The organism is Pseudomonas caricapapayae, from assembly GCF_001400735.1.
In the GTDB taxonomy this organism is placed as follows: domain Bacteria; phylum Pseudomonadota; class Gammaproteobacteria; order Pseudomonadales; family Pseudomonadaceae; genus Aquipseudomonas; species Aquipseudomonas caricapapayae.
The window spans coordinates 57,536-105,031 of record NZ_LJPW01000172.1 but is presented as its reverse complement, the minus strand read 5'-3'; the positions used below and the strand labels follow the sequence as shown (position 1 = coordinate 105,031).

Here is a 47,496-nt window from a genome sequence, read left to right as displayed (position 1 = left end):
ATGGCAGCACGCAGACTTCAGGCAGCGATAGCTCGCTCACGGCGGGTTATGGCAGTACTCAGACTGCCCGGCAGGGCAGCGTGCTTACATCAGGTTACGGCAGTACGCAAACGGCCGGGGCTGCCAGTAATCTCACGGCAGGTTATGGAAGTACCGGCACGGCGGGTCATGAGAGCTTCATCATCGCGGGTTATGGCAGCACACAGACAGCGGGGCATAAAAGCATCCTGACTGCTGGGTATGGGAGCACTCAGACGGCCAGGGACGGTAGTGACCTGATTGCGGGCTACGGCAGTACCGGAACAGCAGGTTCAAGCAGTTCGCTGATCGCAGGTTACGGCAGCACCCAGACTGCGAGTTATAAAAGTGTGCTGACCGCCGGTTATGGCAGTACACAGACTGCCAGAGAATACAGTGATCTTGTCGCAGGTTACGGCAGCACTTCAACGGCAGGCTCGAACAGTTCACTGATAGCCGGATATGGAAGCACCCAGACCGCAAGCTTCAAAAGCACACTGACCGCCGGTTATGGAAGTACCCAGACGGCACAGGAGCACAGTGACCTGGTTACAGGTTACGGAAGTACCTCCACCGCGGGTTATGCCAGTTCGCTTATCGCGGGTTATGGCAGTACGCAGACGGCAGGTTACGAAAGCACATTGACCGCCGGTTACGGCAGTACGCAAACCGCCCAGGACAGCAGTTCGCTCACCACCGGCTATGGCAGTACCTCTACCGCAGGCTATGCAAGTTCCCTGATCGCGGGTTACGGCAGTACGCAGACGGCAGGTTACGAAAGCACATTGACCGCCGGTTACGGCAGTACGCAAACCGCGCAGGAGCGCAGTGACCTCGTAACAGGTTACGGAAGTACGTCCACCGCTGGTTATGCAAGTTCCCTGATCGCGGGTTATGGCAGTACGCAAACGGCAGGTTACGAGAGCACGTTGACCGCCGGTTACGGCAGTACGCAAACCGCGCAGGAAAAAAGCTCGCTCACCACCGGCTATGGAAGTACCTCCACCGCGGGCTACGAAAGTTCGCTTATCGCGGGTTATGGGAGTACGCAGACGGCGGGCTATAACAGTACGCTCACAGCGGGCTACGGCAGCACGCAGACGGCAGAGCATGGAAGTTCACTGACCGCGGGTTACGGCAGTACGGCAACGGCCGGGCAGGACAGCTCATTGATCGCTGGTTATGGCAGTTCCCTGACCAGCGGGATCAGAAGTTTTCTGACGGCAGGTTATGGCAGTACGCTGATCGCTGGACTTCGCAGTGTTTTGATTGCGGGGTATGGCAGCAGTCTTACATCGGGCATCCGCAGCACATTGACGGCAGGCTACGGCAGTAATCAGATTGCAAGTTATGGCAGTTCGTTGATTGCAGGCCATGAAAGTATTCAGGTGGCCGGGCATAAAAGCATGTTGATCGCCGGTAAGGGCAGTTCGCAGACTGCCGGTTTTCGCAGCACACTTATCGCGGGTGCGGACAGCGTACAACTGGCCGGTGATCGCAGCAGATTGATTGCCGGTGCGGACAGTCATCAGACGGCAGGTGACCGCAGTAAACTACTGGCTGGTAATAACAGTTATCTGACTGCGGGTGACAGAAGCAAACTGACCGGTGGGCACGATTGCACGTTAATGGCGGGTGACCAAAGCAGATTGACCGCCGGCAAGAACAGTGTTCTGACGGCGGGTGCTCGCAGCAGACTTATTGGCAGTGAAGGTTCAACGCTTTCGGCGGGCGAAGACTCTACCCTCGTGTTCAGACGTTGGGATGGTAAGCGCTATCGGCAGCTGGTTGCCAAAACCGGAGAAAACGGTGTGGAAGCCGATCTCCCGTATTACATGAATGAAGATGACGATATTGTCCATAAAACCGACGAGGACGATACCTGAGTCACGTCGCTGGAGAAGACGAATAATCGACGACTGAAACATCGACAGGGTACGTCGGTGGCGCGGGACATGAAGTCCCTTTATAACGAATACGTGATGCCCTTTGCAATAATGCCGAGCAAAAAGCAGATAACGTCTGCCTTCTTTTTTAGGTCATTGGCAAAATTGTAGTGTATTCGACGCGCATTTTACCGCGCATGAGCACCCACATGCGGGGGCTGTTGGCCGCGCCCCGCAATGTCGATGATTGCCTCAGTGGCTATGGGCTCCGTTATGGCAGCTCGTGGCTGGCATAGAACGCGCTCAATACTTTGACCAGGTGCGCCAGATCGTGGCTGCCGGCCAGTTCGCGAATCGAGTGCATGGCAAATGTCGGCAAGCCGATGTCTACCGTGCGGATACCCAGATGGCTGGCGGTAATCGGTCCGATGGTCGAGCCGCACGCCATGTCACTGCGTACCACGAAGCTCTGCACCGGAACTTCTTCAGCCATGCACAGATGGCGGAAGAAACCGGCGGTTTCACTGTTGGTGGCGTAACGCTGATTGCTGTTTACCTTGATCACCGGCCCAGCATTGAGCTTTGGACCATGATTGGCGTCGTGCTTGTCAGCATAGTTGGGGTGTATGCCGTGGGCGTTATCGGCCGATATCAGCAGCGACTTCTGAATGGTTCGTACGTAGTCTTCGCTGCTCGGCAGAAGGCGCTGGACGATCTGCTCCAGCATTGCACCGTCTGCGCCACAGGTCGACGACGAGCCGACTTCCTCATGATCAGTGCATACCAGCAGAGCGGTTTCGTCACTCTCGGTAGAGAGCAGCGCCTGCATTCCGGCGAAACACGAGAGCAGGTTATCCAGACGTGCGCCTGCCAGGAAGTCACCATTGAGGCCGACAACTGCGGCGCTCTGGGTGTCGTAGAAACTCAACTCGTAATCGAGCACCACGTCCGCGTTTAGCCCGTGCTCGCGAGCCAGTTGATCAGTCAGCAGCGCACGGAAGTCTGCACGTTCGTCACCAGCCACTTGCGCGAGGATCGGTGGCAGTTCGTTTTGCGCATTGATCGCCCAGCCTTCATTGGCGGTGCGGTTCAAGTGAATGGCCAGATTGGGAATCACGGCAATCGGCAGTTTGAAATCGATCAACTGGCTTTCGACCTTGCCGTCGCGGCGGAAGGTAACGCGACCAGCCAACGACAGATCACGGTCAAACCACGGTGCCAGAAGCGCACCGCCGTATACTTCTACACCCAGTTGCCAAAAGCCCTGGCGTTGCAGTTCCGGTTGTGGCTTGACCCGCAGGCAAGGGCTGTCGGTGTGTGCGCCGACCATGCGAATACCGCCTGTGAGTGGCGACTGCCGGCCCATGCGGAAGGCGACGATAGAAGAGTCATTACGGGTGACGAAGTAACGACCTCCGGTTTCTATTGCCCAGGTATCACGTTCATCCAGCCGTTGAAAGCCAGCGGCTTCGAAGTGTTGCACGAGGGTGGCGGTGGCGTGAAACGGGGTGGGAGAAGCCTTCAGGAAGTCGATAAGGCCTTTGTTCAACTCTGCGCGCATAAATAGCTCCAGACAGCAATGGTGCGAGTTTACCGTATTGGATGATTTGCTGCCTTCGGTTGCGCTCATTGCCGGTACACAACCCCGGCTATCGTGCCGACGCGCTGCGTCAGACGGCGGTTCTGCGATATCGGGGGCAGTGGGTTCGGCCGTCACGAACGGCATTACCACGCGGAGCATCGGCACGATAGTCAGCGTGTCATTCAGATCAGAACGGTGCAGCACACTCGAAGGTCAGTCGCTCACCGGTGCCTGGATGCGTGAAGCTCAGCATGCTTGCATGCAGACACAGACGGGGGGAAGCCGCTAGCGCCTCGGGATGCGCGTACAGGCCATCACCTAACAGTGGATGTCCGATTGACAGCATGTGTACGCGCAACTGATGCGAGCGGCCAGTGATCGGCGTGAGCTCGACCCGGCAGTATGTGTCGTGGCGCTCGACAACTTTCCAGAACGTCAGCGCGTGCTTGCCTGCCTCATGATCCACCACATGCCGAGGCTTGGTGGGCGGGTCGTAGCGCAACGGCAGATCGATGCTGCCGCTGTCCAGCGAAGGCTGGCCCCAGCACAGCGCGGTGTAGGCTTTTTCGGTTTCGCGATCATGAAACTGACGCGACAGCTCACGATGCGTGTCGGCATCGCGGGCCAGCAGGATGATACCCGACGTTTCCCAGTCCAGACGATGGACGATACGGGCTTCGGGATAACCGTTTTCCTGCAGGCGGGTAATCAGGCAATCCTTGTTGTCATCGGCACGGCCGGGGACGGAAAGCAACAGGGTAGGCTTATCGATCACCAGAACGGCTGCGTCCTGATGAATGATGCGGATGTTCGACAACGGCATGCAACGGCCTCGAAACGCTAGAAACGCCAACGGCGGTAAGGGCGCAGCTTCCTGAGAAGTACGCCGATACCGCCGCAAGCGACTGCCTGATCAGCGATCGGGCAGGGTGATATTGAGTTCCAGAATCGAACAGCTGCCCTGGCTTTCCAGCGCAACCTGCACTTGATCAGACTCGATATTGACGTATTTACGGATCACTTCCACCAGTTCTTTCTGCAGGGCAGGAAGGTAGTCCGGGGTACTGCGCTGGCCGCGTTCGTGCGCAACGATGATCTGTAGACGCTCTTTCGCTACCGAGGCCGTGCTTTCTTTTTTGCGGTCACGAAAGAAGTCAAAAATATTCATTAATTACCCCCGAACAGACGTTCAAAGAATCCTTTCTTCTGCACATCCAGGAAGCGATGTTCCCGGTCTTTGCCCAGCAGGCGGTCCACGGCATCGCTGTAGGCCTGACCCGCGTCGCTCTGGTCATCGAGAATGACCGGCACGCCCTGGTTGGAGGCTTTCAGCACCGCCTGGGATTCGGGAATCACGCCGAGCAGGGTGACAGCAAGGATTTCCTTGACGTCTTCCACACCGAGCATTTCGCCCTTGCTGACGCGCTCAGGGTTGTAGCGAGTCAGCAGCAAATGTTCCTTGATCGGATCTTCGCCACGTTCGGCGCGACGCGATTTGCTGGCCAGCAGCCCCAGCATGCGGTCCGAGTCACGCACCGACGATACTTCAGGGTTGGTCACGACGATCGCTTCATCGGCAAAGTACATCGCCAGGTGAGCACCGGTTTCGATACCGGCCGGCGAATCGCAGACGATGTATTCGAACGATTCCTTCAGTTCCATGAGGACTTTTTCGACGCCCTCCTTGGTCAGTGCTTCCTTGTCACGGGTCTGGCTGGCGGCCAGCACGAACAGGCCTTCGATCTTCTTGTCCTTGATCAGCGCCTGTTGCAGGTTGGCTTCGCCATTGACCACGTTGACGAAGTCATACACGACGCGACGCTCACAGCCCATGATAAGGTCGAGATTACGCAGGCCGACGTCGAAATCGACGATGACTGTCTTGTGGCCGCGCAGTGCGAGACCTGTACCGATAGCGGCGCTGGTGGTGGTCTTGCCCACACCACCCTTGCCGGATGTAACAACGAGAATCTTGGCCAAGGTGTATCACCCCTAGAGGAAAAGGACGTTTAGTCCCTGAAGAGCATTTCTTGACGCCACGTTTGTCGAAGCATTCTGGAAATCATGAGATCCGATCCTTGAAAGGTAGCGTTAAGCTATTACTTTCGGCTCATATACCCACTGAAAAAACAGTTCTTGTCAGAACTTCCTGCCGCCTTCACGACAATTCGCGACGAATCAGAGATGCTTTGAAAATTGCGGCAGTATCCGTTAAAGACGAATGATGTTCAACACATCCCCGGACAGGCTTACCTGAACCGGCGAGCCCCACAGCGGGTCCCTGCGCAGATCCTCGGAAACCTTGTATTGCCCGGCAATCGAAATCAGCTCTGCACTCAACTGCTGACAGAAGATTCGCGCTTTCGTGTCGCCCTTTATTCCTGCCAGTGCCCTGCCGCGCATTGGGCCGTACACATGGATGTTTCCATCGGCCAGAAGTTCCGCGCCGGGACTGACAGGCGCGACCACAACGAGATCGCCGCCCTGCGCATAAATCTGCTGACCGCCGCGCACGGGTGCGGTTATTACGCGGGTCGGCTTGATCAGCGGTTCGGGTGGTTTTTCCGGAGTCTTTTTCGGTGCATCGGCTTCAACCGGGTCGATGACACGCTCACGTGCGCCGGACGGCGGCAGAACCGGGAGGTCGACGGCAATGGCCGCAGCGATGTCTTCGATACGGTTGGCGCGGATCGCCAGAGTGCGCAGGCCGTGCTGGCGGCAGATGCGCACCAGCCCGGGCAGATCGACCGGGCCTTCGTTGGGCGCGAGTTTGTCCAGAGCCAGGATCAACGGCGTATTGCTGAAGAAATTGGGGGCCTGTGCCACTTTTGCCGCCAGTTGCCTGTCGAGCGCTTCAAGGTTGGTCCGGGCCAGCTCCATCACAGTGATGGCGAGCATGCTGCCCTTGAGCTGAAATACAGGTTCCGGGTTTTGCGATTCAATCTGGCTCATGGTTGATATACACAACAGCTTGTCGCTAAAAGTGCCGAGACTTATAGCGAGAACGCCCGCGAGCCGCAAGCAGCTAGAACCGTTGTAGAATGCGCGGCCTTTGTTCTGACGGAAGCCCAAATGGATCGCCCGCGCTTTAAATCCAGTTTCCTTCACCCCCGTTTCTGGCTATTGTGGCTGGGGCTGGGGCTCTTGTGGCTGATTGTCCAGTTGCCGTTCCGTGCCTTGCTGGTCATCGGTCGGGCACTCGGCGCGATCATGTATTGCGTGGCCACTGATCGAAAAAAAATCGCAGCGCGCAATCTTGAACTGTGCTTTGGGCACCTGTCCGCAGCCGAACGCAAGCGTTTGCTCAAGGAAAACTTCGCCTCCACCGGGATTGCCTTCTTCGAGATGGCCATGAGCTGGTGGTGGTCCAGAAAACGCCTGGCCAGGCTTGCCCACGTCGAAGGGCTTGAACACTTGCAGAGCGCTCAGCAGAAAGGCGAGGGCGTGATTCTGATGGCGCTGCATTTCACCACGCTGGAGATCGGTGCTGCGCTGCTGGGCCAGCAACACACCATTGATGGCATGTACCGCGAACACAAGAGCCCGCTGTTCGATTTCATCCAGCGTCGCGGACGCGAGCGGCACAACCTCGATTCGCTGGCTGTCGAGCGTGATGACGTGCGCGGCATGCTCAAGTTGCTGCGTGCCGGCCGGGCCATCTGGTATGCGCCGGATCAGGACTATGGCGCTAAACAGAGCGTCTTTGTGCCGCTGTTCGGCATTCAGGCTGCGACGGTGACCGCCACCAGCAAATTTGCTCGCCTGGGCCGTGCTCAGGTGGTGCCGTTCACTCAACAGCGTCTGTCGGACGGCAGCGGTTATCGACTGGTGATTCACCCACCGCTGCAGGACTTTCCCGGCGAAAGCGACGAAGCCGATTGCCTGCGTATCAATCAGTGGGTAGAAAGTGCTATCACTGACTGTCCGGAACAGTATCTTTGGGCCCATCGGCGCTTCAAGAGTCGACCGCCCGGCGAACCGAAGCTGTATGAAAAACGTAGATAAAAAGCGTCGTTGACCATCGAGGGCCAGTCGTAGATGCCAGATACCGCCGTAGTGAACCGTGCTGTAACCGAAGTCGAGCCCGTGACCGGGCTTATTTTGTCAGGTGGCGGTGCGCGTGCTGCGTATCAGGTTGGCGTACTTGCAGGCATTGCCGACTTGTTGCCGCCCGGCTCTCCCAACCCCTTTCCAGTCATTGTCGGTACATCGGCCGGGGCGATCAACGCAGTAAAGCTGGCCAGCGGCGCGCTGCATTTTCGCATTGCCATTCATCAGTTGACCGAGTTCTGGCAGTCGTTCCGCAGCCATCAAGTGTTGCGCAGCGACTGGTCCGGCGTGATTCATCAGGCCAGCCGTTTTTTCGGGCGCAGCCTGATGGGCTTCGGAAGAAACATCCCGGTTGCCTTGCTCAACAGCTCACCCTTGCGTGAGCTGCTCAACGAGCGGCTGGACCTGTCCGGAATCGAAGCCGCTATCGATGCCCATCACTTGCGCGCGGTCGCGGTGACAGCATTCGGTTACGAATCAGGGCAGGCGGTCACGTTTTATCAGGGCCGCGGCACCATTGAACCCTGGCTGCGGCATCGGCGCATTGGTCGGCCGACTCAACTGACGGTGGATCACTTGCTGGCCAGCTCGGCGATTCCCTTGCTGTTCGCACCGGTGATGCTGGATCAGGAATACTTTGGGGACGGTGCTGTGCGGCAATCGGCACCGATCAGTCCGGCGCTGCACCTGGGTGCCAATCGTGTTCTGGTCGTCGGTGTGAGCGGCAATCCGCGCGGGCTCAAAGCCGAAAGGCCGGCACCACGCCCGCCAAGCGGCGTTCAGCCGAGTCTGGCGCAGATCAGCGGCCACATGCTCAACAGTACGTTCATTGATAATCTGGAAAGCGATATCGAGTTGCTCGAACGCCTGAACATCGCCAGTGCGTTGCTGCCCGACGATCAGATCAGGCAGCCGGGTATGGAGCCGGTGGAAGTGCTGGTGATTTCCCCGAGCCGTCCGCTGGATGAAATCGCTGCCCGTCATCGCCGCGAACTTCCCCCTGCATTACGTACGTTTCTGCGCGGCCCCGGCGCGACCAAAAGCAGTGGCGCCAGTGTTCTGAGCTATCTGTTGTTCGAATCGGGTTACTGCAGCGAATTGATCGAGTTGGGTCGACACGATGCCGTTGCCCAGGGCGCAGAATTGAAACGTTTCCTGCGCTTGCCCTGACCCGTCCCCGGCAGGCGCTGATTCTGCCGGGGAACGTGCTTTTACCTCAGTCGCCTTACTTGCAGGCTGCCGCATGGCGGGCCACTCAATTGCTCCCCGGTTTCAAGGCTGAACACCGAGAAATGCAGGGGGCAGGTTATGGATCGCCGTTTCACGTTGATCACCCCGTGTTCCAGCCATCCCTCACGATGCGGGCAACTGCTCGGTACCAGGTATTCCTCCTTGCCGACACGTACGGTGAAGGTGTCGGGGCGACGAAACTCAGCAGGCTCGTTCAAGGTAGGCCTCCTTGCTGAAACGCTTGAGTCGGCGGGCCTTGTCTACAGCCAGGTCGAATGCCAGATTGGTGATTTCGCGTCCCATGCAGATGCCTCGCCAGGCTTTTTCCGCGTCGAGGTCCCCACTGGCGTCCATGGCCTTGAGCAGGCGCTGCCCCTCGATTGCATGGAACACGTCAATATGGACATGTTCGGAGTAGTAAGTGTGAGCCTGTATCTGCAGACGCTCGCAGAGCCGGGTGTAGCATTCGAAAAAGAACGGCACCACGGTCTCGAAGTAGGTGATGACCCCGGCAAACCACGATGGATCGTCCGCGCGCATGGCCAGCCAGCAGAACATGTTGGGAAAGGTGAAGCCGGCGCTGGAGTTGGTTTCTACATAAAACTGCAGCTCCAGCGGCATTTCCAGCTCGCGCAACAGATCCTGATAAAGCGTGGTATGCGAGCGCTTGAGGTTTCCCGAGCCAAACTCGTCGATCATCATGCGCAGCATGGGCATTTGCGCGGGCAGGCTGAGCCTGGGCATCAGGTGATAGAAAACCTGCGCTTCGGTCAGGCCATCCAGCGCAAACTCCTGAACCAGAATCCTGAACTCGTCGAGCGTCATGTCGCTGGCGACATACTGTGCGCTGGGCGGCACTTCGCTGCTTTCGTGCTCAACCAGTTCAGCCAGCATCCTGCGCAGACCGGCGAGATCAGCAGGGGTCTGAGCGGTCATGCTGCGCTCGATGGCGTCTTCGATCCAGCGCTGCTCGAAGGCAAGAATCTCCTGTGGGACAGGCACCAGCTTTTCGATAAGTGCACGATTGGCCAGAAACAGTTGCTTTTGCATGCTTTCCATCAGGCTGCCTCCTCGGTCAGAACCCGGTCGCTGTCGATCACGCCTCTGGTTTTAAGCTCGCGCTTGACCTGGGCGTACCAGTCGGACGCGTTCAGCAGATACCGTTCGTTGAGCGTCGCGATTTCGTGACTGAGCGCCGGCTGCTGCCGGACGGTCGCTTGCCGGCAGAGCAGCGGTTCGAGGTTGGCGAGAGAGACCACATTGCCGTCGGATTCCAGCTCGCCGGCCAGTTGCATCTCCCAGCCGATGAAGTAATCGACGCCCTGTTGCCGGATGGCATCCACCTGATCCTGTGAGCGAGGCACCGACGGCGAGTCCTTCAGGCCAATCACCCTGGGTAACTGTGCGATGACCTTGAGGGTGGCGAAGGACTTTTCGTTGCCTGACAGGCCGGCTTCGTTGTACATGAAGATATCCAGGTGCGTCGCGTCATGAACGGTCTGGTAGTGATCGATGATCGCCTGCTGGCTGATACCCGGTGTGAATGGGGAGGTAAACATGACCGCTTGTGCGCCCGTATCCTGAGCCATCAGGGCAAGGTCCAATACCTCTTGGGTAGAGCTGCGTTCAATCTCGGCGATGACGACCTTGTCGCCCGCATGCTTCAGGGTCAGTTGCAACATCTGTAGCCATTGCCGACGCGACAGTCGCCAGCCCTCTCCGGAGGTCAGGCATGGAATATAGCCATCGACATGGGGGGCAAGGCTGCTCAAAAGGCGTTCGAGGCTGGCTTCGCAGACTTGCTCCTGTTCGTTCAGGGGCGTTACCAGCGGCACCAGAATGGTTTTACCAGACATGTTGAAAGTCCTCGTGACGGATCACCATGGCACGCGACTGGTCGTAGAGACGCTGCAGCATCTCCGGGAACACACGCTGTCTGGTGAGGCCTTCGAAAGGCTGGAGAAAAGGCTGCAGGACCTGCAGGCGCAGCAGCTCCGGATCGTGGGTATAAAACGGGATTTCCTGCTCCATCACCTGCGCCGCCAAGAGTTTCTTTTCGGCGGGCAGGCCTTTGAACAGTGTGTCGTTCGCGGCTCGTTGAAGTACCTGTTCGCTGCAGCCCTGACGCTGAATGGCCATGTCGGTGTGCAATACATCCATGAACGGGTAGTACACGTCCTGCAAGGCGCGGCTTTTCTTCCAGATAATGGCGTCGCAAATGCCTATCTGGGCGAAATTCATCTGCACACTGCTTTCATAGAACCGGGAGAAAACCCCGAGTGATTTGTCACGCACACCGGGGTCTGCATGGTGCATGCCCATGAAAACCGTCGCGTCGATCATCGGCAGGTCGAAATCAGACATGGAGGTTCTCCAGCGCTCGTGCGATGACCTTGACGGCGGCCTCGAATTCGTCCGGTTTGCGCGCAAGCGCCAGACGTATGTAACGCTGGCCTTTTTCAGGCTGGCTCCAGTAGAAATATTTACCCGGCAGTACGTAAACGTCCGATTGCAGCAGATAAGCCTGCAACTCGTCGGCATTGATACCGGCGGGCAGAATTTCGAACCACGCCACGCTGGTGTCGATCATCGGCTCCACATACTTCAAAATCCTGCCCTCAAGACAGGTTCGTGCCTTGCGACGATTAACGTCCAGCACCGAGCGCACTGAATTGAAGTCGTCGTCGCTGCTGTCCTCGATATAGCGGGTCACGACATTGAGGACAAAAGGCGAGACGTTCAGCAGGACGCTGGTGACGATACTGTAGATATCGGCATTGATGTCCTGGCTGGCCATGAGTGTGGCGCATTTGGTGTCCTGCAAGGGCCAGGTCTTGCCGGTGTCTTCCATGACCAGGTATTGCGTGCCGATGTCGTCGAGAATCGCATAGGCATCTATGCGCTCCCGGCCAGTGGCCTTGAAGAACGAGGCGAAGCAGAAGTCGAGTATCAGCAGCTTGTTGTGATCCCGGCAGTATCTGGCCACCTCCACAAAGGTATCCGGACCCTCGGCGAACAGGCTGGACCCCGTTGGGTTATTGGGGTCGACGAGAAAGATCGCATCCAGACCGATGGCCGCTTTCTGCAAGTTCGCATACACCTGGGTCGAGGAGGTGAACAGGCGTTCATCGAGTGCCGACATGGGCACTTCCATGTGTTTCAACAGGTCGTGCAGGTTGTCGAAGCAGGGCTCGATCAGGCCGACGCTCATGTTATTTTTGCGCAGGTAGGTCGCGGTGATATGCATGGCTACGGACGCCGCGTAGACGAGATAGATTTCGTCATGGCGTTTCAGGGCGTGGTGCTGACCATGGAAGGTGAAAAAAGCACGGATGAAAGCCTGCTCACTCTGATATTGAGTCTGGTTCTGTGCGCTGTACCACAGTTCGGGCAGGCTGGCGACAATCAGGCGTTGGGTGGCGCTCTGGTCCTGATGAGTATGGGCATCGGCCAGATTGAAGCGGGTCTTGAGGGCAGAGATTTCGTGTTGGGTAATATCGTCCAGAACAGGCACAGCGTGCGAGGTGTCGATACCGGCATATAAACTATTCATACCATTATCCCTATGGAGTCATTATTGTTTGGGAGCGGCCGTTCTGGTTGTCCAGAACGCCGGAGCAGGTTTCCTTATTTTCGGCAGAAATAACACTGTACCTAAGTACAAACCGTACGCTAATAGTGTTTCGGGCGGTTGACCTGTTCTTAGGTACAGTAGATTTGAACGCTTAAGTAGGCGATGCTTCACGCTGGTTGCGCAGGGGGAGCTTAATAATGTCGAGCGGGTTTGAATTTCAGATAGCCAGTTACAACACGATGCCCGTTACATTGCTGGAAACACTGTATTCCATGCGCAAAAAGATTTTTTCAGATCGACTTGAATGGAATGTTCGTGTCAGTCATGCGTTTGAGTTCGATGAGTATGACAGTGCCACTGCTACTTACCTGATCGGACGCTGGAACGGAATTCCGCTGGCCGGACTGCGGCTGATAAATACCTGTGATCCCTACATGCTGGAAGGTCCGTTTCGCTGTTTTTTCGACTACCCTGCGCCCAAGAATACTGCCATGGCAGAGTCGAGCCGGTTCTTTGTCGACACAGCCCGTGCCCGCTCGCTGGGTATCTTGCATGCGCCACTGACCGAGATGCTGCTGTTTTCCATGCACAACCATGCTGCATTGTCCGGTCTGCAATCGATCATTACGGTAGTCAGCAAGGCGATGGCGCGGATCGTACGAAAATCCGGATGGGAGCACCGAGTGCTGTCAAGCGGGGAAGCGTCACCTGGGGAAACGGTGCTGCTGCTGGAAATGCCGGTAACGGCTGACAATCATCAACGGCTACTCGAGAGCATTGCCCTCAGGCAGCAAGTCACGGATGACCTGCTGCGCTGGCCGGTGACGCTCGCAGCGGATGCCTCCGCGCGAGCCTGCATGGACAGCGCTGCCTGAGTCAGACCATGCCCATATTGATAGCTTTGTAGACGGCTTGTTTGGCCGTGCGCACTTCAAGCTTGCTTGAGACGTTGGACATGTGGAATTTCACGGTACGTTCCGAGATGGAAAATATTTCAGCGATTTCGCTGTACGACTTGCCCATGGCCACCCATTTCAGCACGCCTGTTTCGCGACTGGACAGCTTGCACTGGGAAGGCGGCGGAAAGAGTTCATGGGGTGCCCGGGTCTTGATCAGGCGATCATGGAAGCGGATAAGGCTCATCTGGATATCGGCGGCTTTTTCGCGGATTCTCTGATCGAAGTCGTTCTGTTGCCTGGTATTGCAAAGACTTAATGCGGCGAAAAGCCCAGTGGCATCGTGCAGGGTGAACGTGGCTCCTGAAGACAACTGGTATTTGGCCGACCGCTTCAGGAAATCATCGGTCTCTACACATTGAACGGCATTGCGAGCCTCTCTCCAGAAGAATGGCGTAATGCTATGCCAGGCATGTTTGATAATCGGATCAATCAGGTGATAGTTGGAGGCTACATACGATTTCAACCAGGAATCGGGATAATTGGACAGAATGACGGGCTTGGCGTTACGCGTCTTGGGCGTGGAAAAGTAGGCGTACGTGAAATCGCCGATGTGCTGCAGGTCATTTTCAAAGTCTTCGATCAATTGACGGAGAGGGGCGGGCGCCCCGTTGATCTTGAACGGTGGGCAGTCAAGTTGGGCTTTCACGGTACGAACCTCCATGTAATACCTTGTTTATTGTTTTGTTCCCGGCCTTGCCGTATTCATTATCCCCATTTGTATTCCAGGTCGTACATAAAAACATGGACTTCCTGTGTCTTTTGTTCTTTAACAACGGCTTGGCCGCGAAAAAACGTTTATCGAGGCATTGGCATGCGAGTCGACGTGCAGTCGGGGCTTGGCCTGCGCTGCAACAAGGCAGTGTTGTTGCGATTGCAATCATATTCTTCGTTCCATTAAGGTGCAAGGACGCTTGTCCGACAGCAAGGAGTAGTGATGAACAGCGCAGAGGGTCACCAGTTGGCGCCGCAAACCCGGGTTGCAGCGCTGGCGTGCATGGAAAAGATTCAGGCGGTTGCGGGGCTTGCGCTGCGCGGGTGCTGCTCACCCTTGTTTGCGATGGCCGATATCGTCGAGCGTCTGACCAGAGACCCTTATACATCACGGCGGATAGCCGTAATACGAGCCAGCAGGCACATGTCCTGTGCACAGGAGGGCATGCTCGCCAGCGCCTGGCCTTTGAGATTTGCAGCTCAGGCTGGCAGGGTCGAGTTGCCTCTGATCTACATGATCAGCAGCGAAACCTCGGCCGAACTGAGCGCGCTCGCGTCAGAGTCGTCCCAGCGCGGAATTTTCTGTAACGACATCGAAACACTGCCGTCTCGCTGGCCCAAAGGGGCTCATCCGTGGCTGCCGCTATGGCTGCTTTCAAATCACAAGTGCCACCCTTACGACCCGGCGGATGCCGCGGAAGCGCGGGCCATCACGCTATACGCCCTGCACAGTCTGTATGTCGAAGGCCGCGCCGGTTTCTATTACATGGCGTTGCATGACGAATTCAATGATGAGGTCAGTGCGTTGAGCGAGACGCAGGCCGCGGCTGCCGTCAAAGGCATGTATCGGATTGGCAATGCCGTTTCCGGTCATGAGGGCCGTCGCGTACGCCTGTTGGGTGCGGGCCTGGCGCTGCGCTCGGTACGTCAGGCTGCCGGCCTGCTCAAGGAGCACTGGGATGTCGATTGTGAAATCTGGAGTTGCCCCAGCTATACCCGGCTGGCGCGCGATGCCGACTCGGCCCGACGCTGGAATCGTTTCCATCCTGCACAGATCGGACGCTCCTGGCACCTGCGTGACTGCCTGGGCGAAGGACAGGATGCCGTGGTCGCTGTTACCGGTTATCCGCAAGCTGTGGTCGAACAGTTGCGTGAACATGTTCCCGGACGGTTCGTTGCAGTGGGAGCCGACTCTGCCGCGCCGCAAGGCACGTCTGCAACCCGGCCGGAGTGGATCGTTGTTCAGGCCTTGACCGCGCTTGCGGAGGGCGGACAACTGGGCTACGAGCCGCTGAAGCTCGCCCTGCAACGCTATCGGCTGGTCTGATGTCAGCCCTTGCCGCCGCTTTGCCGGGCTGCGAGCGCAGCACGCTCGAGCGCGTCAGCGAACAGGTGACGTTGCGCGTCGTCGAATTGCGTCAGAAACAGCTCGTCGACTGCCTTTTCGTAGATCTGCCACATCTGTTTGCGCAGTGCCCGGCCCTTGTCGGTGATCGCTGCCACAGCGCCTCGACCATCGCTGTCCGACCTGTGGCGCTCCACCAGCCCTTCGCTTTCAAGACGGTCGATGAGGCGGGTCAGGTTGTAGCGTTCGATGGCCATGACATCGGCCAGTTCATGCATCCGGCGCATGCCCCGAGGGCCGCTTTCCACACCCCAGAGTGCGTCATACCACGCATAGGGAGGCAGCTTGGCCTCCGCCAGGCGTCGCTCGATTTCGCGAATCAGACAGCGGTGCGCCCTGACGAATCTGAACCACGTATCCGGTTCGGCTGACGGCATGAGTCACCTTTGTCTGAAATTCTTGAGGGTTGCAATAGTAACCGAGCGCGGGATAAATTCCGGCATATGATTGCAATTGCAATAATATTTTTCAGGGCAGACGCCTGTCCGGCGTCCAATGCCGCATCACAGTAGGAGACGACGATGGCACAGCAACCCCGGTTTCTTGACGAGGATCCGCAAGAAACCCGCGAATGGCTCGAATCGATTGAGTCAGTACTCAACAGTGAAGGGCGCCCGCGCGCGCACTACCTGATCGATCAGTTGCTGGACTTCGATGTCGCTCAACATGGCGATTTCTATGGTCGGGTCACAACGCCCTACGTCAATACCATTCCCGGCGACCGTCAGCAGCCTTATCCGGGTGACCTCCAGGTCGAGAAGCGTATTAACGCGTTCATCCGCTGGAACGCACTGGTGATGGTCCTGCGTGCCGGCAAGCATTCCGGCGTAGGTGGTCATATTGCGTCCTATGCCTCAGCAGCCGTGCTCTATGACGTCGGGTTCGACCATTTCTTCCGGGGACGTACCGAGCAGTTTGCCGGCGACCTGGTCTACATTCAGGGCCATTCATCGCCGGGCATTTACGGCAGAGCGTATCTGGAAGGTCGCCTGAGCGAAGAGCAGCTGGACAACTTCCGTCGCGAAACCGACCGTGACGGCATCTCTTCCTATCCGCACCCGCGCCTGATGCCGGATTTCTGGCAATTTCCTACGGTTTCGATGGGGCTGGGACCGATCACTGCGGCGTATCAGGCGCGCTTCATGCGCTATCTGGAGAATCGCGGGCTCAAGGAGCATCAGGGGCGCAAGGTCTGGGCTTTCCTCGGCGATGGCGAGATGGATCAGCCCGAGTCCCAGGCGGCCATTGCGCTGGCCGGGCGCGAAAAACTCGACAACATCATCTTTGTGGTCAATTGCAACCTGCAGCGTCTTGACGGCCCGGTGCGAGGTAACAGCAAGGTAATTCAGGAGTTCGAAAGCCTGTATCGCGCCGCTGGCTGGAACGTGATCAAGGTGATCTGGGGCAGTGGCTGGGATGCGTTGCTGGAGAAGGACAAGAGCGGGCTGCTGCGTCAGCGCATGATGGAATGCGTGGACGGCGAGTACCAGAATTACAAGTCCCAGAACGGCGCTTACGTGCGTGAACACTTCTTCGGCAAGTACCCGGAGTTGCTGGAGCTGGTCAGCGACCTGAGCGATGACGATATCTGGAAGCTGTCGCGTGGTGGGCACGATCCGGAAAAAGTCTACAACGCTTACGCTGCCGCAATGCGCCACAAGGGCGGGCCGACCGTGATCCTGGCCAAGACCGTCAAAGGCTTCGGCATGGGCGAGGCAGGCGAAGGGCAGAACATCAACCATCAATTGAAAAAGCTCGGTGCCGAGGCGATCAAGGCCTTCCGCGACCGGTTCGCTCTGGATATCACTGACGACCAGTTGGGCGACATGCCTTATCTGAAACCCGTCGAGGGCAGCACCGAAGCACTGTATCTCAAGGCCCGCCGTGCGCAACTGGGCGGCTATATTCCGGCGCGTTTCAGTGACGCAGCCACCCTGCAGATACCGCCGCTCTCGGTACTGGATACCCAGCTGAAAAACACCGGTGATCGCGGCATATCGACGACCATGGCCTTTGTGCGCATCCTCTCGACCCTGCTCAAGGATCCGAACATCGGCAAACTGATCGTGCCGATCGTGCCGGACGAGTCCCGAACCTTTGGTATGGAGAACCTGTTCCGTCAGATCGGTATTCATTCCCACGTCGGTCAGTTGTACACGCCACAGGATGCAGGGCAACTGAGTTACTACAAGGAAAGCACCGACGGGCAGATCATGCAGGAAGGGCTGAACGAATCCGGTGCCATTTCTTCATGGATCGCGGCCAGTACGTCCTACGCCAACCATGGCGTGATGACCGTGCCGTTCTATATCTTCTATTCGATGTTTGGCTTCCAGCGAGTGGGGGATCTTGCCTGGGCGGCAGGGGATGCAAGGGCCAGAGGCTTTCTGCTGGGAGCCACGTCTGGCCGGACCACGCTGATGGGCGAGGGCCTGCAGCATGACGACGGGCACAGCCATGTGATGTCGTCGACGATACCGTGCTGCGTGTCTTACGACCCGACGTTTGCCTTTGAGCTGGCGGTGATCATTCAGGACGGCATGCGGCGCATGTTTGCCGAAAATGAAGACATCTACTATTACATCACCTTGCTCAACGAGAACTACCCGCACCCCGATCTGCCCCAGGGTGCCGAGTCCGGCATTATCAAGGGGATGTACCCGTTGCAGGCCAGTGCATCGATCAATACCGGCAAGCATGTGCAATTGATGGGCTGCGGGTCGATCCTTCTGGAGGTCATCGCGGCCGCCAGATTGCTGGAGGACGATTTTGGTGTAAGCAGCGAAATCTGGAGTGTCACCAGCCTTACCGAGCTGCGCCGTGAAGGCCAGGACGTCGAGCGCTGGAATCTGTTGAATCCCGAGCAGGAGCCGCGCCAGAGTTATGTGGAAAGCTGTCTGGCCGACAGGGAAGGGCCAGTTGTCGTGGCGACGGATTACATGAAGATCTTCGCCGACCAGATCCGCCCGTTTGTCCCCATGCGTCGTTTCGTGGCGCTGGGTACGGATGGCTTTGGTCAGTCCGATACGCGCGAGTCGCTTCGCCATTTCTTCGAGGTAGACCGCTACTTCGTGGCTGTGGCGGCACTCAAGGCGCTGGCCGATGACGGCAAGATCGAGCGCAAGGTCGTGGCGAGTGCCATCGAGCGTTACAAGATCAATCCTGAAAAGCAGAACCCGGTGCTGGTCTGAGTCCGGTTGTCATCTGTCACGCAGATGTCGTCTGACAGGCAACTTGGTGAGCAATGCGGTGCTGCGCATTGCTCACGATGGCCAGTCAGGCAAGCGGAAAATCTGACGGCCTGAATCGACCCTAGGCCGTCAGACGATCTTCCCGAAAATCACGCAATGCCTGATCAATCTCTTCACGGGTGTTCATCACGAACGGTCCGTACTGCACGATTGGCTCGCGCAGGGGCTTGCCGGCAATCAACAAGACCCGCGCGCCCTGAGCGCTGCTGATCTGCAAATCACCTGTGTCAGACAGGCGCGCAAGATGGCGTTTGCCCACTAGGTGTTCGCTGCCTTCCAGTTCGATACTGCCCTCGTATACGTACAGCAACGCAAGATGCCCTTCAGGCAAGAGCGGGCTGATACGACTGCCAGCGGGCATGTTGAAATCAAAGTACAGGGGCTCGGTGTCCGGGCGTTGTACCGCACCGGCCTGTCGAACCTGACCATCGTCGAAATGCCCGGCCAATACCACCACTCGCACACCGGTTTCGGTGGTCAGGTGAGGAACGTTTTCCGGCTGGATATCCTGATAGCTGGCATCACTCAGCTTGTTCTTGCCTGGCAGGTTCAGCCACAGCTGAAAACCTCGCATGGTGCCTTCTTCCTGTTCAGGCATTTCGCTGTGAATGATCCCGCGCGCTGCGGTCATCCACTGTACGCCGCCGCCCTGCAACAGGCCGACATTACCCATGTGGTCTTCGTGACGCATGCGACCTTCAAGCATATAGGTCACTGTTTCGAAGCCACGGTGCGGATGGGGCGGGAAGCCTGCGATGTAGTCATCAGGCACATCTGACCCGAACTCGTCCAGCATCAGGAAAGGATCGAATTGCTCTACGCCCCGACCGCCGAAAACGCGCGTCAGTTTGACACCCGCGCCGTCAGAGGCAGGTTGACCTGCCTGAATCGACAGGACTTTGCGAAATTGAGTCATGAAAGGTGAACACTCCTTATCAGGTGGCCTTATCAGATGATAGGGAGTGTCATGGTATGCCGGGCTGTTCGATAAACTGATTCGAATCCCGGAACGGAATGATCGTATTTATCGATATGTCACGGTTTTTAGCCGATGGGCAAAGATGAAGAGGCAAGCCGCCCGAATGCCTTCAAGGCAGGCTTCAATACATCGAGTGATCAGTGCTTGCTGCCCTGCGTCGACATGGCCAGTAGCTGCTTCTCCTGATTCCAGTCGAACGGTTCATCATTCTGCTCGGCCTCGTAGCGGCGCTCTTCAAGCGCCTGATACAGCTCGATTTCATCGTCCGGCATGAAATGCAGACAGTCACCGGCAAAAAACCATAGCAGATCGCGAGGTACCAGATGAGCGATTTGCGGGTAGCGCTGGATGACCTGACACAGAATGTCCTGTCCCAGATACTGGCTTTCTATAGGGTCCTGTGGCAGTTGCTCGACCAGTTCGTCGAAGCGCTCCATGAACAGCGCGTGGCTTTCTTCCGGAACCTGCTCGGCCTCGCCCAGCGCGACCAGAATGCTGCGCAGGTGTGCCAGCAGGCCAAGTTGGTGATCGAGAGTGGCGTCGGCCATCGGGTAATCCTCAAATGCAAAAAACAGGCGCGAGAGTATAAAGCTCTACGCGCCTGCTGTGTGGAGTGACCTGATGGTCAGCGGATTTTGCCTGCTGCCAGGGTCAGTTCTTCCTTGTCGAAATCGTCTACGTCGATCACTTTGCGGCGAGCCGCTTCGGCTGTGCGCAGCGTCTGCGCCTCGTCTGCCTGCAACACACCAAGGCGCAACGCAGCGTCTATCGCATGCTCGCCTGCGGTCGGTTTGATCTGACCACTCTTGAGCGCCACTTGCAGCTTCTTGTGCAGCGGATAAGCAGCGCTCAGCAAGTCGACAGCATGTTGCAGTGCGCCGACCGCATCTTCTGCCGACTGCGGGCGATAACAACCTGCCAGCAACTCTTCCAGCGTCGGATCGCCCTTGGCGCGGCCCAATACCTGTGCCACTTCGGCGTCAAGCTTGTCCGAAGGGCCCTTATGGCGACGACCGAACGGAAATACCACAGCGCGCAACAGTCCACCCAACACCCGATTGGGGAAATTGCTCAGGATTTCGTCCATTGCACGCTCGGAATGCCCAAGGCTTTCTTCCATGGCCCAGCGAAACAGCGGGCTCATGTGGTCGGGGGAACCCAGGTCGTGATAGCGCTTGAGTGCCGCCGAGGCCAGGTACATATGGCTGAGTACATCACCCAGGCGGGCCGACAGACGTTCGCGGCGCTTGAGCTCGCCACCCAGCAGCATCATGCTCAAGTCTGCGAGCATTGCGAACGCGGCTGCCTGGCGGTTCAGCGCGCGGAAATAGCCTTGGCTCAGGCTGTTGCCCGGTGCTCTTTCGAAATGCCCAAAGCCCAGATTGAGGATCAGCGTACTGGCAGCGTTGCTCACCGCAAAACCGATGTGCTTGAGCAGCAGCGCGTCAAACTCGACCAGCGCCTGCTGCTTGTCTTCACGCCCGGCCAGGGCCATTTCCTTGAGTACGAACGGATGGCAACGAATCGCACCCTGGCCGAAGATCATCAGATTGCGCGAAAGGATATTGGCCCCCTCGACGGTGATGAAGATCGGCGCACCTTGCCAGTTGCGACCCAGATAATTGTTCGGGCCCATGATAATGCCCTTGCCGCCGTGCACGTCCATGGCGTGACCGATACACTCGCGGCCACGTTCGGTCAGGTGATACTTGAGGATCGCTGAGAGCACCGAGGGCTTCTCGCCCAGATCGACCGCATTGGCGGTCAGCATGCGTGCGCTGTCCATCAGCCAGGCGTTGCCACCGATGCGGGCCAGCGCTTCCTGAATGCCTTCGAACGCCGACAGCGGCACGTTGAACTGCTCACGTACCTTTGCATACTGGCCGGTAACCAGGCTGGTGTACTTGGCGGCCCCTGTGCCGACTGCAGGCAGCGAAATGGAACGACCTACCGACAGGCAGTTCATCAGCATCATCCAGCCTTTGCCGAGCATCGGCTGCCCGCCGATCAGGTAGCTCAACGGGACAAAGACATCCTTGCCCGAGTTGGGGCCGTTCATGAACGCTGCACCCAGTGGCAGGTGGCGACGACCGATCTCGACACCGGGTGTGTCGGTCGGAATCAAGGCCAGGCTGATGCCCAGGTCTTCTTCTTCACCGAGCAGGTGTTCAGGGTCGTAAGCCTTGAAGGCCAGGCCGAGCAGGGTGGCTACGGGGCCAAGGGTGATATAGCGCTTTTCCCAGGTCAGGCGCAGGCCGATGACTTCTTCGCCCTGCCACTGACCCTTGCAGATGATTCCGGTGTCAGGCATCGCGCCTGCATCGGAGCCTGCCAACGGGCCGGTCAGCGCAAAGCAGGGGATGTCTTCACCGCGCGCCAGACGTGGCAGGTAATGATTGCGTTGCTCTTCGGTGCCGTAGTGCAGTAGCAATTCGGCAGGACCGAGAGAATTGGGCACCATCACGGTGGACGCCAGGTCACCGCTGCGGGTGGCCAGCTTCATTGCCACCTGAGAGTGGGCATAAGCGGAAAAGCCTTTGCCACCGAATTCTTTCGGAATGATCAGGGCGAAGAATCCGTGCTCTTTCATGTGCACCCAGGCTTCGGCCGGCAGGTCCATTGCCTGACCGATCTCCCAGTCGCTGACCATTGCGCAGAGTTCTTCTGCTGGCCCGTCTATAAAAGCCTGCTCCTCTTCGGTCAGCTGGACTTTTGGATAGGCCAGCAGCTTGTCCCAGTCCGGGCGACCGCTGAATAGCTCGCCATCCCACCAGACCGTACCGGCATCGATCGCATCGCGCTCGGTTTCCGACATGGGTGGCAGAACTTTCTGAAACCAGCTGAACATGGGCGCAGTGAAATGCTTGCGGCGCAGGTCGGGCAGCACGATAGGGACGAACACGGCCAGCCAGAGCACCCAGAACACCGTCAGCAGCCATCCTGGCGCGTGACTGAAAATGCCCATGGCCAGCAGGTAGGCCGCTACCACGCCAAGCGCCGGGAGCGGGGCGGTACGCCGATGAGCCAGCCAGGCAATGCCGACGACCAGCACTACAATCCACAACAACAGCATAAGAATTCCTCCGTGATGACAGCCGCCGTGGCAGCGATCAAGAACTGGTCGCCGGGCAGTGGTGAGGCGACATCGATAGTGACCCCCGGTTGACGAGGAAGTTGCCGCAGGTTCGGAGTAGACTGTGAGCGATTATTTTTCAGCCACTGCGAGGGGAACGCAATGCTCAAGATCTGGGGGCGAAAGAATTCCAGCAATGTACGCAAGGCACTCTGGATTGCCGAAGAAGCAGGCGTGCGCTACGAGACGCAGGACGCGGGTGGTGCATTCGGTCTGGTCAATGAAGCAGCCTACCGCGCGAAAAACCCCAATGGCCGTATTCCGATGATTGAAGACGGCGATTTCGTGCTCTGGGAATCGAACGCAATCGTACGCTACCTGGCTGCCCGTCACGCCCCGGATTCTGACTTGTACCCCGCTGACCTCCAGGCACGCGCCAACGCGGACAAGTGGATGGACTGGACTACTTCGACCATTGCCGCCCCGTTCAGCCTGGTATTCTGGGGCGTGGTGCGCACCCCGCCTGAAAAACAGGACTGGCCTGCCATCGAGCAGGGCATCAAGACGCTGCACAGCCTGTTGCTGGTCGCTGATGAGGCGTTGTCCCGGCAACCTTATCTGTCCGGGGAAGCTTTTGGCATGGGCGATATTCCGCTGGGGTGCTTCGCCTATGGCTGGTTCGAAATGCCGATTGAACGTCCGCCGCTGCCCCACCTCCAAGCCTGGTACGAACGCCTCAAGATGCGGCCGGCTTATCGCAAGGCCGTCATGACGCCATTGACCTGAGTGCATCATTTGCACGTGTAACAAGGGTTGATCGGACGCATGTCCGGCTTTCGATATTTACTATTAACAGATGTGTCTGTACTTGATCGACCCGGCCAAGCACCATTGCGAGGCTGGGCGTTCACGACAGACTGCTGTTACCGACCAGTTTCATTCCCATTTCCTGATGAGTACTCTTTCCGATATGTCTTCAGCTCTGTCCATTCGGCAGCTAACCAAAACCTACGGCAACGGTTTCCAGGCCCTGAGTGGCATTGATCTGGACGTGGCCGAAGGTGATTTCTTCGCTTTGCTGGGCCCTAATGGCGCAGGCAAATCCACCACCATCGGTATCATCTCGACACTGGTCAACAAGACCAGCGGGACAGTGAATATCTTCGATCACGACCTGGACCGCGAGCCCGCCGCGCTCAAGCGTTCCATTGGCGTGGTGCCGCAGGAATTCAACTTCAACCAGTTCGAAAAAACCTTCGACATCGTTGTGACTCAGGCCGGCTACTACGGCATTCCGGCCAAAATTGCCAAGGAGCGCGCCGAGCAGTACCTGACTCAACTGGGGCTCTGGGACAAGCGTGACGTTCCGTCACGTTCGTTGTCCGGTGGTATGAAGCGGCGTCTGATGATTGCTCGTGCATTGATTCACGAGCCGCGCCTGCTGATCCTCGACGAGCCGACCGCTGGTGTGGACATCGAGTTGCGCCGTTCGATGTGGACGTTCCTGACCGAGCTGAACAAGAAGGGCATCACCATCATCCTCACCACTCACTATCTGGAAGAAGCTGAGCAGCTGTGCCGCAACATCGGCATCATCGATCACGGTGTGATCGTGCAGAACACCGGCATGAAGCAGTTGCTCAGCACCTTGACCGTCGAAACCTTCGTGCTCGATCTCAAGGCGTCATGGCAGACCGCGCCACAACTGCCGGGTTTTCCCTGCCGGTTGCTCGACAGCCACACCCTTGAAGTTCAGGTCGACAAGAACGTCGGTATCACTGCGCTGTTCAGTCAACTCGCTTTTCAGAACATCGAAGTCTTGAGCCTGCGTAATAAATCCAATCGCCTTGAGGAGTTGTTTGTGTCCCTGGTGGAAAAAAACCTCGCGAAGGTGGCGCTATGACAGTGCATAACGGCGAATTGCGCCCGAACCTGGTCGCGCTGAAAACCATTGTCTATCGCGAAGTCCACCGCTTCATGAGGATCTGGCCGCAGACCCTGCTGCCGCCGGCCATCACTATGGTTCTGTACTTTGTGATCTTCGGTAACCTGATCGGTCGGCAGATCGGCGACATGGGCGGCTTTACCTACATGCAGTACATCGTGCCGGGGCTGATCATGATGTCGGTGATCACCAACTCTTACGGCAACGTGGTCTCGAGCTTCTTCGGTGCCAAATTTCAGCATTCCATCGAAGAATTGATGGTCTCGCCGGTCTCACCGCACACCATTCTCATCGGCTACACCCTGGGCGGCGTGTTACGGGGCCTGATGGTCGGTTTCATCGTCACCCTGCTGTCGATGTTTTTCACCGACCTGCAGGTACACCACCTGGGCGTTACCATCCTCGTGGTCGTGTTGACCGCAACGATCTTCTCGCTGCTGGGTTTCATCAACGCGGTGTTCGCCCGTAACTTCGACGATATCTCGATCATCCCGACGTTCGTCCTGACCCCGCTCACCTACCTGGGTGGCGTGTTCTACTCGATCAACCTGCTGCCGCCGTTCTGGCAGACCGTATCGCTGGCCAACCCGGTCCTGCACATGGTCAACGCCTTCCGCTATGGCATTCTGGGCGTCTCCGACATCAAGATCAGCATCGCTCTGGCGTTCATGATCGTGGCAACCTTTGTGCTTTATATCGGCTGCGCAAGGCTGCTGGTAAGCGGCCGCGGTATGCGTCAGTAACACACTGGTTTTCGACCCGTCAGGCTGGCGGGTCGGCTGCCTGCCAGAACAGATTTTTCAGATTCAGCAACACACCATCGCTTTCGACATTTCGGCAGTGCGTCGATCCTTGAGGCTTTCAGCTTCAAGGAGTCACCATGCGCACAGGGATGATCGCGCTCGCGCTGGGGCTTCTTGCCCTGCGTTTTCTACCAGCCTTGCCACCCACCTGGCTATTGCTGCTGATGCCGATACTGGCATTGATGCTGTTGCCGTTTCGGAGTTATCCGCTGGCCTTCTTCCTGCTCGGATTCACATGGGCATGCGTGTCGGCGCAATGGGCGTTGAATGATCGTCTGGCGCATCGTCTGGATGGTCAGACGCTGTGGCTGCAGGGCAAGGTGGTCGGTTTGCCCAGTGTCGCCGAAGGTGTGGTGCGTTTCGAACTGCAAGGGGCCCGATCGCGGCGAGCGACGTTGCCCGCGCGAATCCGTGTGGCATGGTATGACGGTCCGCAGGTCAGCAGCGGGGAACGCTGGCGCCTGGCGGTCAAGCTCAAGCGGCCGGGTGGACTGGTCAATCCCGATGCCTTCGATTACGAGGCGTGGCTGTTGGCCCAGCGCATCGGGGCGACCGGCACGGTGGTGGATGGCCAGCGGCTGGCACCTGCGCGTGGGGCCTGGCGCGACGGTATTCGTCAGCGTTTGCTGGCGGTCGATGCGCAGGGCCGGGAGGGCGGTCTGGCGGCACTGGTGCTGGGCGATGGCTCCGGGCTGACAAGCGCCGACTGGCAGGTGTTGCAGGACACCGGCACCGTGCACCTGCTGGTGATTTCCGGTCAGCACATCGGACTGCTGGCCGGCGTGGTCTATGCGCTGGTCGCAGCTCTCGCACGCTGGGGACTGTGGCCACGGGGCTTGCCCTGGCTGCCCTGGGCCTGTGTGCTGGCGTTCAGCGCGGCATTGGGCTACGGACTGCTGGCCGGTTTCGAGGTGCCGGTGCGACGTGCCTGTGTGATGGTCGCGATGGTGCTGCTGTGGCGTTTGCGTTTTCGCCATCTGGGCGTGGTCTGGCCTTTGCTGCTGTCATTCAACACAGTGCTGGTATTCGAGCCACTGGTGACGCTGCAGCCGGGTTTCTGGCTGTCTTTTGCGGCGGTTGCCATTCTGGTGCTGATTTTCAGTGGCCGCCTCGGGACCTGGAGCCTGTGGCAAAGCTGGACACGTGCGCAGTGGTTGATCGCGATTGGTTTGCTGCCGATTCTGCTGGCGCTGAACCTGCCGGTCAGTCTCAGTGGCCCGTTTGCCAATTTGCTTGCGGTGCCGTGGGTCAGCGTGATCGTCCTGCCGCCCGCGTTGATCGGAACCCTGTTGCTGCCGGTTCCTGTGGCAGGCGAAGGCCTGCTCTGGCTGGCCGGAGGCGCGCTGGAGTGGCTGTTCGTATTTCTCGGTCGGGTTGCCGCACTCTTGCCTGCCTGGCTGCCCAGTGCAATGCCGGGTTGGGCGTGGTTGCTGAGTCTGTTCGGAGCCTTGCTTTTATTGCTGCCCAAAGGCGTGCCGATGCGCCCGATGGGTTGGCCACTGCTGTTGCTGTGCGTTTTTCCGCCGCTCGACTCAGTACCTGCGGGGCAGGTAGAGGTCTTACAACTGGACGTAGGGCAGGGCCTTGCCATTCTTCTGCGCACTCGTAATCACGCACTTTTGTACGACGCCGGTCCGCGTTTTGGCGAGTTCGACATCGGTCAGCGTGTGGTCGTACCTGCCATGCGCAAGGCTGGTATCCGTCATCTGGACCTGATGTTGATCAGTCACGCCGACGCCGATCATGCCGGTGGTGCAGTGGCAGTTCATCAGGCATTTCCGGTCGCCCGCGTGCTGGGTGGCGAGCTGGCCAGACTTGCTCCGCAGCTCGATGCCCGGCTGTGTGAGAGTGGCGCACGCTGGACGTGGGATGGCGTGGTGTTCTCCACGTGGCGCTGGGAGCAGGGGCCTGACGGCAATCCGGCGTCCTGCATCCTGAGTGTCGATGCCGGGGGCGAGCGTCTTTTGCTGTCCGGCGATATCGACGTCGACGCTGAGCGGGCGGCAATCGACAGTGGATTCGATCTTCGTGCTCACTGGCTGCAGGCCCCGCATCACGGCAGCCGGACCTCGTCATCCAAAGCGTTTCTGCAGGCCGTTGCGCCTGTCGGTGTGCTGATTTCCCGTGGCCGCAATAACTCTTTCGGCCACCCGCATCCGTTGGTCATGGCGCGCTATCGATGGTTGGGCATCGCCCATTACGACAGTGCCGAGCTGGGCGCTGTGCGTCTGCAACTGGGTACGTTCGGTGCGCCGCAGGCAGAACGTGCACAACGGCGTTTCTGGCGTGACTGAGTGAATGGATATCGATCTCGGCGTTCGGCACTTGGCGACCCTATGATAGAGTGGCGCCAATTTTTCGAGGGAGTGATCACTGTGTGGGAACTGGTCAAATCTGGCGGCTGGATGATGCTGCCGATTATTCTGAGCTCCATCGCCGCTGCGGGCATTATCATCGAGCGCCTGTGGACGTTGCGTGCCAGCCGCATCACGCCACCGCATCTGCTTGGACAGGTCTGGCAGTGGATTCAGGAAAAGAAGCTGGACAGCGAAAAGCTCAAGCAACTGCGTGCCGACTCGCCACTGGGTGAAATCCTCGCTGCCGGGCTGGCCAATTCCAGGCATGGTCGCGAGATCATGAAAGAATGCATCGAAGAAGCCGCTGCCCGGGTTATCCACGACCTGGAGCGCTATCTGAGTGCGCTGGGTTCTATTGCTGCGATGGCTCCGTTGCTTGGCCTGCTGGGCACCGTGCTGGGCATGATCGATATTTTCGGCTCGTTCAACAGCTCAGGTGCCACTGCCAATGCCGGTGTGCTGGCAGGTGGTATTTCCAAAGCGCTGATCTGTACCGCATCAGGGCTTATCGTGGCGATTCCCGCGATTTTCTTTCATCGCTTTCTGCAAAGCCGCGTCGATGAGCTGGTGGTCGGCATGGAGCAACAGGCCATTCGTCTGGTTGAAGTGGTGCAGGGCGACCGCGATGTCGATCTGATCGACGCCAGGATCGACCTTAAGTCGCTGGCCAGAGCGGGCGGGGGCAAGAAGAAGTGAAATTTCGCCGTCGCAGACCCCGGGAAAACATCGATATCAATCTGGTCTCCTTGATTGATGTGGTGTTCATCCTGCTGCTGTTTTTCATTGTGACGACCACCTTTACCCGTGAAACGCAGCTGCGGGTCGACCTTCCACAGGCCGTCACCGGTACGCCGGAAGTGGACGCCAGTGCAAAGCACCTGGACATTGCGATCAATGCCGACGGGATCTTTTCCCTGAACAATCAGCTGCTGCCCAAGAATGATCTGGCCACGCTGATCGAAGCGTTGCAACGCGAATCGGCTGGCGATACCAGCCTTCCTTTGTCGATCAGTGCCGACGGCAAGACCCCGCACCAATCGGTCATTACGGCCATGGATGCGGCGGGCAAGCTGGGCTTCAGCCATTTGCGCATGACCACTGTCGAGGCCACACCGGCTAACTGATGGCATTTACCGACCGCCTGCTTGATGCCTGGTACAAGGGCCACCCTGCGCTGGCGCTTTTGCGTCCGCTCGAAGCGCTTTACAGGCGTGTGGTAGAGAGCAAGCGTGCACGTTTTCTGGCGGGTGAGGGCAGCATCTACCGGGCTCCGGTGCCGGTCATCGTGGTGGGCAACATTACAGTTGGCGGCACTGGCAAGACGCCATTGATTCTATGGATGATCGAGCACTGTCGTCGTCGTGGCTTGCGCGTCGGTGTAGTCAGTCGCGGTTACGGTGCCAAACCTCCCAGCCTGCCCTGGCGCGTCAGGGCAGGCCAGAGTGCCGGCGAGGCAGGCGACGAGCCTTTACTCATCGTGCAGCGCAGCGGTGTTCCGCTGATGATCGATCCGGATCGCAGTCGTGCCGTGCAGGCCTTGCTCGCTGACGAGCCGCTGGATCTGATTCTTTCCGACGATGGCCTGCAACACTATCGCCTGGCCCGCGATCTGGAGCTGGTACTGATCGATGCTGCCCGTGGCCTGGGCAACCGTCGCTGCCTGCCTGCCGGGCCATTGCGTGAGCCGGTCGAACGGCTGAACAGTGTCGACGCCTTGCTTTATAACGGCGCGACGGCTGATCGCGACGATGGGTACGCATTTACGCTCAAGCCGTCGGCGCTGGTCAGCCTGCGCAGTGGTGAACGCCAGCCGGTGGACTATTTTCCGAGCGGGCAGGCGTTGCATGCGGTAGCCGGAATCGGCAACCCTCAACGTTTCTTCAATACCCTCGAAGGATTACACTGGCGACCAGTGGCTCACGCCTTCGCCGACCACGCGGTCTACAGTGCCCAGGCGCTGACTTTCACACCGTCCCTGCCCTTGGTCATGACCGAGAAGGATGCAGTGAAATGTCGGGCTTTTGCAGCCGATGACTGGTGGTATCTGGCAGTGGATGCAGTGCCGTCCGACGCTTTTGTCGGCTGGTTCGATGAGCAACTGCTACGTCTTTCTCCATGATTGCTTCAGGATCTCCTATGGACACCAAACTACTCGATATCCTCGCTTGCCCTGTCTGCAAGGGACCATTGAAGCTCAGCGCCGACAAGACCGAGCTGATCAGCAAGGGGGCAGGCTTGGCCTACCCGGTGCGTGACGGCATCCCGGTAATGCTTGAAAGTGAAGCCCGTACCTTGAGCACCGATGAGCGGCTGGACAAATGACAGCAGCGTTTACCGTTGTCATCCCTGCGCGCTACGGCTCCAGTCGCTTCCCCGGCAAGCCACTGAAAACCATTGCCGGCAAGCCCATGGTTCAGCTCGTCTGGGAGCAAGCTTGCAAGAGCAGCGCCGGGCGCGTAGTGATTGCCACCGACGATGCTCGCATCGTCGAAGCCTGTCAGGCTTTCGGTGCCGAAGTGCTGTTGACTCGCCAGGATCACAATTCCGGTACTGACCGTCTGGCCGAGGTGGCTGCGCAATTGGGGCTGGCCGCCGACGCGATTGTCGTCAATGTGCAGGGCGACGAGCCGATGATCCCGCCTGCGGTAATCGATCAGGTGGCGGCCAATCTTGCGGCTCACCCCGAAGCCGGCATGTCTACACTGGCCGAGCCTATCGATGACGTGGCGGCGTTGTTCAACCCGAACATCGTCAAGGTCGCAACGGACATCAACGGCCTGGCACTGACGTTCAGCCGGGCTCCCTTGCCGTGGGCGCGCGATGCGCTGGCCGCAAGCAGGGACGAACTGCCTGCCGGCGTGCCTTATCGCCGCCATATCGGTATCTACGCCTACCGTGCGGGCTTCCTTCACGATTTTGTCAGTTGGGGCCCGTGCTGGCTGGAGAACACCGAAAGCCTGGAGCAATTGCGTGCGCTGTGGAATGGCGTGCGGATTCACGTTGCCGATGCACTTGAGGCGCCACCCGGTGGCGTCGATACGCCTGAAGACCTGGAGCGCGTAAGGCGCTTGCTGGAGGGTTGATGCACTTCGTCCAGTGGTTCGGGAAGGCGAGGGTATGACCTTGCAGGTGCAATCCGCGATTTCGCTCAAGCCGTTCAACACGTTCGGCGTGGATGTTCAGGCTCTGCTGTTTGCCGAGGCGCACAGTGATGACGATGTTCGCGAGGCTCTGGCATATTCGGCCGAGCACGACGTACCGCTGCTGGTGATTGGCGGTGGCAGTAACCTGCTGCTCAGTGGTGACGTGCAGTCACTGGTCGTGCGCATGGCCAGCCGCGGCATTCGCATCGTGCATGAGGACTGTCTCGAGTCGATTGTCGAGGCAGAGGCTGGCGAGCCCTGGCACCCGTTTGTGCAGTCCTGCCTGGAACTGGGGCTGGCGGGGCTTGAAAACCTCAGCCTGATTCCAGGCACCGTTGGCGCTGCACCGATGCAGAACATCGGTGCTTATGGCGTCGAGATCAAGGATGTATTCCATGGCCTGACTGCGCTGGATCGTGAAACAGGCGAGTTGCGCGAGTTCTCTCTGCAGGATTGTGCCTTCGGCTATCGCGACAGCGTATTCAAGCATCAGGCCGCGCGCTGGCTGATCTTGCGCGTGCGCTTCAAGCTCAGTCGCGTAGCCACTCTGCACCTTGAATACGGTCCGGTTCGTCAGCGTCTCGACGAGCTAGGTATCGATAAGCCAACCCCGTTCGATGTCAGCCGTGCGATTTGCGCCATTCGCAGTGAAAAGCTGCCTGACCCAGCGGTGTTGGGCAATGCCGGCAGTTTCTTCAAAAACCCGATTATCCCTGCCGAACTGTACGCGACGATCAAGCAGCAGTATCCAGGCATCGTCGGCTACCCGCAGGACGATGGTCGTGTGAAGCTGGCGGCCGGATGGCTGATAGAGCAGGCTGGCTGGAAGGGGTACCGTGACGGTGACGCCGGGGTGCACAGGCTTCAGTCTCTGGTGCTGGTCAATTACGGACATGCCAGCGGCTTGCAGCTATTGAACCTGGCGCGCCGCATTCAGACCGACATCACCGAACGTTTTGGTGTGGAGCTGGAAATGGAGCCCAATCTTTACTGAGACTGCAGCGTGACCAGAGAGTGATGCTGAATCGCAGCTGTAAAAAAGCCCCGCCTGTCTGCACAGGCGGGGCTTTTTCATGGGCCGGGGTTAAACGAGGGGTTTAGGCTCGTTTTCTTTCTCGGCTTCATGTTGCGGTTTGACTGCTGGTTGCTCGGTTGCCGCTTCTTCAGCCTGTTCCTCGATTGCCGGTGCAGGCTTTGCCGATTCTGCTTCAGCAGCAGGCGCTGCCTCGACGACTGGAGTGCTGGCAGCAGCTTCCTGCTGACGGCGTGCTTCTTCTTCACGCTTGCGGCGACGAACTTCACGAGGATCGTTCGGTGCGCGGCCCGTGCTGCTGACCACTGGTGCAGGCGCTGCTTCTACAACTGCAGGTGCCTGCTCTTGTGGGGCAGGTGACTGTTCTTCAACGACCGGCTGAGGCGCGACGTAAGGAGCAGGCTCTTCTTTTACCGCTACCGGCTCGACAACAGCAGCAGGTGCAGGCGTTGGCAGTTCGGATGATTCAGTGGCTGGCACTTCCTCATGAGCCGCTGCTTCGAACTGCACCTGTGGTGCTGGCTCTGGCGTTGGCTTGAACGGCACTACGCGTTCTGCGTGAGGTGCTTCGAACAGTTCGGACTGCGCAGCAATGGCAGGTGCTTCGACCGCTGCCGGCTGAACTTCAACCTCTGGAGCTGGCTGCACTACAGGAGCGTCGTCTGCCACTGGGGCTTCAACGGCAGGCGCTTCGACAGTCGCCTCGGCAACAGTCGGTGCTTTTTCGGCAACCGGTGCTTCGTTGGCTGGTGTTTCAGCTACTGGCGTTTCAGCCGTATGTGCTTCGGCAGCAGGTGCCTGATGCACCGGCTCGGCGTCTGCAGTGACTGCATTGCTGTTGGCGCGTTCGGCCTGCTGATGCGCATCGGCTTCGGCAGGCGCGCTGATCACGCTGCTTGCAGCCGAGGCGGCGGCGGTGAAGCCCAGACCAGCCGACAGGTCGGTGGCGCTGCCTTCTTCTTCGTTGCCATTCTCTTCGGAGCCTTCGATCACGTTGCCATTGGCATCGCGCTGACGCTCACGACGATTGCTGCGACGACGCTGGCCACGCGAGCGGCGGCGAGGGCGGTCGCCTTCGCTACCGTCGTTGCCTTCCTGGTTCTCGTCGTTGACCTGCTCTTCGTTGAGCAGCACTTCCTCTTCTTCGCTCACGGCGGCCGCGGCCTGTTCGGCACGTGGTTGACGTTCTTCACGAGGCTGGCGTGGCTGGCGCTCTTCGCGTGGAGCACGTTCAGGACGTTCTTCACGGGCAAGGTTCACGGCAGGGGCCGCGTCCAGAGGTTCGCGCAGCTCGCGGACCGGACGATCTTCGCGTGCTTCACGCGGCTTGCGCTCGCGGGAGGTGCGCGCCGGACGCTCTTCGCGTGGTGTCGAGTCTTCGCGGGCTTCACGAGGTTCGCGAGCGGCGCGTTCTTCACGAGGTGCACGTTCCTCGCGAGGTGCGCGCTCTTCACGCGGTGCGCGTTCGGCACGTTCTTCGCGCGGGGCACGTTCTTCACGAGGCTTGCGTTCTTCATCGCGACGGTTGTTGCGGCCACGGCTCTGCTGGCGACCGTTACGGCGCTCTTCATTGCGGGCCGGACGCTGTTCTGCAACAGGTTTTTCAACCACAACCGGGGCGGCGGGCTCTTCCTTGGTCGCGAACAGGCTGACCAGGGATTTCACCAGGCCCTTGAACAGGCTTGGCTCGTGAGCGGCAGGTGCAGGCGTCGGTGCGGGCGCAACGGCTTCTACCGGAACGGGGGCATTGGCACGAGCAGGGGCAGTCTTGACGGCCGCTTCCTGACGAACCAGGGTGCGGGTTGCCGCGGCCAGAGGGGCAATCTCTTCCACTTCGGCAGCCGCCGCAGCAATTTCGTAGCTGGTCTGGCTGCTATGCGCTTCCGGGCTGTCATCACGCAGTCGCTGAACTTCGAAGTGCGGAGTCTCCAGCTGATCGTTCGGCAGGATGATGATGCGCGCACGGGTGCGCAGTTCGATCTTGGTGATCGAGTTGCGTTTCTCGTTGAGCAGGAAAGCCGCAACCGGAATAGGGACCTGGGCGCGCACTTCTGCAGTGCGGTCTTTCAGGGCTTCTTCTTCGATCAGGCGCAGAATGGCCAGAGACAGCGATTCGACATCCCGGATAATGCCGGTGCCGTTGCAGCGAGGGCAAACGATGCCGCTGCTTTCACCCAGCGATGGGCGCAGGCGCTGACGGGACATCTCCAGCAGGCCGAAGCGCGAGATGCGACCGACCTGAACGCGGGCGCGGTCTGCTTCCAGGCTCTCGCGGACTTTTTCTTCCACGGCGCGCTGGTTCTTGGCTGGCGTCATGTCGATGAAGTCGATGACGATCAGGCCGCCGATATCACGCAGACGCAGTTGACGGGCGATTTCCTCAGCCGCTTCAAGGTTGGTCTGCAAGGCGGTTTCTTCGATGTCGCTGCCTTTGGTAGCGCGCGCCGAGTTGATGTCGATGGACACCAGGGCCTCGGTCGGATCGATGACGATGGAGCCGCCGGAAGGCAGTTCGACCACGCGCTGGAAGGCAGTTTCGATCTGGCTTTCGATCTGGAAGCGGTTGAACAGGGGGACGCTGTCTTCGTACAGTTTGATCTTGCTGGCGTACTGCGGCATCACCTGGCGGATGAAGGTCAGGGCTTCTTCCTGGGCTTCAACGCTGTCGATCAGGACTTCACCGATATCCTGACGCAGGTAGTCACGGATGGCGCGGATGATGACGTTGCTTTCCTGGTAGATCAGGAAAGGAGCCGAGCGGTCCAGGGACGCTTCCTTGATGGCGGTCCACAGTTGCAGCAGGTAATCGAGGTCCCACTGCATTTCTTCGCTGCTGCGGCCCAGGCCGGCAGTGCGAACGATCAGGCCCATGTCGGCTGGAGCGATCAGGCCGTTTAGCGCTTCACGCAGTTCGTTGCGTTCTTCACCTTCGATACGGCGCGAGATGCCGCCGGCGCGAGGGTTGTTCGGCATCAGGACCAGATAGCGGCCTGCAAGGCTGATAAAGGTGGTCAGGGCGGCACCCTTGTTGCCACGCTCTTCTTTCTCGACCTGAACGATGACTTCCTGGCCTTCGCTCAGGACATCCTTGATGTTGACGCGGCCTTCGGGAGCTTTCTTGAAGTATTCGCGGGAGATTTCCTTGAGTGGCAGAAAGCCGTGGCGCTCAGAGCCGAAATCGACAAAGGCAGCCTCAAGGCTGGGTTCGATGCGAGTGATTCGGCCTTTATAGATGTTGGCCTTCTTCTGCTCGCGTGCACCTGACTCGATGTCCAGGTCGTAGAGGCGCTGGCCGTCTACCAGTGCAACACGCAACTCTTCGGGTTGAGTTGCGTTAATCAGCATTCTTTTCATGTAGTACCGTCGGTTTCCGGGCTGCCGGAAACGGCGTTCGGCACACACGACTTCTCACGGTCGGTGTCAGGGCGCGTCAGGAGTGGTTGGACACTCCAGTGTCTAGCGAGGTCCTCGCCCAGAGGGGGCGGAGGGTCGCGACGACGTTTCCTGCTTGCTGTGGTGGCGTAAGACACCCTTTCAGCAAAAGCTTTGTCAGGAGGAGGAATCGACCATCGGTAGCGGACGAGATGAAGCGTCTAGAACAAGCCTTGTGCTACACAGTCCGATGGTTGTGCGTCTCCACCCTACACGTATCCCTGATAATTCGGGTGCTGCCGCGCGCAGAATCCGCAGCGGGTTGGCATTTACCGCGATCTTCGATAGGGAAGGTCGCGCATCATGGCTTGAGGCGTTGTTCCCGAAGCATTCGCTCGTAGCGTCTGGAAGCGACTGCACTTTGTGAACTGGCCATGAACTGTCCGCACTGGCCGCGAGCTGTCTGCTCTGCTGTCAGGCGTGTTTCCGGCCTCATGTCACCTGCGCTCGTTACGTTTCCAGCGTGCTCCGTTGTCACCGAACACTGCGTAGGACGGCCTCCCGTCCTTGTGAATTGCGTTGGTCAGGGCCGGTTGTCAACCGTTGGTCCGCTGTCCGGCCGCTTTTGGCGGCGTTCGCGACTATAGCAGCAATCATTAAGTGCTTCAAATCCATAAAAAATTGTTATCATTTGCGGCATGACGAATATTGCCCCTCCAACCCCCGGCGTCCAGCTGGTCGAGGTTGCCCCGGAACTTGCCGGTCAACGCATCGATAATTTTCTGATCACTTATCTCAAGGGTGTGCCCAAAACCTTGATTTACCGCATTTTGCGCAAGGGCGAAGTGCGTGTGAACAAGGGGCGGATCAAGCCCGAGTATAAGCTGCAGGCAGGCGATATCGTGCGTATTCCCCCTGTGCGCGTGCCCGAGCGCGACGAGCCGGTGCCGGTCGCGCAGGCTTTGTTGCAGCGCCTTGAAGCGGCGATTGTCTACGAAGACAAGGCGTTGATCGTGCTCAACAAGCCTGCGGGTATCGCCGTGCATGGTGGCAGTGGCCTGAGCTTTGGTGTGATCGAGGCATTCCGCCAGTTGCGTCCCGATGCCAAGGAGCTTGAGCTTGTGCATCGTCTTGATCGCGACACGTCCGGGCTGCTGATGATTGCCAAGAAGCGCAGCATGCTGCGTCATCTGCACGAAGCCTTGCGTGGCGACGGCGTCGACAAACGCTACATGGCGCTGGTCCGCGGTAACTGGGCGACAGCGCTGAAGCAGGTGCGTGCGCCGCTGATGAAAAGCAATCTGCGTTCCGGCGAACGTATGGTCGAGGTCAATGAAGAGGGCAAGGAGGCTTTGACGATTTTCAAGGTGCTGCGTCGTTTCGGTGACTTTGCCACCATGGTCGAAGCCAAGCCAGTCACTGGTCGCACCCATCAGATCCGCGTGCATACGCTGCATGCGGGGCACGCCATTGCAGGCGACACCAAGTACGGTGACGAGAATTTCAGTCGCGAAATTCGCGATCTGGGCGGCAAGCGCCTGTTTTTGCACGCTTACATGCTGACCGTGCCGATGCCCGATGGCAGCAAGCTGAATGTGCAGGCGCCTGTCGATGAGATGTGGGCCAAAACAGTGGAGCGTCTGAGTGCGTCGTGATTACGATCTGTTGATTTTCGACTGGGACGGCACGCTGGCCGACTCGATCGGACGCATTGTCCTTTCCATGCGCACGGCTGCCATCGAGACCGATCTTGAAGTTCGCGACGATCTGGCGATCAAGGGCATTATCGGCCTGGGGCTGCCCGAGGCGATCCGGACCCTCTATCCACAGATCAGCGGCAATCAACTGATCGATTTCCGGCAGCGCTATGCTGACAGCTACATGGCAATGGATAATGTGCCCTCGCCGCTGTTCGAAGGCGTTCTGGAGTCGATGCAGGCGTTTCGCGAGGATGGCTATCGTCTTGCGGTTGCAACCGGCAAGGCGCGTCGCGGGCTGGACAGGGTGCTGAAGGCCAACGGCTGGCTGGATTACTTCGATGCTACCCGGGCTGCCGACGAAACAGCCAGCAAGCCTGACCCATTGATGTTGAACGAGATCATGGCGCACTGCGATGTTGCGCCGCAGCGTTCGTTGATGATCGGCGATGCATCGTTCGATCTGCTGATGGCCCGCAATGCGGGTATGGATTCGGTTGCCGTGGGGTACGGCGCGCAGCCGCTTGAGTCGTTGCGCCAGTTCCAGCCGCGGCTGGCTATCGAGCATTTTTCCGAGCTGCGTACCTGGTTGAACGGTCGCGGCGTCTAGTTTCAGGGTTGGAGTGATTGGAACATGTCTGACGAATGGAAGGCACCTGTCTCGCAGAGCGCAGACGAGGGCATCAATAACAGGGAAGAGGCAAAAAGCTGGAAACTTCTTGAAAAGACGCTGCTGGCCAGTGTTCAGGAGCAGCGTCGTGCGCGTCGCTGGGGGATCTTTTTCAAGCTGTTGACCTTCGCGTTTCTGTTTGTTGCGGTGATTGTGCCGATGCTGGATTTCGATGGCGGCACATCGCGGCGCTCCAGCCACACAGCGTTGATTGATGTGCAGGGCGTGATTGCCGACAAGGAGTCGGCCAGTGCCGAGAATATCGTCACCGCGTTGCAGAAGGCATTCGACGATGAAAAAACCAAGGGTGTGATTCTGCGCATCAATAGCCCTGGTGGCAGTCCTGTGCAGTCGGGTTACGTATATGACGAAATCCGTCGTCTGCGCGCCGCAAAGCCGGACATCAAGGTCTATGCCGTCATTACTGACCTGGGGGCTTCCGGGGCTTATTATATCGCCAGCGCCGCCGACCAGATTTATGCCGACAAGGCCAGTCTTGTAGGGTCCATTGGTGTGACGGCAGCCGGTTTCGGGTTTGTCGGTGCCATGGATAAGCTCGGCGTTGATCGACGCACCTACACATCGGGCGAGCACAAAGCCTTCCTTGATCCGTTTCAACCGCAAAAAGCTGAAGAAACGCAGTTTTGGCAGGGCGTGCTGGACACGACTCATCGTCAGTTCATCGCCAGCGTCAAGCAGGGGCGTGGTGAGCGTCTGAAGGACAAGGATCATCCCGAGCTGTTTTCAGGGTTGATCTGGACTGGTGAGCAGGCCGTTGCGCTCGGTCTGGTGGATGGTCTGGGCAGTGCAAGCTATGTTGCGCGGGATGTGATCAAGGAAAAGGACATCGTCGAATATACTGTCGAAGAGTCGCCATTTGATCGTTTTTCGAAAAAGCTCGGCACCAGTATCGCCGAGCGAATAGCCATGCTGGTCGGTTTCAATGGGCCCAGCCTGCGCTGATGGTCTGTTGTCGATAAAAGAACCCGGTCATTGGCCGGGTTCTTTTGTCTGGGGTCAGGGCACGCTGACGCCTTCCTTTATCAGCATGTCCACCAGTCTTATCAGGGGCAGGCCGATCAGGCTCGTCGCATCGCTGCCGTCGGTGCTGCGAAACAGGCTGACGCCAAGGCCTTCTGCCTTGAAACTGCCTGCGCAGTCATAAGGCTCTTCTGCATGCAGATAGCGCTCGATGCTGGTGCGGTCGAGTTCACGCATGTGTACCGTAAAAGGCACACAATCGACCTGGCACTCGCCTGTGGTGCTGTTGAGCAGTGCCAGGCCGGTCAGGAACGTAACACTTGTGCCGCTGGCGGCCGTCAGTTGCTCAAGCGCGCGCTCGAAGGTGTGGGGCTTGCCAAGTACCTGTCCATCCAGCGCGGCGACCTGGTCTGAGCCAATGATCAGGTGGCGCGGATACTCGTCCGCCAGCGCCTCGGCCTTCTCTCGGGCCAGGCGCCGTACGAGGTCGTGTGCAGTCTCGCCGGGGCGGTGGCTTTCATCAATGTCCGGAGACTTGCAGGCGAAGGGCAGGCGCAGGCGAGTGAGCAACTCGCGGCGGTAAGAAGAGCTGGAGGCAAGTAGCAGGGATGGCATGCGATTCTCCGTAGGCTGAGTGTTGATTCTAAAGAGTGGTCGGAGTGACGAACAGGCCTGAATTTCCTTTGACATGCCAAGGGGGCATCCCTAGAATGCTGCGCCTATGTTGAATGACCCGATTCCATCTCACGTTGACCCGCGCAAATTGTCTGATCGCGGCACTACCCTTCAGGGTGAAGTGCTGCTGGGCGATTTGAAGAGACTCTGCGACCCGCTTGCCGACACTGTCGGTACGGTGCAGGCGAAATTCGTTTTTGAGCGTGACGAACGTCGTTCGGTGGTTATCCACAGTTCGATAGACGTTCCGGTCAAGATGGTTTGCCAGCGTTGTCTTGAGCTGGTGACCCTGCCGATCCACAGCGAATGCAGTTACGCCGTGGTGAAGGAGGGTGCGAATACCCAGTCGTTACCGAAAGGTTATGACGTGCTGGAACTGGGCGAAGATCCTTTGGATCTGCTGGCATTGATCGAGGAGGAGCTATTGCTCGCCTTGCCCATTGTGCCTGCTCATCATCCTGAAGAATGCCAGCAACCGGCGGGTCTCGATGAGCCCGAACCGAGCGTGGACGAGGTAACGCGGTCCAACCCGTTCAGTGTATTGGCGCAGTTAAAGCGTGACCCAAACGTTTAGGAGTTAATCAATTATGGCTGTTCAGCAGAACAAAAAATCCCGCTCTGCCCGTGACATGCGTCGTTCGCACGACGCTCTTGAGGCAAGCACTCTGTCGGTAGAAAAGACCACTGGTGAAATCCACCTGCGTCACCACGTATCGCCAGAAGGCGTATACCGTGGTCGTAAAGTGATCGACAAGGGCGCTGACGAGTAATTTCTTGTCCGCTCCGATCATCGCGATCGACGCAATGGGCGGGGACTTCGGTCCCCGCAACATTGTTCAGGCAAGTCTTGCGTGCCTGACAGCTACGCCCTCGCTTCATCTGGTCCTCGTCGGCCAAGCCTCCCTGATTGAAGAACTCATTGCCCGCCATGATGCTGTGGATCGCTCTCGCCTGCGTGTCGTGAATGCCGGCGAGACCATCGCGATGGACGAACTTCCTTCCCAGGCTCTGCGTGGCAAGCCTGATTCCTCAATGCGCGTGGCGCTCGGGCTTGTGGCAGGCGGGCAGGCCCAGGCGTGTGTCAGTGCCGGTAATACCGGTGCGCTGATGGCGCTTTCCCGATTTGTCCTCAAGACCTTGCCGGGGATTGATCGTCCTGCGATGGTCGCGGCCATACCCACTCGATCAGGCCATTGCCAATTACTGGACCTGGGGGCGAATGTCGATTGCAGCGCCGAAGCGCTCTATCAGTTTGCCGTGATGGGCTCAGTGCTCGCCGAGATCCTTGGTGTCGCAACGCCCAGAGTGGCCTTGCTCAACGTCGGCACTGAAGACATCAAGGGCAACCAGCAAGTCAAGCGTGCCGCCGGTCTTCTGCAGGCTGCCTCGGGACTTAACTACGTTGGCTATGTGGAAGGCGACGGGTTGTACCGGGGCGAGGCTGATGTGGTGGTATGCGACGGCTTTGTCGGTAACGTGCTGCTCAAGTCGAGTGAAGGGCTGGCGAGCATGATTGCTGCCAGAATCGATACACTGTTCAATCGTAACCTGCTGAGCAGGGCTGTCGGGGCGCTGGCGTTGCCGTTGCTCAGGCGACTGCAGACGGATCTGGCACCCGCTCGTCATAATGGTGCGAGCCTGCTCGGGTTGCAGGGGGTTGTGGTGAAAAGCCATGGCTCTGCCAGTGTCTCAGGATTCCAGAGTGCGATTCAGCGAGCGATTGTAGAATCCCGTGAAAACCTGCCGCAGCGTTTGAAAGGGCGACTTGAGACGCTGTTTCAGAACGGGCGGACCTGAAAATGTGACGCACCAGACTGGTCAGTCATCCAACCGATCAGTCATGTAAATTTGAATTCCCGCGTTCGGCTTGTCCGGACGCCCATTTTGGCGACAATAATTCAGAGGCTTGTCAAATGTCTGCATCCCTCGCATTCGTCTTTCCGGGTCAAGGATCGCAATCGCTCGGCATGCTCGCCGAGCAAGGCGCGCAGCATCCGTTGATCCTCGACACTTTCGAGCAGGCTTCCGAGGCCCTTGGCTATGACCTGTGGGCGTTGACCCAGAACGGTCCTGTCGAATCGCTCAATCAGACCGACAAGACCCAGCCTGCGATCCTGACTGCTTCCGTAGCGTTGTGGCATGTCTGGTTGGCAGAGGGCGGTGCAGTTCCTGCTTTTGTCGCAGGCCACAGTCTGGGTGAATACAGCGCGCTGGTAGCTGCGCAAAGCCTGAGCCTGGCTGACGCGGTGAAGCTTGTCGAGCGTCGCGGCCAGTTGATGCAGGAAGCGGTGCCGGCCGGTCAGGGTGGTATGGCCGCCATTCTGGGGCTTGATGACGCCGACGTCATCGCCGCATGTGCCGAGGCGGCGCAGGGCGAGGTCGTCAGTGCAGTGAATTTCAACTCGCCGGGCCAGGTCGTGATTGCCGGGGCTGCCGAGGCCGTCAAGCGCGCCATGGAGCTGTGCAAGGCGCGCGGTGCCAAGCGTGCATTGCCGTTGCCGGTCAGTGTGCCGTCGCACTGCGAGCTGATGCGCCCGGCCGCCGAGCGTTTCGCCGAAGCTGTCGAAGCCATCGAATGGCAAGCGCCTGAAATCGCGCTGGTACAGAACGTCAGTGCCAGCGCAGTCAGTGATCTGGCGACGCTCAAACGTGATCTGCTGGAGCAACTGTATAAACCGGTACGCTGGGTTGAATCCATTCAATGTCTGGCGAGCCGCGGAGCGACCCAGCTTGTGGAGTGTGGGCCGGGCAAGGTACTGGCCGGTCTGAACAAGCGTTGCGCCGAAGGCGTGATTACTTACAACCTTGATACCCCAGACGCCTTTGCCGCCGCGCGTGCGGCACTGGCCTGATTAGGAGACGCCTGCATGAGCCTTCAAGGTAAAGTTGCACTGGTAACCGGTGCAAGTCGCGGTATTGGTCAAGCCATCGCCCTGGAATTGGGGCGCAATGGTGCTGTCGTTGTGGGCACGGCAACGTCCGAGTCCGGTGCCGAGCGCATCAGCGCGACGCTCAAGGAAAACGGCATCGAAGGCTTTGGTCTGATGCTCAACGTCTGCGATGCCGATTCCGTGAACTCGGTCTTGTCGACCATTCAGGAGCGCGTCGGTGCACCGTTGATTCTGGTCAATAATGCCGGTATCACCCGTGATAATCTGATGATGCGCATGAAAGATGACGAATGGTCCGATGTCATCGACACCAACCTGAACAGCCTTTTCCGCCTTTCCAAGGGTGTTTTGCGCGGCATGACCAAGGCGCGTTGGGGCCGTATTATCAGCATTGGTTCGGTTGTGGGTGCCATGGGCAACGCCGGTCAAGTAAACTATGCTGCCGCGAAGGCCGGGCTGGAAGGTTTCGGCAGGGCTCTGGCTCGTGAAGTGGGCTCGCGTGCAGTAACCGTCAATTCGGTTACGCCCGGTTTCATCGACACTGACATGACACGTGAGCTGCCTGAAGCTCAGCGTGAGTCACTGATTACCCAGATACCCCTGGGCCGTTTGGGGCAGGCTGAAGAGATTGCGCATGTAGTCGCTTTTCTTGCGTCCGAAGGCGCAGGCTACGTTACCGGGGCCACAATCCCTGTTAACGGCGGCATGTACATGAGCTAATGTGACGATCTGTTTCAAAAAAATGTCATACGAGCTGTCTAAAATCCGTTATAAAGCTGCAATCTATGAATGGGCAAAGGTACGGTTGGCGACAAGGGGAGAGCGTTAAGCTTGAAATTCGCAAAACCTCTTCTATACACTTACCCACTGGCCAGATGCCTGAACATTTCCACTAGGAGTTAAAACTAGGTATGAGCACCATCGAAGAGCGCGTCAAGAAAATCGTTGCAGAGCAACTTGGCGTCAAATCAGAAGAGGTTGTCAACACTGCTTCTTTCGTTGAAGACCTGGGCGCTGACTCCCTGGACACCGTCGAGCTGGTAATGGCTCTGGAAGAGGAATTCGAGACCGAAATCCCTGACGAAGAGGCGGAAAAGATCACTACCGTTCAAGCAGCAATCGACTACGTCACCAGCCATCAGGCTTAAGATTTGTAATCGCTGACTGCTGTCACGGGAAAACCGCACTGCTTTAACCGGCGTGCGGTTTTTTCTTTAAAAAACGCTGTGATTGTTCGTAACTGATTGTTCCGTAAACAAGAGAGAAGGAGAGTCCTGTGTCGCGTAGACGCGTCGTGGTCACCGGGATGGGTATGCTTTCGCCACTGGGCAATGACGTGCCCAGCAGTTGGCAAGGCATTCTGGCGGGCCGCAGTGGCATTGGCCTTATCGAGCACACGGACTTGTCAGCCTTCACCACCCGCTTCGGCGGTTCGGTCAAGGGCTTCAACGTTGAAGAATACCTCGCGCCCAAAGAAGCGCGTCGGCTCGATCTCTTCATTCAGTATGGTCTTGCGGCCAGTTTTCAGGCCGTGCGTAACGCAGGCCTCGAAGTCACTGATGCAAACCGTGAGCGCATTGGCGTTGCCATGGGTTCGGGCATCGGTGGTCTGACCAATATCGAAAACAGCAGCCGTCTGCTGCACGAGCAAGGTCCGGGGCGGATTTCACCGTTTTTCGTGCCGGGCTCGATCATCAACATGATTTCCGGTTTCCTGTCTATCCATCTGGGTGCGCAGGGGCCTAACTACTCGATCGCCACAGCCTGCACCACTGCAACCCACTGCATCGGCATGGCAGCTCGCAACATTGCCTACGACGAAGCGGACGTGATGATTGCCGGTGGCGCTGAAATGGCCGCCTGTGGCTTGGGATTGGGCGGATTTGGCGCGGCGCGTGCGCTGTCGACACGCAATGACGACCCGACCCGTGCCAGTCGTCCCTGGGACAAGGGGCGCGATGGTTTCGTCCTGTCCGACGGTGCCGGGGCAATGGTGCTTGAAGAGCTTGAGCACGCCAAGGCGCGCGGTGCGACCATCTATGCCGAGCTCGTCGGATTCGGCATGAGTGGCGATGCCTATCACATGACCTCACCGCCTGACGATGGTGCCGGTGCCGCGCGCTGCATCGTCAACGCGTTGCGTGATGCCAGGGTCAATCCCGATCAGGTGCAGTACATCAACGCACACGGTACTTCGACGCCGGCAGGCGATCTGGCCGAGGCGTCTGCCATCAAATCGGTATTCGGTGATCACGCCTACAAGCTGGCCGTCAGCTCGACCAAATCGATGACAGGCCATTTGCTGGGTGCTGCCGGGGCTGTCGAAGCGATTTTCAGCGTGCTGGCAATGGTTGATCAGGTGGCTCCGCCGACTATCAACCTGGATGAGCCGAGTGAAGGCTGCGATCTGGATTTCGTGCCTCACGAAGCACGCCGGATGCCCATCGATGTCGTCCTGTCCAACTCGTTCGGGTTTGGTGGCACCAATGGCTCGCTGGTATTCCGTCGGTTCGCCGAGTAATGCCTGGCTGGGTCGATGGCTGCCCGGCAGATGCCTTGTCCCTCAAGAACCGCGGGCTGGCCTACGGCGATGGGCTGTTCGAAACCATTGCCGTCAAGGCCGGGCAGCCAGTGCTGCTCGAGCGTCACCTGCAGCGTCTTGAAAGCGGATGCCAGCGACTTTCGATTGCTGCCGATCATGCGCTGCTTCGCGCAGAAATGACCCGCTTCGCCGCAGAACTTGGCGACGGGGTCATGAAGCTGATACTCACCCGTGGCGACAGCCAGCGTGGCTATGCTCCGGCTCTGGACACTCCGTCACGCCGAATCCTGCAAGGCGGCCCGACGCCCGTTTATCCCGGTGCACATGCCGAGCGGGGTGTGCGCCTGTTCGACTGCCGGACTCGTCTGGCCGAACAGCCGCTGCTTGCCGGGCTCAAGCATCTGAATCGCCTGGAGCAGGTGCTCGCCCGTTCCGAATGGAGCGATAGCGAGCATGCCGAAGGCTTGATGCGCGATACCTCGGGGCGGTTGATCGAGGGTGTCTACAGCAATCTTTTTCTGATCAGCAAAGGCTGTCTGCTGACGGCCGATCTGAGCCGCTGCGGGGTTGCAGGGGTGATGCGCGCCGAGCTGCTCGATCAGGCACGAAATCTGGAACTGGCTGTCGATATCCGTGATTTGCACATGTCCGACCTGGAATCGGCGGACGAAGTGTTTCTATGCAATAGCGTCTACGGCGTCTGGCCGGTTTGCGGCTTTGCAGCGTCGAACTGGCCGGTCGGGCCGCTCACCCGTAAACTGCAAGGCATTGCTCGCACCCTTCTGGATATCTGATTTGTGATCCGAAAAATATTGGTGTTGCTGGAAACAGCTGTCGTTCTGGCGGGGCTGCTGCTCGGCCTTGCATTCTGGCAGCAATATCAGGCGCTGAACCAGCCGCTTGAAGTGACGCAGGAGCAACTGCTGGATGTTCCGGCCGGCTCGACGCCGACCGGTGTGCTCAATCGGCTGCAGGCCGATGGTGTCATCAAGGATGCTTTCTGGTTGCGTCTCTACTGGCGCTTCAATTTGTCGGGGCAGGCCTTGCACAGCGGCGAGTACCGCATGGTGCCAGGCATGAACGTCAAAGGTCTGTTCGATATCTGGAAGCGCAAGGAAGTCGTGCAATACAGCCTGACGCTGGTCGAGGGCTGGAATTTCCGACAGGTGCGGGCCGCGCTTGCCAGGCAGGTCAAGCTCGATCAGACGCTGGCAGGCTTGTCCGACAGCGAACTGATGGCAAAAATCGGTCATCCCGACGTATTCCCTGAAGGCCGTTTCTTTCCTGACACCTACCGCTATGTGCGCGGCATGACCGATGCGGAATTGCTCAAGCAGGCTTACGGCCGTCTGGAGGAGGTGCTGGATGAAGAATGGAACGCCAGATCGTCAGAGGCCCCTTATTCGAACCCCTATCAGGCCCTGATCATGGCTTCGCTGGTCGAGAAGGAAACCGGTGTGCCTCAGGAGCGCGGGCAGATTGCCGGCGTGTTTGTACGGCGTCTTAAACTGGGCATGCAATTGCAGACTGACCCGACCGTGATCTATGGCATGGGCGAGCGCTACAACGGCAAGTTGACCCGCGCCAACCTCAAGGAAGCCACGCCTTACAATACTTATGTGATAGCGGGTCTACCGCCGACACCGATCTCGCTGGTGGGGCGAGAAGCGATTCATGCCGCACTGAACCCGGTTGCGGGCAGCAGCCTGTATTTCGTTGCCAAGGGGGACGGCAGCCATGTGTTCTCTGACGATCTGGATGCCCATAACGCAGCTGTGCGTGATTACCAGCTCAAGCGCCGTGCCGATTATCGCTCCAGCCCGGCACCTGTTGCGACACCTCCGTCAGCCGACTCGCCCGCTTCGGAGCCCGAGCCTGCAACCACACCGGATACGCCGCAGCCCGAGCCGAATGAGCAATGATGACTATTAAGGATTGCCTGTGACTGGCTTGTTTATCACCCTGGAAGGCCCTGAAGGTGCTGGCAAAAGCACCAATCGCGAGTACCTGGCGGCACAGCTGCGTGCACAGGGCGTTGAGGTATTGCTGACCCGAGAGCCGGGCGGTACTCCGTTGGCCGAGCGCATTCGCGAGCTGTTGCTGGCCCCCAGTGACGAAACCATGAGCGCCGACACCGAGTTGCTGCTGGTCTTTGCTGCGCGTGCACAGCACCTGGCCGAGGTCATTCGTCCTGCGCTGGCGCGTGGCGAGGTAGTGCTTTGTGACCGGTTTACCGATGCAACCTACGCTTATCAAGGCGGCGGTCGCGGTTTGTCCCATCAGCGTATTGCGGTGCTGGAGCAGTTTGTTCAAGGCGATCTGCGCCCTGATCTGACGCTGGTGTTCGACCTGCCGGTGGAAATCGGTCTGTCACGCGCCGCCGCACGCGGCCGACTGGATCGATTCGAACAGGAAGGCAGAGTGTTCTTCGACGCAGTGCGCACAACGTATCTGGAGCGGGCGAAAGCTGATCCTGCACGTTATCGACTGGTAGACGCCGCACAGACGCTTGCCGACGTGCAGGCTTCCCTGGATACATTACTGCCTCGGTTGCTGGAGCTGCGACGTGGCTGAAGCCTACCCCTGGCAGGCATCGCTCTGGCAACAAATGGCCGGTCGTGCCCAGCACGCGCATGCCTATCTGTTGCACGGTCCGGCCGGTATCGGCA

47 protein-coding genes (1 of these 47 running past the window's edge) are annotated in these 47,496 nt (G+C 58.6%); 30 read left to right on the top strand and 17 right to left on the bottom strand.

What is annotated here, in order from left to right; translation table 11 throughout:
* Nucleotides 1-1,904: beta strand repeat-containing protein (locus ALO80_RS26130; RefSeq protein WP_083493420.1), on the top strand; the 1,904-nt coding region annotated here is incomplete at its 5' end.
* A gap of 271 nt (nucleotides 1,905-2,175) precedes the next feature.
* Here ALO80_RS26130 and ALO80_RS26125 read toward each other — a convergent pair.
* The 5 genes from ALO80_RS26125 to minC all read right to left on the bottom strand — a co-directional run bounded on the left by ALO80_RS26125 (nucleotide 2,176) and on the right by minC (nucleotide 6,438).
* Nucleotides 2,176-3,465 carry a M18 family aminopeptidase gene (locus tag ALO80_RS26125; RefSeq protein ID WP_054984609.1) on the bottom strand — a complete coding sequence of 430 codons (1,290 nt, stop codon included), beginning with the start codon at nucleotides 3,463-3,465 and terminating at the stop codon, nucleotides 2,176-2,178.
* A gap of 208 nt (nucleotides 3,466-3,673) precedes the next feature.
* Nucleotides 3,674-4,309, bottom strand: a complete 636-nt coding sequence (locus ALO80_RS26120) for an RluA family pseudouridine synthase (protein WP_054984610.1) — start codon at nucleotides 4,307-4,309, stop codon at nucleotides 3,674-3,676.
* Nucleotides 4,310-4,399: 90 nt separating this feature from the next.
* Nucleotides 4,400-4,654 carry a cell division topological specificity factor MinE gene (gene minE / locus ALO80_RS26115; RefSeq protein ID WP_002552653.1) on the bottom strand — a complete coding sequence of 85 codons (255 nt, stop codon included), beginning with the start codon at nucleotides 4,652-4,654 and terminating at the stop codon, nucleotides 4,400-4,402.
* Complete coding sequence (gene minD / locus ALO80_RS26110; RefSeq protein WP_054984611.1) at nucleotides 4,654-5,466, bottom strand: septum site-determining protein MinD; 813 nt, start codon at nucleotides 5,464-5,466, stop codon at nucleotides 4,654-4,656. The genes minE and minD overlap by 1 nt, the downstream gene beginning before the upstream one ends.
* Nucleotides 5,467-5,697: 231 nt before the next feature.
* Nucleotides 5,698-6,438: a septum site-determining protein MinC gene (gene minC, locus ALO80_RS26105; protein ID WP_055011068.1), complete on the bottom strand. Its 741-nt coding sequence runs from the start codon at nucleotides 6,436-6,438 to the stop codon at nucleotides 5,698-5,700.
* A 120-nt stretch (nucleotides 6,439-6,558) separates the two neighbouring features.
* On the opposite strand from minC, the gene ALO80_RS26100 reads away from it, so the two are divergent.
* Both ALO80_RS26100 and ALO80_RS26095 read left to right on the top strand, forming a co-directional pair.
* Entirely contained in the window at nucleotides 6,559-7,491 is a 933-nt protein-coding gene (locus ALO80_RS26100; RefSeq protein ID WP_055011067.1) for a lipid A biosynthesis lauroyl acyltransferase, read from the top strand.
* 33 nt (nucleotides 7,492-7,524) lie between these two features.
* Nucleotides 7,525-8,706 (top strand): patatin-like phospholipase family protein, encoded by a 1,182-nt coding sequence (locus tag ALO80_RS26095; protein ID WP_055011066.1) that lies wholly within the window; start codon nucleotides 7,525-7,527, stop codon nucleotides 8,704-8,706.
* A 41-nt stretch (nucleotides 8,707-8,747) separates the two neighbouring features.
* On the opposite strand, the gene ALO80_RS26090 is transcribed toward ALO80_RS26095, so the two are convergent.
* Genes ALO80_RS26090 through ALO80_RS26070 form a run of 5 tightly spaced genes read right to left on the bottom strand, consistent with a single transcriptional unit; the run spans nucleotide 8,748 to nucleotide 12,319 of the window.
* Nucleotides 8,748-8,984 (bottom strand): Rieske (2Fe-2S) protein, encoded by a 237-nt coding sequence (locus ALO80_RS26090; protein ID WP_055011065.1) that lies wholly within the window; start codon nucleotides 8,982-8,984, stop codon nucleotides 8,748-8,750.
* Nucleotides 8,968-9,825: an iron-containing redox enzyme family protein gene (locus ALO80_RS26085; RefSeq protein ID WP_055011064.1), complete on the bottom strand. Its 858-nt coding sequence runs from the start codon at nucleotides 9,823-9,825 to the stop codon at nucleotides 8,968-8,970. Before ALO80_RS26085 ends, ALO80_RS26090 begins: the two co-directional genes overlap by 17 nt.
* Nucleotides 9,825-10,622, bottom strand: a complete 798-nt coding sequence (locus tag ALO80_RS26080) for a dihydrodipicolinate synthase family protein (protein ID WP_055011063.1) — start codon at nucleotides 10,620-10,622, stop codon at nucleotides 9,825-9,827. The genes ALO80_RS26085 and ALO80_RS26080 overlap by 1 nt, the downstream gene beginning before the upstream one ends.
* Nucleotides 10,612-11,130 (bottom strand): DUF6190 family protein, encoded by a 519-nt coding sequence (locus ALO80_RS26075; protein WP_055011062.1) that lies wholly within the window; start codon nucleotides 11,128-11,130, stop codon nucleotides 10,612-10,614. Before ALO80_RS26075 ends, ALO80_RS26080 begins: the two co-directional genes overlap by 11 nt.
* A complete protein-coding gene (locus ALO80_RS26070; RefSeq protein ID WP_055011061.1) occupies nucleotides 11,123-12,319 on the bottom strand; it encodes an aminotransferase class I/II-fold pyridoxal phosphate-dependent enzyme in 1,197 nt (398 codons plus the stop codon). Before ALO80_RS26070 ends, ALO80_RS26075 begins: the two co-directional genes overlap by 8 nt.
* A gap of 218 nt (nucleotides 12,320-12,537) precedes the next feature.
* On the opposite strand from ALO80_RS26070, the gene ALO80_RS26065 reads away from it, so the two are divergent.
* Nucleotides 12,538-13,215, top strand: a complete 678-nt coding sequence (locus ALO80_RS26065) for an acyl-homoserine-lactone synthase (RefSeq protein WP_055011060.1) — start codon at nucleotides 12,538-12,540, stop codon at nucleotides 13,213-13,215.
* 1 nt (nucleotide 13,216) lies between these two features.
* Here ALO80_RS26065 and ALO80_RS26060 read toward each other — a convergent pair whose 3' ends face one another.
* Nucleotides 13,217-13,960 (bottom strand): helix-turn-helix transcriptional regulator, encoded by a 744-nt coding sequence (locus ALO80_RS26060; RefSeq protein ID WP_054984620.1) that lies wholly within the window; start codon nucleotides 13,958-13,960, stop codon nucleotides 13,217-13,219.
* Between the two features lie 273 nt (nucleotides 13,961-14,233).
* Here ALO80_RS26060 and ALO80_RS26055 point away from each other — a divergent pair, with 273 nt between their 5' ends.
* Nucleotides 14,234-15,337 (top strand): transketolase-like TK C-terminal-containing protein, encoded by a 1,104-nt coding sequence (locus ALO80_RS26055; RefSeq protein WP_055011059.1) that lies wholly within the window; start codon nucleotides 14,234-14,236, stop codon nucleotides 15,335-15,337.
* A 2-nt stretch (nucleotides 15,338-15,339) separates the two neighbouring features.
* On the opposite strand, the gene ALO80_RS26050 is transcribed toward ALO80_RS26055, so the two are convergent.
* Entirely contained in the window at nucleotides 15,340-15,792 is a 453-nt protein-coding gene (locus ALO80_RS26050; protein ID WP_055011058.1) for a MarR family winged helix-turn-helix transcriptional regulator, read from the bottom strand.
* Nucleotides 15,793-15,936: 144 nt separating this feature from the next.
* Here ALO80_RS26050 and aceE point away from each other — a divergent pair, with 144 nt between their 5' ends.
* Nucleotides 15,937-18,606 carry a pyruvate dehydrogenase (acetyl-transferring), homodimeric type gene (aceE, locus tag ALO80_RS26045; protein WP_055011057.1) on the top strand — a complete coding sequence of 890 codons (2,670 nt, stop codon included), beginning with the start codon at nucleotides 15,937-15,939 and terminating at the stop codon, nucleotides 18,604-18,606.
* Nucleotides 18,607-18,727: 121 nt separating this feature from the next.
* On the opposite strand, the gene ALO80_RS26040 is transcribed toward aceE, so the two are convergent.
* From ALO80_RS26040 to ALO80_RS26030, 3 genes are all read right to left on the bottom strand, one after another.
* A complete protein-coding gene (locus ALO80_RS26040) occupies nucleotides 18,728-19,582 on the bottom strand; it encodes a pirin family protein (RefSeq protein WP_055011056.1) in 855 nt (284 codons plus the stop codon).
* Between the two features lie 200 nt (nucleotides 19,583-19,782).
* Complete coding sequence (locus tag ALO80_RS26035; protein WP_004657828.1) at nucleotides 19,783-20,193, bottom strand: PA2817 family protein; 411 nt, start codon at nucleotides 20,191-20,193, stop codon at nucleotides 19,783-19,785.
* Nucleotides 20,194-20,270: 77 nt separating this feature from the next.
* Nucleotides 20,271-22,718, bottom strand: a complete 2,448-nt coding sequence (locus tag ALO80_RS26030; protein WP_055011055.1) for an acyl-CoA dehydrogenase — start codon at nucleotides 22,716-22,718, stop codon at nucleotides 20,271-20,273.
* 162 nt (nucleotides 22,719-22,880) lie between these two features.
* On the opposite strand from ALO80_RS26030, the gene ALO80_RS26025 reads away from it, so the two are divergent.
* The 10 genes from ALO80_RS26025 to murB all read left to right on the top strand — a co-directional run bounded on the left by ALO80_RS26025 (nucleotide 22,881) and on the right by murB (nucleotide 31,960).
* Entirely contained in the window at nucleotides 22,881-23,504 is a 624-nt protein-coding gene (locus tag ALO80_RS26025) for a glutathione S-transferase (RefSeq protein WP_055011054.1), read from the top strand.
* A 184-nt stretch (nucleotides 23,505-23,688) separates the two neighbouring features.
* On the top strand, nucleotides 23,689-24,621 hold the full coding sequence (locus ALO80_RS26020; RefSeq protein WP_055011053.1) for an ABC transporter ATP-binding protein: 933 nt from the start codon (nucleotides 23,689-23,691) through the stop codon (nucleotides 24,619-24,621).
* Nucleotides 24,618-25,406: an ABC transporter permease gene (locus tag ALO80_RS26015; protein WP_055011052.1), complete on the top strand. Its 789-nt coding sequence runs from the start codon at nucleotides 24,618-24,620 to the stop codon at nucleotides 25,404-25,406. The genes ALO80_RS26020 and ALO80_RS26015 overlap by 4 nt, the downstream gene beginning before the upstream one ends.
* A gap of 137 nt (nucleotides 25,407-25,543) precedes the next feature.
* Entirely contained in the window at nucleotides 25,544-27,760 is a 2,217-nt protein-coding gene (locus tag ALO80_RS26010) for a DNA internalization-related competence protein ComEC/Rec2 (RefSeq protein WP_055011051.1), read from the top strand.
* 42 nt (nucleotides 27,761-27,802) lie between these two features.
* Nucleotides 27,803-28,519, top strand: a complete 717-nt coding sequence (locus ALO80_RS26005; RefSeq protein ID WP_055011050.1) for a MotA/TolQ/ExbB proton channel family protein — start codon at nucleotides 27,803-27,805, stop codon at nucleotides 28,517-28,519.
* Entirely contained in the window at nucleotides 28,516-28,947 is a 432-nt protein-coding gene (locus tag ALO80_RS26000) for an ExbD/TolR family protein (RefSeq protein ID WP_002552677.1), read from the top strand. Before ALO80_RS26005 ends, ALO80_RS26000 begins: the two co-directional genes overlap by 4 nt.
* Complete coding sequence (gene lpxK, locus ALO80_RS25995) at nucleotides 28,947-29,942, top strand: tetraacyldisaccharide 4'-kinase (RefSeq protein WP_055011049.1); 996 nt, start codon at nucleotides 28,947-28,949, stop codon at nucleotides 29,940-29,942. The genes ALO80_RS26000 and lpxK overlap by 1 nt, the downstream gene beginning before the upstream one ends.
* A 17-nt stretch (nucleotides 29,943-29,959) precedes the next feature.
* On the top strand, nucleotides 29,960-30,145 hold the full coding sequence (locus ALO80_RS25990; RefSeq protein ID WP_054984633.1) for a Trm112 family protein: 186 nt from the start codon (nucleotides 29,960-29,962) through the stop codon (nucleotides 30,143-30,145).
* Nucleotides 30,142-30,906 carry a 3-deoxy-manno-octulosonate cytidylyltransferase gene (kdsB, locus tag ALO80_RS25985; RefSeq protein WP_055011048.1) on the top strand — a complete coding sequence of 255 codons (765 nt, stop codon included), beginning with the start codon at nucleotides 30,142-30,144 and terminating at the stop codon, nucleotides 30,904-30,906. The genes ALO80_RS25990 and kdsB overlap by 4 nt, the downstream gene beginning before the upstream one ends.
* A gap of 34 nt (nucleotides 30,907-30,940) precedes the next feature.
* On the top strand, nucleotides 30,941-31,960 hold the full coding sequence (murB, locus tag ALO80_RS25980; RefSeq protein WP_055011047.1) for a UDP-N-acetylmuramate dehydrogenase: 1,020 nt from the start codon (nucleotides 30,941-30,943) through the stop codon (nucleotides 31,958-31,960).
* 90 nt (nucleotides 31,961-32,050) lie between these two features.
* Here the strand turns inward: murB and rne are convergent, their stop codons facing one another.
* A complete protein-coding gene (rne, locus tag ALO80_RS25975; protein ID WP_445940069.1) occupies nucleotides 32,051-35,353 on the bottom strand; it encodes a ribonuclease E in 3,303 nt (1,100 codons plus the stop codon).
* A 716-nt stretch (nucleotides 35,354-36,069) separates the two neighbouring features.
* Between rne and rluC the strand changes: the two genes are divergently transcribed.
* Genes rluC through sppA form a run of 3 tightly spaced genes read left to right on the top strand, consistent with a single transcriptional unit; the run spans nucleotide 36,070 to nucleotide 38,701 of the window.
* Nucleotides 36,070-37,026, top strand: a complete 957-nt coding sequence (gene rluC / locus ALO80_RS25970) for a 23S rRNA pseudouridine(955/2504/2580) synthase RluC (RefSeq protein WP_055011045.1) — start codon at nucleotides 36,070-36,072, stop codon at nucleotides 37,024-37,026.
* The gene (locus ALO80_RS25965) at nucleotides 37,016-37,678 is read left to right on the top strand and encodes an HAD-IA family hydrolase (protein WP_055011044.1); all 663 of its coding nucleotides are present in this window, start codon (nucleotides 37,016-37,018) and stop codon (nucleotides 37,676-37,678) included. The genes rluC and ALO80_RS25965 overlap by 11 nt, the downstream gene beginning before the upstream one ends.
* Before the next feature lie 24 nt (nucleotides 37,679-37,702).
* Nucleotides 37,703-38,701, top strand: a complete 999-nt coding sequence (gene sppA, locus ALO80_RS25960; protein ID WP_055011043.1) for a signal peptide peptidase SppA — start codon at nucleotides 37,703-37,705, stop codon at nucleotides 38,699-38,701.
* Between the two features lie 54 nt (nucleotides 38,702-38,755).
* Here sppA and ALO80_RS25955 read toward each other — a convergent pair whose 3' ends face one another.
* Nucleotides 38,756-39,334 (bottom strand): Maf family protein, encoded by a 579-nt coding sequence (locus ALO80_RS25955; RefSeq protein ID WP_055011042.1) that lies wholly within the window; start codon nucleotides 39,332-39,334, stop codon nucleotides 38,756-38,758.
* Nucleotides 39,335-39,440: 106 nt separating this feature from the next.
* On the opposite strand from ALO80_RS25955, the gene ALO80_RS25950 reads away from it, so the two are divergent.
* The 11 genes from ALO80_RS25950 to ALO80_RS25900 form a co-directional block, all read left to right on the top strand.
* Entirely contained in the window at nucleotides 39,441-39,968 is a 528-nt protein-coding gene (locus ALO80_RS25950; protein ID WP_002552687.1) for a YceD family protein, read from the top strand.
* Nucleotides 39,969-39,981: 13 nt separating this feature from the next.
* Nucleotides 39,982-40,164: a 50S ribosomal protein L32 gene (gene rpmF / locus ALO80_RS25945; protein WP_002552688.1), complete on the top strand. Its 183-nt coding sequence runs from the start codon at nucleotides 39,982-39,984 to the stop codon at nucleotides 40,162-40,164.
* A gap of 4 nt (nucleotides 40,165-40,168) precedes the next feature.
* Nucleotides 40,169-41,191 carry a phosphate acyltransferase PlsX gene (gene plsX, locus ALO80_RS25940; RefSeq protein WP_055011041.1) on the top strand — a complete coding sequence of 341 codons (1,023 nt, stop codon included), beginning with the start codon at nucleotides 40,169-40,171 and terminating at the stop codon, nucleotides 41,189-41,191.
* A 116-nt stretch (nucleotides 41,192-41,307) separates the two neighbouring features.
* Nucleotides 41,308-42,246, top strand: a complete 939-nt coding sequence (fabD, locus tag ALO80_RS25935; RefSeq protein ID WP_054984642.1) for an ACP S-malonyltransferase — start codon at nucleotides 41,308-41,310, stop codon at nucleotides 42,244-42,246.
* A 15-nt stretch (nucleotides 42,247-42,261) separates the two neighbouring features.
* The gene (gene fabG, locus ALO80_RS25930) at nucleotides 42,262-43,005 is read left to right on the top strand and encodes a 3-oxoacyl-ACP reductase FabG (protein WP_054984643.1); all 744 of its coding nucleotides are present in this window, start codon (nucleotides 42,262-42,264) and stop codon (nucleotides 43,003-43,005) included.
* 191 nt (nucleotides 43,006-43,196) lie between these two features.
* On the top strand, nucleotides 43,197-43,433 hold the full coding sequence (acpP, locus tag ALO80_RS25925; protein WP_002552692.1) for an acyl carrier protein: 237 nt from the start codon (nucleotides 43,197-43,199) through the stop codon (nucleotides 43,431-43,433).
* Between the two features lie 128 nt (nucleotides 43,434-43,561).
* Nucleotides 43,562-44,806 carry a beta-ketoacyl-ACP synthase II gene (gene fabF / locus ALO80_RS25920; RefSeq protein WP_004408311.1) on the top strand — a complete coding sequence of 415 codons (1,245 nt, stop codon included), beginning with the start codon at nucleotides 43,562-43,564 and terminating at the stop codon, nucleotides 44,804-44,806.
* Nucleotides 44,806-45,621, top strand: coding sequence for an aminodeoxychorismate lyase (gene pabC / locus ALO80_RS25915; protein ID WP_055011040.1), 816 nt, complete (start codon nucleotides 44,806-44,808; stop codon nucleotides 45,619-45,621). Before fabF ends, pabC begins: the two co-directional genes overlap by 1 nt.
* A gap of 3 nt (nucleotides 45,622-45,624) precedes the next feature.
* Entirely contained in the window at nucleotides 45,625-46,749 is a 1,125-nt protein-coding gene (gene mltG, locus ALO80_RS25910) for an endolytic transglycosylase MltG (RefSeq protein WP_055011039.1), read from the top strand.
* Nucleotides 46,750-46,768: 19 nt separating this feature from the next.
* The gene (gene tmk / locus ALO80_RS25905; RefSeq protein ID WP_055011038.1) at nucleotides 46,769-47,401 is read left to right on the top strand and encodes a dTMP kinase; all 633 of its coding nucleotides are present in this window, start codon (nucleotides 46,769-46,771) and stop codon (nucleotides 47,399-47,401) included.
* A protein-coding gene (locus tag ALO80_RS25900; RefSeq protein ID WP_055011037.1) for a DNA polymerase III subunit delta' crosses the window boundary here: on the top strand, nucleotides 47,394-47,496 show its 5' portion. It continues 884 nt past the right edge of the window; only the first 103 of its 987 coding nucleotides appear in the window; the start codon lies at nucleotides 47,394-47,396; the stop codon falls past the right edge of the window. The genes tmk and ALO80_RS25900 overlap by 8 nt, the downstream gene beginning before the upstream one ends.

Bases quoted from the DNA above. Each gene is read 5' to 3' on its own strand.
- ALO80_RS26065 (WP_055011060.1), top strand. From the start codon at position 12,538: ATGTCGAGCGGGTTTGAATTTCAGATAGCCAGTTACAACACGATGCCC.
- ALO80_RS26040 (WP_055011056.1), bottom strand. From the start codon at position 19,582: ATGACTCAATTTCGCAAAGTCCTGTCGATTCAGGCAGGTCAACCTGCC.
- lpxK (WP_055011049.1), top strand. From the start codon at position 28,947: ATGGCATTTACCGACCGCCTGCTTGATGCCTGGTACAAGGGCCACCCT.
- ALO80_RS26020 (WP_055011053.1), top strand. From the start codon at position 23,689: ATGTCTTCAGCTCTGTCCATTCGGCAGCTAACCAAAACCTACGGCAAC.
- ALO80_RS26050 (WP_055011058.1), bottom strand. From the start codon at position 15,792: ATGCCGTCAGCCGAACCGGATACGTGGTTCAGATTCGTCAGGGCGCAC.
- ALO80_RS25950 (WP_002552687.1), top strand. From the start codon at position 39,441: ATGTTGAATGACCCGATTCCATCTCACGTTGACCCGCGCAAATTGTCT.
- ALO80_RS26025 (WP_055011054.1), top strand. From the start codon at position 22,881: ATGCTCAAGATCTGGGGGCGAAAGAATTCCAGCAATGTACGCAAGGCA.
- kdsB (WP_055011048.1), top strand. From the start codon at position 30,142: ATGACAGCAGCGTTTACCGTTGTCATCCCTGCGCGCTACGGCTCCAGT.
- fabD (WP_054984642.1), top strand. From the start codon at position 41,308: ATGTCTGCATCCCTCGCATTCGTCTTTCCGGGTCAAGGATCGCAATCG.
- minE (WP_002552653.1), bottom strand. From the start codon at position 4,654: ATGAATATTTTTGACTTCTTTCGTGACCGCAAAAAAGAAAGCACGGCC.
- ALO80_RS26080 (WP_055011063.1), bottom strand. From the start codon at position 10,622: ATGTCTGGTAAAACCATTCTGGTGCCGCTGGTAACGCCCCTGAACGAA.
- ALO80_RS26015 (WP_055011052.1), top strand. From the start codon at position 24,618: ATGACAGTGCATAACGGCGAATTGCGCCCGAACCTGGTCGCGCTGAAA.
- rluC (WP_055011045.1), top strand. From the start codon at position 36,070: ATGACGAATATTGCCCCTCCAACCCCCGGCGTCCAGCTGGTCGAGGTT.
- pabC (WP_055011040.1), top strand. From the start codon at position 44,806: ATGCCTGGCTGGGTCGATGGCTGCCCGGCAGATGCCTTGTCCCTCAAG.
- acpP (WP_002552692.1), top strand. From the start codon at position 43,197: ATGAGCACCATCGAAGAGCGCGTCAAGAAAATCGTTGCAGAGCAACTT.
- ALO80_RS26120 (WP_054984610.1), bottom strand. From the start codon at position 4,309: ATGCCGTTGTCGAACATCCGCATCATTCATCAGGACGCAGCCGTTCTG.
- ALO80_RS26055 (WP_055011059.1), top strand. From the start codon at position 14,234: ATGAACAGCGCAGAGGGTCACCAGTTGGCGCCGCAAACCCGGGTTGCA.
- ALO80_RS26095 (WP_055011066.1), top strand. From the start codon at position 7,525: ATGCCAGATACCGCCGTAGTGAACCGTGCTGTAACCGAAGTCGAGCCC.
- murB (WP_055011047.1), top strand. From the start codon at position 30,941: ATGACCTTGCAGGTGCAATCCGCGATTTCGCTCAAGCCGTTCAACACG.
- rpmF (WP_002552688.1), top strand. From the start codon at position 39,982: ATGGCTGTTCAGCAGAACAAAAAATCCCGCTCTGCCCGTGACATGCGT.
- ALO80_RS26060 (WP_054984620.1), bottom strand. From the start codon at position 13,960: ATGGAGGTTCGTACCGTGAAAGCCCAACTTGACTGCCCACCGTTCAAG.
- aceE (WP_055011057.1), top strand. From the start codon at position 15,937: ATGGCACAGCAACCCCGGTTTCTTGACGAGGATCCGCAAGAAACCCGC.
- ALO80_RS26075 (WP_055011062.1), bottom strand. From the start codon at position 11,130: ATGTCTGATTTCGACCTGCCGATGATCGACGCGACGGTTTTCATGGGC.
- ALO80_RS26070 (WP_055011061.1), bottom strand. From the start codon at position 12,319: ATGAATAGTTTATATGCCGGTATCGACACCTCGCACGCTGTGCCTGTT.
- rne (WP_445940069.1), bottom strand. From the start codon at position 35,353: ATGAAAAGAATGCTGATTAACGCAACTCAACCCGAAGAGTTGCGTGTT.
- fabG (WP_054984643.1), top strand. From the start codon at position 42,262: ATGAGCCTTCAAGGTAAAGTTGCACTGGTAACCGGTGCAAGTCGCGGT.
- ALO80_RS25990 (WP_054984633.1), top strand. From the start codon at position 29,960: ATGGACACCAAACTACTCGATATCCTCGCTTGCCCTGTCTGCAAGGGA.
- ALO80_RS26010 (WP_055011051.1), top strand. From the start codon at position 25,544: ATGCGCACAGGGATGATCGCGCTCGCGCTGGGGCTTCTTGCCCTGCGT.
- ALO80_RS26125 (WP_054984609.1), bottom strand. From the start codon at position 3,465: ATGCGCGCAGAGTTGAACAAAGGCCTTATCGACTTCCTGAAGGCTTCT.
- ALO80_RS25955 (WP_055011042.1), bottom strand. From the start codon at position 39,334: ATGCCATCCCTGCTACTTGCCTCCAGCTCTTCTTACCGCCGCGAGTTG.
- minC (WP_055011068.1), bottom strand. From the start codon at position 6,438: ATGAGCCAGATTGAATCGCAAAACCCGGAACCTGTATTTCAGCTCAAG.
- sppA (WP_055011043.1), top strand. From the start codon at position 37,703: ATGTCTGACGAATGGAAGGCACCTGTCTCGCAGAGCGCAGACGAGGGC.
- ALO80_RS26030 (WP_055011055.1), bottom strand. From the start codon at position 22,718: ATGCTGTTGTTGTGGATTGTAGTGCTGGTCGTCGGCATTGCCTGGCTG.
- ALO80_RS26100 (WP_055011067.1), top strand. From the start codon at position 6,559: ATGGATCGCCCGCGCTTTAAATCCAGTTTCCTTCACCCCCGTTTCTGG.
- ALO80_RS26035 (WP_004657828.1), bottom strand. From the start codon at position 20,193: ATGGCCGACGCCACTCTCGATCACCAACTTGGCCTGCTGGCACACCTG.
- ALO80_RS26005 (WP_055011050.1), top strand. From the start codon at position 27,803: ATGATAGAGTGGCGCCAATTTTTCGAGGGAGTGATCACTGTGTGGGAA.
- ALO80_RS26085 (WP_055011064.1), bottom strand. From the start codon at position 9,825: ATGGAAAGCATGCAAAAGCAACTGTTTCTGGCCAATCGTGCACTTATC.